Consider the following 57541-nt stretch of genomic DNA (forward strand, 5'->3'; position numbering starts at 1 on the left):
ACCGCCACCCCGTGGCTGGACGGCAAGCACACCGTGTTCGGCAAGGTCACCCAGGGCCTGGACGTGGTGGACAGCGTTGCCCAGGGCGACACCATCAACACGCTGACCATCGAAGGCGATACCGACGTCGTGCTGGCCGCCAAGGCCGACCGTGTCGCGGAGTGGAACAAGATCCTCGCCGCCTGATCGCAGCCCCCATCGAACGGCCGCCTTGTGCGGCCGTTTGCGTGTCAATGCGCGCCGCCACGCCTTGCGGCCCCGCGAGCGCGCCACCCCCACCAACGCTTCTTAGCAGAGGAAACACCCCATGAAAGCACCTGTTCGTGTTGCCGTGACCGGCGCTGCCGGCCAGATCGGCTATGCCCTGCTGTTCCGCATCGCCTCTGGCGAAATGCTGGGCAAGGATCAGCCGGTGATCCTGCAATTGCTGGAACTGTCCAACGAGAAGGCCCAGGCCGCGCTCAAGGGCGTGATGATGGAGCTGGAAGACTGCGCGTTCCCGCTGCTGGCCGGCATGGTCGGTACCGACGACGCCGAAGTGGCGTTCAAGGATATCGACGTGGCCCTGCTGGTCGGCGCGCGTCCGCGCGGCCCGGGCATGGAGCGCAAGGACCTGCTGCTGGAAAACGCCAAGATCTTCACCGCGCAGGGCGCGGCGTTGAACAAGGTGGCCAAGCGCGACGTCAAGGTGCTGGTGGTCGGTAACCCGGCCAACACCAATGCCTACATCGCCATGAAGTCGGCGCCGGATCTGAACCCGAAGAACTTCACGGCCATGCTGCGCCTGGACCACAATCGCGCCCTGAGCCAGCTCTCGCTCAAGCTCGGCAAGCCGGTCGGCGGCATCGAGAAGCTGGTGGTGTGGGGCAACCACAGCCCGACCATGTATCCGGACTACCGTTTCGCCACCGCCGATGGCGCGTCCATTGGCGATGCGATCAACGACCAGGAATGGAACGCCAACACCTTCATCCCGACCGTGGGCAAGCGCGGCGCGGCGATCATCGAAGCGCGCGGGCTGTCCTCGGCTGCGTCGGCCGCCAATGCCGCCATCGACCACGTGCGTGACTGGGTGCTGGGCAGCAACGGCAAGTGGGTGACCATGGGCGTGCCGTCCGACGGCTCCTACGGCATTCCCGAAGGCGTGATCTTCGGCTTCCCGGTCACCACCGAGAACGGCCAGTACACCCTGGTCAAGGACCTGCCGATCGACGACTTCAGCCAGAAGTACATCGACAAGACCCTGGCCGAACTGGAAGAAGAGCGCAGCGGCGTGTCGCATCTGCTGGGCTGAATCATCCGTGTGGTGCAAGTCAAAAACGCCGGGCATTGCACGGCGTTTTTATGTCCGCATGCCTGCGATGACGGCGGCTCTGCTGTGCGTGGCGGTGGTGCTGCGGGCGGTGCAGCGCGCGGCGACCCAGCGAATCAGTGCGCCGCCGCGCGCCAGGGCCGCGCTATCGCTTATTCCAGGCCTTCGGCCTTCAGTGCGGCCTGCACGTCGGCATCGGCCTGCATGCGCTGGAAGAAGGCATCCAGTGCCGTCAGTCCACTCAGGTCCACGCCGACCTTGCGCGCCCAGCGCAAGGTCACGAACAGATAGGCATCGGCGCCGGTATGGCTGTCACCGGCCAGCCATTGGCGCGTTTGCAGATGTGCATCGGCACGCGCGTAGAGCGTGCGCAACTTGCTGCGCGCATCGTCCTGGCTGCGCGCGATCAAGGCCTGATCCTGCAGGTAGGCAGTGCTGCCGAAGATCGGCTTGAAAGTCGGGTGGACGTCGGCATTGGAAAACGCGATCCAGCGATTGATCTCGGCGCGGCTGCGCGCGCTGCCATCGCCGCCCAGGCCGGTCAGCGGCGCAACGTCGGCGATGTAATTCAGGATGGCGGCGTTCTGCGTCAGCGCCCAATCGTCGACCAGCAGCAATGGCACGGCACCTGCCGGATTGAGCTGCAGATACTCGGGCGACTTCATGCTGGCTGCGTCCAGCACCACCAGCTCGAACGGCAACCCGGACCAGCGTAGGACGATGTGATCTGCGAGCGAACAGGCACCCGGCTTGGTGAAGAGTTTCATCGTGGATTCCAGAGACGGTCGAAACCGCAAGCTTAGCCGGGTTGCGCAGTGAACCGTAAGGCGCCGGCGCGGTGATGCGCTTGCCGACGATGCCGCCGCCGCGCGTGAAGCACGCCGTTGGCCACATGGGTGCAGGGCCACGCCATCGGGGCATTGTGCGCAGCGGTTGGGCGAGGTGCCACGCAGGTGTGTCCTGCTGGCTGATGCCGGGTTGGCGCCGCGCGGCCTACGAAGCGGTGCGGGGGCGCAGCGTCTGCACGCGATAGAACGTGTGGTCGCCGATGGTGGCCACCTGGTAGGCGTTGCGCCAGCTGGGGCTGGCAATCGCGCTTGCCGCGAAATGGCTCGCACCCGGCACGATTTCCTTGCGTTGACCGACTGGCAGTGCCCAGTTGCGCTCTGCGGCCAGGGCCACGCCCAAGGCCTTGTTCCAGGCATCGTCGTTCTTGAGTTGCGTGCCCGGGGAGACGATGGTCGGTGCGAACTGCTTGCGCGCAGTGACGACCTGGCACATCGAGTCGCCCCATAGTCCGCTGTCCAGGCGCCGCAGCGCCACTTCGGCAACGGCCTGCTGGCCGCGCAGGGTCTGGTCGCGCGCTTCCAGATAGACGGTAGTACTCAGGCACAACGAATCTGCAGCGGGCTGCGGCAATAACTGCGACAGCCAAAGTATCCAAGCCAGTTTCATGGGACTCCTTGCTCCGTATGGGCCGATCCGCAGGGCATCCGACACTGGACACGCGCATGCGAAGGGCTTGGCGTCATGGGGAGGCGACCTGTCACGGGCCGCCCGGTCTTCGGCAAAAGGACGTTGCTGCCGAAGCTGCCCGCCAGGTCCGGCGGGTCGAAAGTGGGCGCAAGGTAGATGGCGGTCACGCAATCCTGGCTGAATGGACACGCTTGACCACGCCACTCACCCGCCGAGTCGGCACGGTGGCGGTGGGGTGCGACGTCGCTGCTACAGCCTCGCCGCCAGCCGGCTTGCCTGGTTGATTGCGCGTTTGGCATCCAGCTCGGCAGCCACATCCGCACCGCCGATGAGGTGCGGCTGCTTGCCAAGCGCCTGCAAGGCGGCCAGCAGCTCGCGGCGCGGTTCCTGGCCGGCGCAGATCACCACCGTGCCGACAGCGAGCAATTGCTCGGTCCCTTCCACGCGGATCTGCAGGCCGGCATCGTCCACTCCCAGGTATTCCACGCCACCGAGCATCTTCACGCCCTTGGCCTTGAGCGTGGCGCGGTGGATCCAGCCGGTGGTCTTGCCCAGCCGCGCACCGGGCCTCCCGGCGCTACGTTGCAGCAACCAGACCTGGCGGGCGGGGCGCTCGGGCTGCGGTTTGGCCAGCGCGCCGCGGGTTTCGAAGCTCGGGTCCACGCCCCATTCGGCCATCCAGCGCGCCGGGTCCAGCGACACCGACTCGCCTTCGTGCACCAGAAATTCGCCGACATCAAAGCCAATGCCACCGGCCCCGATGATGGCGACCTTGTCGGCGGGCACATGGCGGCCCAGCACCACATCCAGATAGCTGACCACCATCGGGTGGTCGGCACCCGGGAAGTCGACCTTGCGCGGTTCGATGCCGGTGGCCAGCACCACCTCGTCGAACGCAGTGAGGTCGGTCGCCTGCACATGGGTGTTCAGGCGCAGCTGCACGCCGGTCGCCTCGATACGGTGGCTGAAGTAGCGCAGCGTCTCGTTGAATTCTTCCTTGCCGGGGATGCGCCTGGCGATGTTGAACTGCCCGCCGATCGCACTGCTGGCATCGAACAAGGTCACCTGGTGGCCACGCTCGGCCGCCACGGTGGCGCAGGCAAGGCCGGCCGGACCGGCGCCGACCACCGCAATGCGCCTGGGCGTGGTGGTGGGGGTGTAGACCAGCTCGGTTTCGTGAGCCGCACGCGGATTGACCAGGCAGGTGGCCAGCTTGTTCTCGAACACATGATCCAGGCAGGCCTGGTTGCAGGCGATGCACGTATTGATGGTGTGCGATTGCCCGGTAGCGGCCTTGTTGGCCCACTGCGGGTCGGCCAGCAACGGCCGCGCCAGCGACACCATGTCCGCCGCACCGTCGGCGAGGATGCGCTCGGCCACCTCCGGCATGTTGATGCGGTTGCTGGCCACCACCGGAATGCGCAGGTGCGGCTTGAGCTTGGCGGTCACGCCAGCGAACGCGGCGCGCGGTACCGAGGTGGCAATGGTCGGGATGCGCGCCTCATGCCAGCCGATGCCGGAATTGATGAGGGTGGCGCCGGCGGCTTCGATCGCCCGGGCCTGGGCCAGGATGTCCTGCCACTGGTTGCCGTCTTCGACCAGATCCACCAGCGACAGCCGGTAGATGATGATGAAGTCCGGCCCGCAGGCTTCGCGGATGCGGCGCACGATCTCCACCGCAAAGCGCATGCGCCTGGTCGCATCGCCGCCCCAGGCATCGCTGCGCTGGTTGGTGCGTGCCGCGGTGAATGTGTTGATCAGATAGCCTTCCGAACCCATCACCTCCACGCCGTCGTAGCCGGCCTCGCGCGCCAGCCGCGCCGAACGCGCATACGCGGCGATCTGGCGGTCCACTGCTGCTGCAGACAGGGCGCGCGGGGTGAACGGATTGATCGGTGCCTGTAGCCGGGATGGCGCCACCGACAGCGGGTGATAGGCATAGCGCCCGGCGTGCAGCAGCTGCAGGCAGATCTTGGCGCCATGGGCGTGCACGGCGCGGGTGACCTGGCGGTGCGGGCGCACTTCCCAGGGCCAGGACAGCTTGCCGCCGAACGGCTTGAGCCAGCCCACCACGTTCGGGGAGAACCCGCCGGTGACGATCAGGCCAACCCCGCCGGCCGCACGCTCGGCGAAATACGCCGCCAGCTTGGGGAAATCGCGCGCACGATCTTCCAGTCCGGTGTGCATCGATCCCATCAGGACGCGGTTGCGCAGTTGGGTGAAGCCCAGATCGAGCGGCGTGAACAGGTGCGGGAAGGGCGAGGGCGAAGGGCCGGTGGCGGGCGACATGATATGGATACGCTGGCGTACGGAGTGCGCACGATGCAGGCAAACGAACGTGGCGGCAAGTCCCGGGGTGTCGGCGCCCGTGCCGCCTGCGGCAGTGCCGACGCTGCAGGAGCGTGACGATGCCGGCGACTGCGCGCCACCCTGGTTGTGCGCAATGCCTGTGGGGGGGCGCCGCGCTCGGCCAGGACCAACGATGCACCCGGCTGGGCGCCGAGTGCGGCGTAGCTGGCAGCGCGACGCCCGCTGTAGTTACCAGCCGGCCAACGTCAGCTTGCCGATGGTGCTGCCGCTTTCCAGCCGTCGATGTGCCTCGCGCAGGGTGTCGGCATTGATGGGGGACAAGGTGTCGGTATGCGTCGTGCGCAGCTCGCCGGCATCGATCAGGCTCGCCACGCGGTTGAGGATGCGGTGCTGTTCGACCATGTCGTCGGTGGCATAACGTGCGCGCGCGAACATCAGCTCCCAATGGATGCCGATGCACTTGGATTTGTACGGGTCGCCAATCGCCAGCGGGCCGCTCGGTTCAACGATCAGGCCCACATGCCCCTGCGGTGCCAGCACCTCGCCCAACTGTTGCCAGTAGCGGTCGGTATCGGCCAGGTTGAGTGCCGCGTCCACTGTCTGTAGCCCAAGCGCCTGTAGTTGCGGCTGCAGCGGTTGATGATGGTCGATGACGTGGTGCGCGCCCATCTGCCGCACCCATTCAATGCTTTCCGGGCGCGAGGCGGTGGCGATCACCGTAAAGCCGGCATGCCGGGCCAGCTGGATCGCGATCGACCCCACACCGCCGGCGCCACCGACGATCAACAACGGCCTGCCGCGATTGCGCGCGCCATCGAAGGTGAACGGCATGCGCTGGAACAGCAATTCCCACGCGGTGAGCGTGGTCAACGGCAGCGCCGCGGCCTGGGCAAAGCTCAGCGAGGTGGGCTTGCAGCCGGCGATGCGCGCATCCACCAGCTGGTATTGCGCGTTGCTGCCGGGGCGCCCGATGTCGCCGGCGTAATAGACCTCGTCGCCCACCGCGAAGGCGGTGACCTCCGGACCGACCGCCTCGATCACCCCCGCCGCGTCGTAGCCCAGGATCTTCGGTGCCTGCAGCGGCTGGGGCTTGGGGGCGCGCACCTTGGTGTCGACCGGGTTGACCGAGACCGCCTCCACGCGGACCAGCAGGTCATGGCCCGAGGGCGGCTGCGGCGCGGCGAGCTCCATGTCCAGCAACGAGTCGGGGTCATCGATCGGGAGGTGGCGGGTGAGGACGACAGCTTTCATCGGGACACTCCTGGTGGGGAGGTTCAGGGTGCGTTGTGCGGTGAGTCCGCTGCAACCACCGGCGCGCTGATTCATGTCTGAAGCGGCCTGGCGTTCACCAATGTGGTGAAGCAATAGCAAGCGCCGGTCGCCGCGGAGCTGGCACCATCCCCACGGCGGGTATCCGATTGGGCTGCCATTCAGAGGGGGTAAATGCGTGAACTGGGGACTCGGTCCTTTTCTTCATCAAGCTGTATACGTAATATCCGCAAGCGTCGCATGGGCTGGCGATTGCTTTCACATGTTATATGACCGTTAACGCGATCTTCACCGAGGCCGGCTTAATCTGCGCCCCGATGGCTCTGGATGTGACGAGCATCTTTACCAAGAACACCGCCTCTATCGGTTTTATCTCCCAAAGAAGGAGCTGTATAAATGAACAAGAAAATTCTCACTGCCGCGTTGCTCGGCGGTCTGGCGGTTGCCCAGGCTGCGTCCGCGCAGGAGTTCGATGACCGTTGGTACCTGACCGGTGGCGCTGGCTTCAACTTCCAGGACAACGATCGTCTGACCAACGATGCACCGTTCGTCACCCTGGGCCTGGGCAAGTTTGTCAGCCCGAACTGGTCGCTCGATGGTGAGCTGAACTACCAGAACCCGAACTTCGACGCCAACCAGGACCAGAACTGGAGCCAGTACGGCATCTCGTTCGACCTGCGTCGCCACTTCGTGCAAGAAGGCCGCGGCTGGAACCCGTACCTGCTGTTCGGCCTGGGCTATCAGCGTTCGGAAGAAGAATTCAACAGCGGCACCGCAGTGTCGCCGGGTCAGCGTAAGGACGGCAACTTCGCCGCCAAGGCTGGCGTCGGTCTGCAGACCACCTTCGACAAGCGCGTTGCCGTGCGTGCCGAACTGGCCTACCGCGCCGACTTCGACGACCAGAGCATTGCTGCTCCGCGGGAAGACTGGTTCGGCGACGTGCTGGCTTCGGTCGGCGTCGTGATTCCGCTGGGACCGGCTCCGGCCACCGCACCGCCGCCGGCTCCGGCTCCGGTTGCTCCGAGCTGCGCCGACCTGGATGACGACGGCGACGGCGTCAACAACTGCGACGACAAGTGCCCGGCTTCGCAGCCTGGCCAGACCATCGGTCCGGACGGCTGCCCGGTGCCGGTGTCGATCGACCTGAAGGGCGTGAACTTCGACTTCAACAAGTCGACCCTGCGTCCGGATGCCGTGTCGATCCTGAGCGAAGCGACCGAGATCCTGAAGCGTTACCCCGACCTGAAGGTCGAGGTTGCCGGTCACACCGACTCGAAGGGTACCGACGCGTACAACCAGAAGCTGTCCGAGCGTCGTGCGACCACCGTGTATGACTACCTGACCAAGAACGGCGTCGATGCGTCGCGTCTGGTCGGCCCGATCGGCTACGGCGAGAGCCGTCCGATTGCTCCGAACGCCAACCCGGATGGTTCCGACAATCCGGAAGGCCGTGCGAAGAACCGTCGTACCGAGCTGAACGTCCAGAACTGATTGGACCGCTAGCTTTGCTGCACACAAAACCCGGCCTCGCGCCGGGTTTTGTCTATGTGCGATCCGAAACACCTCCGAATCCTTGTGCACACGGGCAGCCAATCTGTCTGTGTTGCCCTCCCGGCACGGTTCCGGTTGAAACAGCGTTCATCGCTGCCTACACTCGCCGCGTCGACACCACACTTTGACTGGAAGAACTCACGATGCTGCGTACCGCTACGGCAGGACTGCTCTGTTTCGCTTTGATTCCCGCCGCCTACGCCGCTCCGAACTGCGCCGGCAGCGCGGTGTCCCAGCCGCTGCCGTTGCCCGCGACCGTGATTGCGCCGGCGGCTGCCGAGTTCTACACCCGCAGCGTGCAACTGGGCATGCCGACTGGCGTGCTGGCCCAGCCGTCTGGCGGCGAGCAATCGGTGGACCGCGTGTTGCTGCGCCTGCGCGTGGAAGGCTGCCAGGACGTGGCCAAGGTGATTCCGCCGGGCGGCACCGTCAACCCGAACGATCCGGCGGCCTACAAGGCCACCACCGCCTTCGACAACACCCCGTGGCGCTTCGACATGAGCCAGAACGGCAAGCGCATGACCGCCGAAGAATTCGACGCCTGGATGAAGGCGCGTGGCGTGCGCGTGGTCAAGGCGCGTCCGGCTCCCGGCGCGCCCGCGCCTGCGGTCGCACCCGCAGCGCCTGCGGCCGACGCCAAGCCGGTCGAGAACAAGTAAGCCACGCGGTCGGGACAGCATGACCCGGCGGCCCCCGCCGGCCACGTCCCGGCCTCGTACGCATGGCCCGGCCTTGCCGCCGCGTGCCGAGCGTGCGTCCACCGCCGCGCAGGGCAGCTCCGCGCCGCGGCATGGGTTGGCGCGGGTGCTGTCCAAGCTGGGCGTATGCTCGCGGACCGAGGCGACACGTTGGATCGCCGATGGGCGGGTCAGCGTCGATGGACGGGTGGTCGGCGACCCCGAATTCCCGATCCGCACCGATCGCCAGGCGGCCATCCGCATCGATGGCCAACCGCTGGCCGGGCCGTCGCGGGTGTATCTGATGCTCAACAAGCCGCGCGGGGTGGTTACCACGGTGCGCGACGAGCAGGGCAGGGACACCGTGTACCGCTGTTTCGATGGCGCCGGCCTGCCGTGGATCGCCCCGGTCGGGCGTCTGGACAAGGCCAGCGAAGGTCTGTTGCTGTTCAGTAACGACCCGCAATGGGCGGCGGCGGTGACCGACCCCGCCAGCGGGCCGGACAAGACCTATCACGTACAGATCGACTGCCGCCCGGATGCCGGGCAGCTGGCGCAGTTGCGCGCGGGGGTGATCGACCCGGATCCGGACGGCGATGGCGCTCTATTGCGCGCCAGGCAGGTCGGCGTGCTGCGCGAAGGCGAGCGCAATGCCTGGCTGGAAATCGTGCTGGACGAAGGCCGTAACCGGCAGATCCGCCGGTTGCTGGCGGCCGTGGACATCGGCGTGCTGCGGCTGGTGCGCGTGGCGATCGGGCCACTGCCGATGGGGGAGTTGGCCAAGGGCGCCTGGCGGTTGCTCAGTGCGGCGGAAGTCCTGGCGCTGACGCCGGGTCGCGCCAGCGTGCCAGGCGGGCGCTGAGCAAGGCGCTGACCACTTCCACCGCGCGTGCGTCGCCGGCGCCATTGGCGTCATGGCGGCGGCCCTTGGCGTGATTGCAGCCGGCACAGGCCAGCGCCAGATTGCGCGCGTCGTTGGGGTCGTCGCCCACCCGTAGGCATAAACCGGCTGCGGCGCGGCGACCGAACCAGGCCTGCGGCACGATGTGTTCGAGCGTGGTATGCCCCAGCGGCTCGCCATCGACACCGATGCGCAGACGGCGACGGCAATGCAGGCAGCGGGTTTCCCAGCTGCCGTCCAGCCACTGCGCCTGCGCATCGGTGCGCGCCGCGAGCAGGAGCCGTTGGCGAAGCACTGTCCGCATGCTCAGGTCTTGATGACGTGCAGTTCGCGGCCGATCTTGATGAAGGCGTCGATGGCCTGATCCAGCTGCGCGCGGGTGTGCGCAGCACTGATCTGGGTGCGGATGCGCGCCTGCCCCTTGGGCACCACCGGGAAGAAGAAACCGATGGCGTAGATGCCTTCTTCCAGCAGGCGCTCGGCAAATTTTTGCGCCAGCGGCGCGTCGTAGAGCATCACCGGGCTGATCGGGTGCACGCCGGGCTTGAGGTCGAAGCCGGCTGCGGTCATGCGTTCGCGGAAGTAGCGGGTGTTCTTCACCAACTGCGAGCGCAACTCGCCGGCCGCGTCCAGCATCTCGAAGGCCTTGATGCCGGCAGCCACCACATGCGGCGGCAGCGAATTGGAGAACAGATAGGGGCGCGAGCGCTGGCGCAGCAGTTCGATCACTTCGCGCCTGGCGGTGGTGAAGCCGCCCAGTGCGCCGCCCATGGCCTTGCCCAGCGTGCCGGTGAAGATGTCGATCTGGTCCAGCACGCCCTTGACCTCGGCCGAGCCGCGGCCGGTGGCGCCCAGGAAGCCGGTGGCGTGGCATTCGTCGATATGCACCAGCGCGTTGTACTTGCGGGCCAGGGCGGTGATCTGGTCCAGCGGGGCGATGAAGCCGTCCATGGAGAACACGCCGTCGCTGGTGATGAGCTTGGTCTTGCAACCGGCTGCATCGGCGGCCTGCAGCTGTGCTTCCAGGTCGGCCATGTCGCAGTTGGCGTAGCGGAAGCGCCTGGCCTTGCACAGGCGCACGCCGTCGATGATGGAGGCGTGGTTGAGTGCGTCGGAAATGATGGCGTCGTGCTCACCGAGCAGCGGTTCGAACAGGCCGCCGTTGGCGTCAAAGCAGGCGGCATAGAGGATGGTGTCCTCGGTGCCGAAGAACGTGGCGATGGTGCGTTCGAGCTGCTTGTGCAGGTCCTGCGTGCCGCAGATGAAGCGCACCGAGGCCATGCCGAAGCCGTGGCTGTCCAGCGCATCCTTGGCGGCCTGGATGATGTCTGGGTGGTCGGCCAGGCCAAGATAGTTGTTGGCGCAGAAGTTCAGCACGCTGCGGCCATCGGCCAGCGTGATCCGTGCCGACTGCGGGCCGGTGATGATGCGCTCGGACTTGAACAGGCCCTGCGACTGGATGGTGTCCAGCTCGGCGGCGTAGTGGGCGGTGAGCGCGGCAGGCGGACGGGTCATGGCGGTCGCAGTGGCAGGGAAGAAGCGCAATCTTAACGATCACCATGCCATACCACTACGTCATGCAGAATCGGCATAAGCAGCAGTGCGGATGTTATTTCACCGTCCGCGTGACGCTGCGCAGCATGGCATGCTTGCTGTTCAGCCGTGCCCCCGGCCAGGAGATCGTTGTGACACACCCCCGCTTCCGTCTTGTTTCCCTCGTCTGCATTCTGCTGGCCCTGGCCGGCCCGGCGGGCGCACGCGACATCGGGCTGCTCAATGTGAGCTACGACCCCACCCGCGAGTTCTACCGCGACTTCAACACCGCGTTCGCGGCGCAGTGGAAACACCAGCACCCGCAGGACACGGTCACCGTGGAGACCTCGCACGGCGGGTCCGGCAAGCAGGCGCGCGCGGTCATCGATGGCATCGAGGCGGATGTGGTGACCCTGGCGCTGGCCTACGACGTGGATGCGATCGCGCAGAAGGCCAAGCTGATCGACAGCAATTGGGAACAACGGCTGCCGGACAATAGCGCGCCGTACACTTCCACCATCGTGTTCCTGGTGCGCAAGGGCAACCCGAAGAACATCCAGGACTGGCCCGACCTGCTGCGTTCGGGGGTCGCGGTGGTGACGCCCAACCCGAAGACCTCCGGTGGCGCGCGCTGGAATTATCTGGCCGCCTGGGCGTATGCCGACCACATTTTCAAGGGCGACCGCGAGCGCATCCTGCGCTATATGCAGGCGCTGTTCCGCAACGTGCCGGTGCTCGATACCGGTGCGCGCGGGGCTACCACCACCTTCGTCCAGCGCGGCATCGGCGACGTGCTGCTGGCCTGGGAAAACGAGGCGCTGCTGGCGCGCGAGGAACTGGGCAAGGACAAGTTCGAGATCGTGGTGCCCAAGCTGTCGATCCTGGCCGAGCCGTCGGTGGCGCTGGTGGACAAGAATGTCGACCGGCATGGCACGCGCGAGGTGGCCGAGGCCTACCTGCGTTATCTGTATGCGCCGGAAGGCCAGAAACTGGCGACCAGACATTTCTATCGCCCGCGTCATCCGGAGTTTGCCGACCCGGCAGATATGGCTCGCTTCCCTGACATCAAGCTGGTGACCATCCAGCAGGCATTCGGGTCCTGGGACAAGGCGCAGCAGGAGCACTTCGCCGACGGCGGCCTGTTCGACCAGATCCAGGCCAAGAAATAGCCATGCAGGCATCGGTTGCATCCCGCCCGGTGTCGCCATCGCGCCGACGCGTGATGCCGGGGTTGGGTCTGAGCCTGGGCATCACCCTGACCTGGCTCGGCCTGATCGTGCTGATTCCGCTGCTGGGTATCTTCATCAAGACCAGCGGGCTGGGGTGGGATGGCCTGTGGCAGGTGTGGAGCCAGCCACGCGTGCTGTCGGCGTTGCAGGTGAGCTTCGGCACCGCGCTGGTGGCCGGTGCGTTCAACGCGGTGATGGGCACCTGGGTGGCCTGGGTCTTCGTGCGCTACCGCTTCCCGGGCAAGCGCTTGCTCGATGCGGTGATCGATTTGCCGTTCGCGCTGCCTACTGCGGTGGCCGGCATCGCGTTGACCGCGCTGTATGGCGGCAACGGCTGGATCGGGCGTTGGCTGGAAGCGGCCGGCATCAAGGTGGCCTATACCCAGCTGGGGATCGTGCTGGCGCTGGTGTTCGTGGGCCTGCCGTTCGTGGTGCGGGTGGTGCAGCCGGTGCTGGCCGAAAGCGATCGTGAAGTGGAAGCCGCCGCCGCCACGCTGGGCGCCTCGCGCTGGCAGACGGTGCGGCGGGTGGTGCTGCCGGGGCTGTGGCCGGCTGTGCTGACCGGCTTCGCACTGGCCTTCGCGCGCGGGGTGGGCGAGTACGGGTCGGTGATCTTCATCGCCGGCAACCTGCCCAACGCCACCGAGATCGCGCCGCTGCTGATTACCATCCGGCTGGAAGAATTCGACTACGCCGGCGCCACCGCGATCGCCGCAGCGATGCTGTTGCTGTCGCTGGTGATCCTGCTGGTGGTCAACACGTTGCAGGCACGCCTGTTGCGCTATCAACCGAGGCCGGCATGACGGATGCTGTTTCCTCGTTGCCCTCGATGCCGCAGACCCGTGCGATGACCGAGCAGGCGCGCCGCATCACCGATTCGGCCACCAACGAGCCGCGCTGGGTGCAGTGGCTGATGATCCTGGGCGCAGTGGCATTTCTGCTGGCGTTCCTGCTGCTGCCGCTGGTGCTGGTGTTTGCCGAAGCACTGCGCGGCGGCTGGGAGACCTTCCTGCGCGCGGTGGTCGACCCGGATGCGCTGTCGGCGATCAAGCTGACGCTGCTGGTCACCGCCTTCGTGCTGCCGTTGAACCTGGTGTTCGGCGTGGCGGCCGCGTGGGCGGTGAGCAAGCACCAGTTCCGCGGCAAACGCCTGCTGGTCAGCCTGATCGACCTGCCGTTCTCGGTGTCGCCGGTGGTGGCGGGGCTGATCTTCGTGCTGATCTTCGGCCGCAGCGGCTGGGCGTGGCCGTTGATCGACGAAGGCTGGCGGCTGCAATTGCCGGTGCTGGGCGAGACCTTGATCCAGTTGCCGCGGATCGTGTTCGCGCTGCCGGGCATCGTGTTGGCGACGACCTTCGTCACCTTTCCGTTCATCGCACGCGAGCTGATGCCACTGATGGAGCAGCAGGGCAGCGACGAGGAACTGGCCGCGCTGAGCTTGGGCGCCAATGGCTGGCAGATGTTCTGGCGAGTGACGCTGCCCAATATCCGCTGGGGCCTGTTGTATGGGGTGCTGCTGTGCGCGGCGCGGGCGATGGGCGAGTTCGGCGCGGTGTCGGTGGTGTCCGGGCATATCCGCGGGCGCACCAATACGCTGCCGCTGCATGTGGAAATCCTCTACAACGAATACGCCTACAGCGCGGCATTCGCATGCGCCTCGCTGCTGGCATTGACCGCGCTGCTGACGCTGGCGCTGAAAACGTATCTGGAATGGCGGCACGGCGATTCGCTGGCCGCCAACCACCGCCACTGAGGTCACCATGGGCATCCGTATCCACCGCCTGCGCAAGCAGTTCGAGAGTTTCACCGCACTGGACGACATCAGCCTGGACGTGCGCCAGGGCGAGCTGCTGGCGTTGCTGGGGCCGTCCGGGTCGGGCAAGACCACCCTGCTGCGGATCATGGCCGGGCTAGAGCACGCCGATGGCGGGCAGGTGCTGTTCGGCGACGAGGACGCCACCCGCATGAGCGTGCAATCGCGCCGGGTCGGCTTTGTATTCCAGCACTACGCGCTGTTCAAGCACATGGACGTGTTCGAGAACATCGCCTTCGGGCTGCGCGTGCGGCGCGGCAACGCGCGCTGGGCCGAAGCGCGGATCCGGGCGCGGGTGGAAGAACTGCTGGCGCTGGTGCAGTTGCAGGGGCTGGAGCAGCGCTATCCCACCCAGTTGTCCGGTGGCCAGCGGCAGCGGGTCGCATTGGCGCGCGCCCTGGCGATCGAGCCGCGCGTGCTGTTGCTGGACGAGCCATTCGGTGCGCTGGATGCACAGGTGCGCCGCGACCTGCGGCGCTGGCTGCGTGCGTTGCACGAGCGCACCGGCCTGACCACGGTGTTCGTGACCCACGACCAGGAAGAGGCGCTGGAGCTGGCCGACCGGGTCGCCATCCTCAACCGTGGGCGTATCGAACAGCTCGACACCCCGGCGGTGATCTACGACACGCCGGCCTCGCCGTTCGTGTATTCCTTCGTGGGGGCGGTGAACCGCATTCCCGGCATACTGGAACAGGGGCAGATCCAGGTGGCCGGCCACGCCTTGCCGGCAGCCAATGCCGCGCTGGCTGCCGGGCCCGTGGACGTCTATGTGCGGCCCGAGGATCTGGTGCCCGATGACGCCGGCTGGCCGGCCACGGTGGCCTGGTCGCAGCGCAGCGGCCCACGGCTGCGGCTGCGCGCCAGGCTGCAGCCGGCCGGTAACGAGGTGGAAGTGGAACTGCCTGCCTCGGCCGGGGGCTTCCAGCCGGGCCAGCAGCTGCGGCTGGCGGCGCGGCACTATGGTGTCTTTCCGGCCTGAGCAATGGCCGGGTCGCGCGGGCAGTGAGCGGGCGCGGACAACGGGGCAGGAGGGAGCGATTCGTGGTGCCCATGGTAGCCACGACGCGCAGGTCAAGATTCCGCGCGCCCAGTCGATGACATGGCGAGTCGATCTGCACTGGATCGGGAACAAAATGCGCGCTGGATCAAGCGATCACGCAATGTATGTTGCAGTGCAGCGATGGTTCGTTTAAGTAGGTACTGCAGACCTCGCTTCGCTCTGTTCGACTTCTCTGCGCTCCAGGAGATGCCCATGACGCCGTTCCCGCTTGCCTGCTGTCTGTCGTTGCTGTTGTGCGGTGTCGCGCCGCCGGTACTGGCCCAGGACGACGGTCCGCCGGCGCCCGTGCTCAGCGGCACCTTCGCGGTCACCAGCGATTACCTGTTCCGCGGCATTTCCCAGACCAACGAAGGCCCTGCCTTCCAGGCCGGGCTGACCTATACGCTGCCCAGTGGCCTGTACATGGGCGCCTGGGGATCCAATGTGGATTCCACCACCAGCGATCCGAACTGGGAAGTGGACGGCTTCGTCGGCTACAACACCAACCTTGGCAGTCGCTGGAATGTGGACGTGTTGGTGAACCGCTACCAATACCTGGGTGCGCGCGCGTCTGACTACGCCGAGTTGATTACCAAGACCACCTTCCTCAAGACCTACAGCCTGACGCTTGCCTATACCAACGATCTGTATGGGTCAGGGACCGATGGTTATTACTACGCAGTAGATGCCCGCTGGGCGCTGCCACATGACTTCACCATCGGCGCGCATGCCGGACACAGCATCTACACCTCGGCATTGCGCAAGGTGGATCACGACTACAACGACTTTGGCGTGAACGTGGGCAAGACGTTCGGGCCGCTGGGGCTGAGCGTGGGCTATTACGACACCAGCGAAGCGGCCGAATTCGGTTTTGGGCCGCAGAATTCGCAGAACCATCTGGTGGCGACCGCCACGGTCGCCTGGCCGTGAGGTGCGCCGGCCAGCACTGGCTGCTGGCGTTGCCAGCGGTCAGATGCGGCGTGCACGGCGGCAATGCGATACGTGTCGCCCAGGCCATGGACGAGTGACGCCAAGGTCGAAGGCGGCGCCCAGCGCACACGCAGAAGGCGCCCTGGGGCGCCTTCTGCGTGTGGACGGATCAGTTCCAGCTCAGGACCACCTTGCCGGCCTTGCCTTCTTCCATCAGCTCGAAGCCCTTCTGGAAATCGTCGATCGGCATCTGGTGGGTGAGCACCTTCTGCAGCGGGAAACCCGACAACACCAGCTGGGTCATCTTGTACCAGGTCTCGTACATCTTGCGGCCGTAGATGCCCTGCACGGTAAGACCCTTGAAGATGATCTTGTCCCAGTCGCAACCGGCGCCGCGCGGCATGATGCCGAGCATGGCGATCTTGCCGCCGTGGTACATGCAGTCGAGCATGTCGTTGAAGGCGCGCGGGTTGCCGCTCATTTCCAGGCCCACGTCGAAGCCTTCCATGTGCAGGTCCTTCATCACCTCCTTCAACGAGGTGTTGGACACGTTGACCACGCGGGTGGCGCCCATGTCGGCGGCCAGCTTGAGACGGAAATCGTTGACGTCGGTGACCACCACGTTGCGCGCACCGATGTGCTTGCAGATGCCGGCGGCAATGATGCCGATCGGACCGGCGCCGGTAATCAGCACGTCCTCGCCGATGACGTCGAACTCCAGCGCGCAATGCGCGGCATTGCCGTACGGGTCGAAGAATGCGGCCAGTTCGGAGGGAATCTGGTCCGGGATCGGCCACAGGTTACTCGCCGGCATCACCATGTATTCGGCAAAGGCGCCGTTGACGTTGACGCCGATGCCCACCGTATTGGGGCACAGGTGCGGCCGGCCGCCGCGGCAATTGCGGCAGTGGCCGCAGACGATGTGGCCTTCGGCCGAGACGCGTTGACCCACCTGATAACCGGTCACCGCCGAACCGAGCTCGGCCACGCGGCCGACGAATTCATGGCCGATGGTCAGGCCGGGGGTGATGGTGCGCTGGCTCCATTCGTCCCACAGGTAGATGTGCAGATCGGTGCCGCAGATGGCGGTCTTTTCCAGCTTAATCAGCACCTCGTTGGGGCCGGGGGTGGGAACCGGTACCTGCTCCATCCAGATTCCTTTTGCCGCATCGCGCTTGACCAGCGCCTTCATCGTCTGCGCCATATGGCGAGGCCTGCTAAGTGAAATAAGTCCGCAATTATATGCCCGATGCCGCATCCGCCATGCGGCAGTGCAGGACGGTCGCCCACGTCGATCCGGCGCCTGCCGGGCGACGGAGCAGGCGGTGTACGTGCGGGCGCACGCGCCGGACAGGGGGCGACTTCGCGCGCTGCCCCCATCCGCCCTTCGGGCACCTTCCCCCGCATGCGGGAGAAGGGTGGTGCGCAGTGCCGGATGGAGGTCGCCACCGCCTTCACCCTTCTCCCGCACGCGGGAGAAGGTGGCGCGCAGCGCCGGATGGAGGTCACCACCGCCTTCACCCTTCTCCCGCATGCGGGAGAAGGTGGCGCGCAGCGCCGGATGAGGGGGACGACCTGCAGATGCTCAGAATTTCACATCCAGGCTCAGGAAGGTCTGCCGCGGTGCGCCGACCACCATGGTCTGGTTGTAGCCATCCGGATCGGAAGCGACATAGCCGTTGGTGCCGGTGCTGGCGAAGTAGCGCTTGTCGGTGAGGTTAGTGACATTGAGCGCCAGGCCCACATCCTGTGCCGGACCCACGCGGCCGAAGTCGTAGCGCGCACCGGCGTTGAACAGCCAGTACGAGGGAACCTGCGAGTCGTTGAGGAAGGTGATGTAGCGCTTGTCCACGTACTTGCCGTCCAGGTCCAGGCGCAGGTTGCCGACCTGGTAGCTGGCGCTGGAGGAGAACATCAGTGCCGGGATGCCGACCACGTCCTTGCCAGCGGTGGCAACCACGCCGTTGTTGAGGTAGTTGTCCTGGTAGCGCGAGCGATTCCACGACAGCGAGTTCAACCAGCTCAGGCCTTCGACCGGGCGCCACATCAGCGCCAGGTCGGCACCGACGCTATGCACGGCGCCGACGTTGCTCAGGATCGCCGCGCAGGTCTGCACCGCGCTGCACGGCGAGGTGGTCAGCAGACGATTGGAAAACTTGGTGAAGTAGGCATCGGCCGAAAGCTGGAACTGCGCGTCCTGCACGCGGTAGCCCACCTGCACGGTCTGCGATTGTTCCGGCTCCAGCGTGGAACGGCTGCGGTCGAACGCGGCCTGCGAGGTGGCGAACGGAGTGAAACCGAACGCCGCGATGTTCTTGCTGTAGGACGCGTAGATGTCTTGCCGCTCGTCGAGTTTGTAATTCACGCCCACCTGCGGCAGGAAGTTGTCCTCGGCGCTGATGCGGCCTTGCGCCAGCGCGTTGGTCGGCAACAGCGATTGCGCACGGGTGGTGGTGTCAAGCGCCTTTGCACCGTAGTTCAGCGTCAATCGATCATCGAGCAGACGCACGGTGTCCTGCAGGTACAGCATGCGGGTCTGGGTGGTGTAGCGCTGCAGGAAGTCGCGGCGGAACGGGGTTTGTGCGTCGTACACGTTGTACAGCGAGGTATAGCCCTCGTTACCAAGCGCAAAATAGTTGCGGCTCTGCGTGGTGCGGGCATTTTCTACCCACATGCCGGCTTCCAGATCGTGATTGCCCCATGACCACTTCAATGCGCTGGTGCCGCCGAAACGATCCAGGCCGTAATCGGTGGTACGCATGGATAGCGGAATCTGCGCCGAGGTCACCACGTACGGCGTCACCCACTGCCCCTCGCCCCGATTGCCGTGGTAGTACCCGGTGGCATCCAGGGTGGCGCCGCCGAACACGAAGGTACCCGACAGCCCGGCCAGATTGTCGCGGCGCAGGCCGCCGCCGGCGTAGTAGCTGGCATCCAGCCAGCTGTAGTCGTTGGGCAGGCCGGCCAGCGATTGCGGATAGCCATTGGCCACGCCGCTGGTGGCGCCGGTGGTCTGGTAGGCGCGAGCCATCTGCACGGCGGTGGCCCAATCCGGCTGCAGATAATCGAAATCCCAGCCCAGCACACGCTGGCTGGTCAACGACAGGTCCATGTAGTCGTACTCCTTGCGCCGCGAGGTATCCAGCAACAGGCTCAGGCGATTGCCGTCACCCCACTGGTAGACGGTCTTGAGGTTGGCCTGTTCGGATTGTTGGTCGCCGAAGCCCTTCCACTTGTCGGTGCTGGCATTGGCGTAGGACAGGTACGCCGACAATCCATTGCGGTCGCCGGTGTCGGCGCGCACGAAGGTGCGGCGCGTTGCATCGCTGCCCACCGTCTGCACCAGCCGCGCACCAGGCGTGGTCTGCGGATCGGCCGAGTAGAACTGCATGGTGCCGCCGAGATTGGTGTTGGAGGCGGTGCCCAGCGCACCGGCGCCCTGGGCGATCTCCACCGAGCCGAGGTTTTCGGAAATGATGGCGCGGGTGATGTGCAGGCCGTTGGTGACGCCGTAACTCATGTTGCCCAGCGGAATGCCGTCGAGTGTATAGCCCAGGCGGCTCTGGTCGAAGCCGTGCAAGGTGACCTGCGCGGACCACTCGTAGGTGCCGAACGGATCGGCGGATTGAAACTGCACGCCCGGCAATTTTTCCACTGCCTTGAAGGGGCTGCTGCCTGGAGTCAGTTGTTCGATGTCCTGTTGGCTGATGCGCTGCACCTGGCGCGTGCTGCCTTGCGACACCACGTTGATCGCATCCAGGTCGGTGGCGTTGCCTGCGGCATCGACCACCGCGGCCGGGGCATCTGCAACGTCGGCAGCGACCGGGGCGGCGGCGTACGCCACGACGGGAAGCAGCGCGGCCAGGGCCAGCGCCAACGCAGTGACATCAAAACGACGAGCGGAAGTCATGGGGGAATCCTGTTCAAGCACGGCTGAGGGCGGACGCGCGGTGCAAGACCGGCGTTTCGCGACGCAGGGTGTCAATGGCTCATGAAACATTGATGACGGCCGCTGTCGCAAAACTGTCGTGGTCGGCGGCTATACGTGTCCTGCACGCATCGCTTCACGCGCTGCGTCGTATCGACTTCTGCAAGGCTTCGGTCATGACCTCATCATCTTCGCGCCGCGATTTCCTCAAGCGGGTTGCCGCGCTCACCGCCGCAGGAGCCTTGCCGTCATCGATCGGCCGCGCGCTGGCGTTGCCGGCCAATGCGCGCACCGGCACGTTGCGCGACATCGAACATGTGGTGATCCTGATGCAGGAAAACCGCTCCTTCGATCATTATTTCGGCGCACTGCGCGGCGTGCGCGGCTTCGGCGATCCGCACGCGCTGCAGTTGCGCGACGGCAACCCGGTCTGGAGCCAGCCCGCCGCCGATGGACGGCGGTTGTTGCCGTTTGCGTTCGATTCGCAAAACACCAGTGCGCCGTTGATTAAAAGCCTGGATCACTCCTGGAAGGCCGGTCATGGGCAGGACCCGGCACGCTGGGCCGACTACGATGCCTGGGTGCCGTACAAGGGCGAGCTGGCGATGGGCTATTTCCAGCGTCAGGACATCCCGTACTACCACGCGCTCGCCGACGCCTTCACCATTTGCGATGGGTATTTCTGTTCGATGCATGGGCCGACCAATCCCAATCGCATGTACCTGTTCACCGGCACCAGCGGCTTGAGCGTGGGCGATCTGCGCGCGCAGGTGGCCGACAATGCCGATGACGGCAACTGGACCGCCGACATGGCGCGCGACAAGCCCGGTTACGCGGCAATGGGCTGGACCACGTATGCACAGCGGCTGCAGGCAGCCGGCATCGATTGGCGCGTGTATCAGGAATACGACAACTTCGGCTGCAACTCGCTAGCGTATTTTTCCCACTACCGTGGACTCGATCCCGCCGATGAGCGTTATCGGCGTGCGCGCGCCTGCGTGCCAGGCTCCACCGCGGACAACGCGGCCACCACGCAGGCCGAGCATCTGGTTGCCGCAATCAGCGCCGACGTGCAGGCCAACCGCTTGCCGCAGGTGTCGTGGGTCATTCCGCCCACCGCGTACTGCGAACATCCCGAAGCGCCGCCCGCCTATGGTGAATCGCTGGTGGCGCGGCTGATCGACGCATTGACCTCCAATCCGCAGGTCTGGGCCAAGACTGCGTTGATTATCAACTACGACGAGAACGACGGCTTCTTCGATCACGTACCGGCACCGTTGCCGGCGCTGGATGCGCGCATGGGGCGCAGCAATGTCGATGTGCGTGGTGAAGCCTACAACGGCGTGCCGGTGGGCCTGGGCATCCGCGTGCCGATGCTGGTGATCTCCCCGTTTACACGCGGTGGTTGGGTCAATTCGCAGGTGTTCGACCACACCTCGGTGCTGCGATTGCTGGAGCGCCGCTTCGGCGTGGCCGAGCCCAATATCAGCCCCTGGCGGCGTGCGGTCAGCGGTGACCTGACCAGTGTGTTCGATTTCCGCAAGCCGGACGATTCGGCACTGAGCGCGTTGCCATCGATCCACGACTACCGCGCGCGGACCGCTGCGTTGCGCAACAAGCCGCTACCGGTGCCGCCAAGCAACCCCAGCATGCCACTGCAGGAGCCGGGCCAACGCCCCGCGCGCGCATTGCCGTATGCATTGCAGGTGCATGCACGCGTACTCGATGGCAACGCGCTGCAGTTGCAGTTCGTCAACAGCGGCGCCGCTGCGGCGGCGTTCAACGTCTACACCAGCGCGGCCAGCGGTGGCCCCTGGTATTACACCGTGTTGCCGGGCACGCAGCTCGATGACATCCCGCCAGGTGCGCTGCACGAAGGGACGTACGCGCTGCGCGTGCATGGGCCCAATGGGTTCCTGCGCGAGTTCGCCGGCGAGCTGCCCCCCGATGCCGCGCAGCAGGCCACCCCCTGGGTGGAAGCGCGGCAGGACGGCGATGCGCTGGTGCTGGAGATCGGCAATGCCGGGCAACAGGCCTGTGCGCTGCACCGGCGACTTCTCGTTCTACCGCGCCTATGTCGGCAAGGATGGCAAGCCGGCCGCCTATGCCAAGGACAACGTGCCCTATCAGCCCAGACACTTCCTGAAGTTCGCCGACCAGCCGCTGGGCGCGGGCGACTTCGTGATGGTGGCCGGCTATCCGGGCCGGACCAACCGGTACGCACTGGCGGCCCAATTTGACAATACCGCCAGCTGGACCTACCCGGTGGTCGGTCGCCACCTGAAGGATGTCATCGCGCTGATCGAGCAGGCCGGCAAGCAGAACCCGGACATCCAGGTGAAGTACGCCAGCACCGTTGCTGGCCTCAACAATGCCGCCAAGAATTTCGACGGTCAGCTGGAAGGGTTCAAGCGAATCGGCGCGCAGGCGCGCAAGCAGGCCGATGAAGCCGCCGTGCTGGCCTGGCTCAAGCGCCAGGGCGCCAACGGTCGCGCCGCGCTCAAGGCGCACGACACCCTGGTCACGCTGGCCAAGCGCGACCAGGCCACCCAGCACCGCGACTTCGTGCTGCGCCAGTTCGATACCACCGGAACCGTGGGTGCGGCGGTGAAGCTGTACCGGTTGGCCCTGGAGCGCGCCAAGCCCAATGCCGAGCGCGAATCGGGATATCAGGACCGCGACCTGCCGGCCATCGAAGGCGCGATGAAGCAGATGGAGCGCCGCTATGTGCCGGCCATGGACCGGCAGCTGCAGCACTATTGGCTCAGCCAGTACATCGCGCTTGCGCCGGCACAACGCCTTGCGGCGCTGGACCAGTGGCTGGGCGGCGGTGACGCGGCCGCCGTGCAGTCGGCGCTGGCCAAGCTGGATGGCACCACCCTGGGCAGCACCGAAGCGCGCCTGAAATGGTTGGCCGCCGACCGCGCCGCGTTCGAGGCCAGCACCGATCCGGCGATCCGCTATGCAGTGGCGGTGATGCCGGCGCTGCTGCAGATCGAGCGCGAGGACAAGCTTGAAACCGGCGAAGTGCTCAAGGCGCGGCCGCTCTATCTGCAGGCCCTGGCCGACTACAAGAAGAGCAAGGGCGAGGCGGTCTACCCGGATGCCAACCTGTCGCTGCGCATCACCTTCGGCAACGTCAAGGGCTACGCGCCCAGGGACGGCATGGCCTATACGCCATTCACCACGCTGGAAGGCGTGGCGGCCAAGGACACCGGCGCCGACCCGTTCGACTCGCCCAAGCCGTTGCTGGAGGCGATCAAGGCCAAACGCTATGCCGGCCTGGACGACAAGCGGCTGGGTTCGGTGCCGGTCAACTTCCTGTCGGACCTGGATATCACCGGCGGCAATTCCGGCTCGCCGGTGATGGACGCGCACGGCAAGCTGGTCGGCCTGGCGTTCGACGGCAACTGGGAATCGGTGAGCAGCAACTGGATCTTCGACCCGGCCATGACCCGCATGATTGCGGTGGACAGCCGTTACCTGCGCTGGATCATGACAGAGGTGGCGCCTGCGCCGCAGCTGCTGAAGGAGCTGGGCGTGCGCTGAGGCCGCCGGGCCGGGGGCGGGGAGCGGTTATGATGCGGTCCGGTTTCGCTGCCGCGAGCCGGCCCCTCCCCCCAAGGAATTCTCAGCGCATGCGCATCCTGCTTGCTCGTCACGGCGAGACGCCGTGGAACGCCGAAGGCCGTTACCAGGGCCAGATCGATATTGCGCTGTCGCCGGTGGGCGAAGGCCAGGCACGCGCGCTGGGCGAACGCTTGCATTCGCTGCAGATCACCCGCGCGGTCGCCTCGCCGCTGTCGCGCGCGCAGGCCACTGCCAAGTTCGCGCTTGGCAGTGCGCGCGAAGGATTGCTGCAGACCGATGCCGACCTGCAGGAAATTGCCCACGGCGAATGGGAAGGGTTGCTCGCAAGCGAAATCAACGACAAGGATCCGGCGCGTCTGCGCGCATGGCGCGAGGAACCCGATACCGTGCTGATGCCGGGCGGCGAGTCGTTGCGCCAGGTACTGGACCGCAGTTGGCGCGGCCTGGCGCGCGCTGCCGACGGCCTGGGTGCCGACGACACCCTGCTGGTGGTCGCGCACGACGCCGTCAATCGCGTGATCCTGTGCAAGATTCTGGGCCTGCCGTTGTCCAGGCTGTGGACCTTCCGCCAGGCCCCGACCACGCTGAACCTGCTCGAAGGCGAGGACGTCGATCACCTGGAAGTGGTGCGCCTCAACGACTGTGCGCATCACACACCGTTCTTTGGTGAAGCCAAACATCGCGCGTTGTAGGGCGAGCTGGCGTCAACGCGCCCGGTAGGGCGTCGCCGCGTGATACCTGACCGGATGCTGAGATGACCACTCGCATCCACAGGCCACCGCGGCAGCGCAAGCGCGATAATGCGCGCTGCGAAACAGCTGGTAACCCCGTGACTATCCCGACCACACTTTCCGATTGGCTGGCCTACATCGAGCAGCAGCATCCCAGCGCGATTGCCATGGGGCTGGAACGCGTGCACGAGGTAGCGGCGCGTTTGCAGCTGCAGGCGCCGGCCAGGCACGTCATCGTGGTGGGCGGCACCAACGGCAAGGGTTCGACGGTGGCCTTCATCGAGGCGATCGGGCGCGCTGCCGGTTGGAAGGTCGGCGCCTATACCTCGCCGCATTTGCTGCGCTACAACGAGCGCGTGCGTGTCGATGGCAACGAGGCCAGCGACGCGCAGTTGGTTGACGCGTTCGCCGCAGTCGAGGCGGCGCGTGGCGACACCGCACTGACGTATTTTGAATTCGGCACGCTGGCAGCCTTGTGGCTGTTCCAGGGCGCCGCGCTGGATCTGGCAGTGCTGGAAATCGGCCTGGGCGGGCGGCTGGATGCGGTCAACATCGTCGAGTCGGATGTGGCGGTCATCACCACCGTGGACATCGACCACACCGAGTGGTTGGGCGAGGACCGCGAGGCAATCGGTGCCGAGAAGGCCGGCATCATCCGCGCCTGGAAGCCGGTGGTGCTGGGCGAGATCGACCCGCCATCGAGCGTGCTGCGCCGCGCCTACCTGCTGGGCGCCAATGCGATCCGTGCCGGCAGCGACTATTTCCATGAATCCGTCGATGCGCAGCACTGGCGCTGGCGCGATGTGGCGGTGCGCCTGGAACTGCCGATGCCCGCGCTGCAGGCACCGGTGCAGTTGGCCAATGCCGCTGCCGCGATCGCCGCACTGCAGGCATTGCCGGTGGAGGTACCGCAGGCGGCGTGGGCGCAGGGGATTGTCGCGGCACAGGTGGCGGGGCGTTTGCAGCGCCTGGAGGTCGCCGGCGTGGAGGTGTTGCTGGATGTGGGGCACAACCCGCAGGCGGCGCGCGCGCTGGCCCAGGCGCTCGCCGCGCAGCCGGTCGCCGGCACCACCTGCGCGATCTACGCCGCGCTGGCCGACAAGGACGCGCGGGGTGTGGTGGAGGCCTTGGCGGCGCAGGTCGATCACTGGGTGCTGACAGGGTTGGACGGCACGCGTGGTCAGTCGGCCCAGGCCCTGCAGCACCGCCTGCACGACACCGCCGCCGCACAGGCACCCTGTCACGCCGACGTTGCTGGCGCGCTGCAGGCGGTGCTGGCCACCGCCCAGGCCGGCGATCGTGTCCTGGTGTTTGGCGCGTTCCACACCGTTGCCGACGCGCTGGGCGCACTTCGTTCAGCCGGTTAGGGCCGGCAGGCGGGCGCGGGCCTTATAATCGCTGCGGCACCCCGCCACGCCGCCCCTAGCTCTCTTCTGTGGACACTGCTCTGAAACAGCGACTGATTGGCGCCATCGTTCTGGTGGCGCTCGCCGTGATCTTCCTGCCGATGCTGGTCAAGGGCCCTGCGCCGTCCAGCGGCGTGGCCGATGTGCCGCTCGAGGCGCCTGCCGCGCCCGGCAAGGGCGAATTCGAAACCCGCGAGCTGCCGCTAGTGACGCCGGGCAATGCCCCGGCCGGTGGCGCGCTGGGAATGGCCGGTGCCCCCAGTGTTCCGGCAGCGATGCAGGACAACCCCGATGCAGCGGATCTGGCCACGCCGTCCAGCACGCCGTCCACACCGGAAGTGGCGGCCGGCAACTACGCGGTCAACTTCGGCGCCTATGCCACCAGCGCCGATGCCGATGCGGTGATCGCCCGGCTCAAGCAGGCACAATTGCCGGCGTTCAGCGAAAAGACCCAGATCAGCGGCCGTCCGGCCTGGCGCGTGCGCGTGGGCCCGTACGCCGATCAGGCCCAGGCCGAATCGGCCCGGCTGCAGGCGGTGAAGGTGCGCAGCGACGTCAACGCCCAGGTGGTGACGCTGGATGTGGGCGCCACCGCTCCGCCGCCGGTCCCGACGCCGACGCCAGCGCCCAAGCCGGCCAGCAGCGTCACCGCCGCCGCGGCGCCCGCCGCCACCAAGACCGAAAGCCTGCCACCGGAGCCAGCCAAGCCGGTCGCCGCCACGCCCAAGCCGGCCGAGGTGCCGAAGCCGGTACCGGCCAAGCCCGAGGTTGCCAGGACCACGCCGGCCACGCCTGAACCGGCCAAGTCGGAGCCGGCCAAGCCCGCTGCGTCCGCCCCCATGGTCCCGGCAGCGCCGGCTGCCAGCGGCGTCGGGTTTGCGGTGCAGCTGGGTGCCTTCGGTCGTGCCGACGATGCCAACGCGCTGCGCGACCGTGTGCGTGCGGCCGGCTTCAGCGCCTTCGTCGAACAGGTGCGTACCGACAAGGGCGCGCTTAACCGCGTGCGCGTCGGCCCGGTGGCCAACCGCGGGGAGGCCGAGCAGCTGCGCGCGCAGGTGGCGGCCAAGGTCGGCATTTCCGGCATGGTGCGTCCGCACCCGTGAGACCCCAGCGCACTGCGCCGCGTCGCCGTCAGGCGATTGCGGCAGCACTGCGAGGTGGCAGGGCGTCTACTGCATGCATGGCAGACGCGGCCGTTATCGGCTTCACCGAATCGTTCGACAGCCTCACGCCCAGGAAGGGGACAGCCATGAAGACCCAGCCACGCTGTACAAGCGGCGCGCATGCCGTGTGGAGTTCCCGCCGATGATCGACATGGTGTTGGGCGTCATCATCCTGGTGTCGGCCCTGCTGGGCCTGCTGCGCGGCTTTGTTGCCATCGTGGTGGGCACCTTGTCGTGGCTGCTGGCGGGTTGGGCCACGTTTCAGTTCGGCGGTGCGGCGGCGCACTGGCTGGCCGGTGGCAAGCACCCCTCGGCCACCGAATCGTTCGGTGGTTACGCGATGGTGTTCGTCGGCGTGCTGGTCAGCGTGGCGGTGATCGGCATGGTGGTCCGGGCCGGGGTGGATGCAGTCAGGCTTGGGGGGACCGATCGTCTGCTCGGATTCGGCCTAGGCGTGGTGCGCGGCGGCTTTCTGGCCTGCGTGCTGGTCTTGCTGATGGGCTTCTCGCCGCTGCCCCGCGAGCCGTCCTGGCGCCAGTCGGTGCTGGTGCCGCTGCTGTCGCCCGGCGCGGGATGGATGCGGGCGCAGTTGCCTGCCTGGCGGATGCCATCGATGGAGATGCCGTCCATGGAACTCGGCGAGCTGCCATCGGAGTTGGGGAAGTTGCCCTCGGCAGGCGATACTACCGACCTGGGCAAGGCGCTTTCGGGGTCCGGGCTGGGTGACAGCATCAAGAGTGCGCTCGGCAAACCTGGCAAACCCGCCAGCGACGGACGCGATCCGGCGCAGGCGATGCCCGCCAATATCGATCCGGCGCAGGTTCGCGGCGGAGAAAGCGACCCGGCTCGGGTCGAGTCCAAGGGCCAGGTACGGCCACCTTCACAGTAACGGCGCAAGCCGAAGCGGAGAACACGCACCATGTGTGGCATCGTCGGTATTGTCGGCAACCAGAACGTCGCCGGGCAGCTGTATGACGGCCTGACCGTCCTGCAGCATCGTGGGCAGGACGCCGCAGGCATCGCCACCGCCGATGGCACGCGCCTGCGTGTGCAGAAGGCCAACGGCCTGGTGCGCGATGTCTTCGATGAAAAGAAGATGGCGGTGCTGGAAGGCCGTGTCGGCATCGCGCATTGCCGCTACCCGACCGCCGGTTCGGAAGGCATGGATGAAGCGCAGCCGTTCTACGTCAATTCGCCGTATGGCATCGCGCTGGCGCACAACGGCAACCTCATCAACACCGAGGCCCTGCGCCAGCAGGTGTTCGAAGCCGACCGCCGCAACATCAACACCGATTCGGACAGCGAAGTGCTGCTGAACGTGTTCGCCTACGAGCTGGACGCGCAGCGCATGCTCACCCCCGAAGCGGCAATCCGCGCGGTCGCCGGCGTGCACCGCCGCTGCAAGGGCGGCTATGCGGTGGTCAGCGTGGTGCTGGGCCTGGGCCTGGTGGCGTTCCGCGACCCGCACGGCATCCGCCCGCTGGTGCTGGGCAAGCGTGACCACGCCGAAGGCACCGAATACATCGTGTCCTCCGAATCGGCCGCGCTGGACATCCTTGGCTATCAACGCGTGCGCGACGTGCGCCCGGGTGAGGCGCTGGTCATCACTGCGCGCGGCGAGCTGTTCTCGGAAATCTGCGCCGCGCCCACCGACCATGCGCCGTGCATTTTCGAATACGTGTATTTCGCGCGTCCCGATTCGATGATCGACAACATCTCGGTGCACAAGGCGCGCATGCGCATGGGCCTGAAGCTGGGCGAAAAGATCCTGCGCCTGCGCCCGGATCACGACATCGACACCATCATTCCGATTCCAGACACCTCGCGCGACGTGGCCCTGGAAATGTCCAACGTGCTCGGCGTGAAGTACCGTGAAGGCTTCGTCAAGAATCGCTACGTGGGCCGCACCTTCATCATGCCGGGGCAGGGCGAGCGGCAGAAATCGGTGCGCCGCAAGCTCAACCCGATTCACCTGGAATTCCGTAACCGCGTGGTGCTGCTGGTGGACGATTCCATCGTGCGCGGCACCACCAGCCGGCAGATCGTGCAGATGGCGCGCGACGCCGGTGCACGCAAGGTGTATCTGGCTTCGGCCGCGCCGCCGGTGCGCTACCCCAACATCTACGGCATCGACATGCCGGCTGCCGAAGAATTGATTGCGCATGGCCGCAGCGAGCAGGAGATCCAGGAATTCCTGGGCTGCGACTGGCTGATCTACCAGGATCTGGAAGACCTGGAAGTGGCGGTGCGCGAAGGCAACCCGGACATCAAGCAGTTCGATTCCTCGTGCTTCAACGGCGAATACATCACCGGCATCGAGTCGGGCTACTTCGAACGCATCCAGCAGCTGCGCTCGGACGATGCCAAGAAGCGTCGCCGCGCCTGAGATGGCGGTGCGCGTCGGCCCGGTGGCCATCGTCGCCTGCGAGTTGCGGATCAAGGCGAACGCCTGCGAGCAGGTGCGTGCGGCAGCACCGGGTCAGCAATCGCTTCGGCAGGGACGGTGATGACGGATCTGTTCGACGCCGCGTACGCGTGCCTGGGCGCTGCCGATCCGCTGCATAAAGTCGCGTTGACGCAGCAGTACGCAGCGGCCTGTCGTGCGGGCCAATTGACGATCGATCCCGCGGCCCCCGCACCATTGCCGATCCGCATGCCGGGTCGCCCGCCGACCCCGGTGCTGGTGCATCCGCGTGAACTGCCGCGGCGTGGGCTGGGCACTGCAGATGGGCGGGCGGCCTTCATCCATGCCATCGCGCACATCGAGCTCAACGCCATCGACCTGGCCTGGGACGCGGTGTATCGCTTCCGCGGCCTGCCCGATGCCTTCTACGCCGATTGGGTGGTGGTGGCCGACGACGAATCGCGGCATTTCATGCTGCTGCGCGCGCGCCTGCAGGCACACGGTCATGATTATGGCGACTTTGCCGCGCATAACGGCCTGTGGGAAATGTGCGAGAAAACCGCACACGATGGGCTGGCGCGGATGGCGCTGGTACCGCGTGTGCTGGAAGCGCGCGGCCTGGATGTGACGCCGGCGATGATCGTCAAGCTGCGCTCGCTGGGCGATACCGCCACCGCCGAGGTGCTGGAGACCATCCTGCGCGAGGAAGTGGCGCATGTGGCAGCGGGTTCGCGCTGGTATCGCTGGTATTGCGAGCAGGCGGGCATCGAGCCGCGTGCGCGCTTCAAGGCGCTGCTGCGCGAGTATGCCGGTGGTTATCTGCATGGGCCGTTCAACATCCAGGCCAGGCTGCTCGCCGGGTTTGACGAGGACGAACTGGCCAGCCTGGTGGAGCAGGCCGGCTAGGTGCCGGCGTGAGACTGCACCTGCGCGGCGGTGCCACGTCGGACCTGTTGCGTTGCGTGCGGGAGCAAGCGGTGCACTGCAGGGCTGGACTGTGCGCTGGTTCCTGTCCCATCGCCGCTGGAATCGCATCCAGCTGCCGCATGTCATCACAAAAATGTAATTTTCTGTTGTAACAACTTGCAATCTGTACATTCTCGGGCGCCTTAATGGCGTCCCGGGAACAGGGGCCCGGTGTTTCACATCCGTAACTTCCATGTCTTAGGAGAGAAAGACGATGAAGTCGAAGTCGATGTGCACCACGGTGGGTCTGATTGCCATGTGCCTGGCTGGTTCGGCTGCTGCTGCCGGCACGCCGCTGTATCAAACCGGGCCGGCGCTCAGCCGCAGCGCCGCCACCACGACCGAACCCTCGCTGCAACGCCTGCTGAGCGCACCGTCCACTGCCAATGCGCAGGTGGTCCAGCTCGATGCAGCTGCGGTGACCGCCGGGGAAAAACTGCTGGAGCTGCAGCTGGACGGCCAGACCGTCACCGCCACACAGGCCAAGGTGGAGGCGCTGGAGGGCGGTGACAGCGTCTGGTACGGCAATCTCGGCCCGCGTGCCGGCACTCGGGCGCGCACGCTGTCGGGGGTAGACCCGCTCAATTCGGTCATCCTGGTGCGCAGCGGCGACACCGTGACCGGCACCATCCGCCATGCCGGCAAGCTGTATCGCCTGCGTCCGCTGGCCGATGGCCGCCATGTGCTGGTACAGGTCGATGAGCAGCGCATGCCGCAGGAGCATCCGGCCGAATACAGCCTGCTGCCCAGGTTCGACATGCCCGGCGACGGACGCGTCACCACCGCGGCCGCCTCATCCGGCAGCCCGGCCACCATCCGCGTGCTGGTCGTGGCCACCAACAAGGCGGTCACTGCCTACGGCGGCAACATGCAGTCATTGGTGCAGCTGGCGGTGGCCGAAGCCAACCAGGGCTACATCAACAGCAACGTCGGCATCACCTTGCAGCTGGCGCGCTACGAGACCACCAGCTATGGCGAAACCGGCAACTTCAGCACCGACCTGCAACGCTTCCGGGTGACCAACGATGGTTACATGGACAGCATCCACACCAGCCGCAATACCTACACCGCCGACGTGGGCGTGATCGTGCTGGACAACAGCAGTTACTGCGGCCTGGCCTCGGGCATCGGATCGAATGCGGCCAGTGCATTCGCCTCGGTATACTGGGATTGCGCGACCGGCTACTACAGTTTCGCGCATGAAATCGGCCACCTGCAAAGCGCGCGTCACGACGCCGCCAGTGACCCGAGCACCTCACCGTATGCCTATGGCCATGGGTATCGCTACGGCAACAGCTGGCGCACCATCATGGCCTACGACTGTACCAGTGGTTGCCCGCGACTGAACTACTGGTCCAACCCCAACATCAGCTACAACGGCGTGCCGATGGGCAATGCCAGCACCGCCGACAATCAGCGCGTGCTGGTCAACACCAAGGCTGCCATCGCCGGTTTCCGCTGAGTGTTTTCTTGAATCGCTCCCGTCCAGCATCGTCAGGTGCCGGGACGGAGCGCTACTCCCGCGCACGCTGATCGCGCAGACTACAGACACCGCCGGCACCAGCCGGCGATGTCCTGTCGAGCGGAGTCCTCATGTCCACATCCTTGCGTCTTGCCATCGCGTGCCTAGTGGCGCTGGCAATTGTCGGCTGCCGGCAGCAACCGGCCGAGCCCGCCGCCGCCACGCCAAAACCTGCCGTGGCCGCACCGGCAGCAGTGACCGGCAACGATGCCGAGGCCCGTGCGCTGCACGTGCTCGAAGCGCAGTTGCAGCGCGATCACGCGTATCCGGACAACTGCATCAGCATCCTCACCGAAGCCGGCCAGACGCCTGCTGCCGATGCCTTCGAATTCGCCGTCCACGAACGCCACGGCAATGGCTGCCCGGGCGATCCGCAGACCAGCCCGGTGCGCGATCGCTTCCGCGTGCAGGCCGATGGCAAGGTGCTGTGGTACGACGTGGTCAACGCCGGTTTCGTCGATTACGCCGAGCGCGCGCGCAGCCTGCAATAAGACCTGCGCTCCAATACCAGCGTCTTCAATATCGGCCGCTGGCAACGCATCGGCGGTGCATCACAGCGGCAACTGTTCCAGCACAACGCCGTCGGCATCCACGCGCAGCACCGAACCCTGTGCGTACCAGTCGCCCAGCACGATACGTGTGCAAATCCGCCCGCCGGCCTGCACGGTATGGATGGCGGGGCGGTGGGTATGCCCATGGATCAGGCGATCCACGCCGTAACGCACGAAGGTGGTCTCCACCTCGGCCGGCGAGACGTCGGTGACGGTTTCCAGTTGCGCCTGATCGCCTTGCTGGAGTTCGGCATAGCGGGCCTGGCTGGCCGCACGCGCCTGCTGCGCGAATGCCACACGCGCGGCCAGCGGTTGCGACAGGAATTGCGCCTGAAACACCGGGTCGCGCGTTTGCGCGCGGAAGGCCTGGTACGCGGTGTCGTCGGTGCACAGCAGGTCGCCATGCATCAGCAAGGTGGTGTGCCCGTATAGGTCGATCACCGTGGGGTCGGGCAGGATGCGAAAACCCGCGCGCTGCGCATAGTGTTCGCCGACCAGGAAGTCGCGGTTGCCCGGCATGAAGAACACCGGTACACCGGCATCGGCCACCGCATGCAGTGCGATGGCGACCGCGTCGGCGGCCGTGGATGGAGTGTCGTCGCCGATCCAGGCTTCGAACAGATCGCCAAGGATGTACAGCGCATCGCTGCCGGGAACTTGCGTGCGCAGGAACGCCAGGAACAGTTCGGTGATCGCCGGCCGTGCCGGATCCAGATGCAGGTCGGAAATGAACAGGGTTGTCATCGCGCCATTGTAAGGAGGACAACGTCCCGGTGGGAGAAGGGAAACAACCGCTACCCAATCAGCGCCGGCAGCTCCCACAGCGACAGGCTGGCCAGTAGCACGCCGATCGCCGTGGCGGCGAGTACATCGCTGGGGTAGTGCAGCCCCAGCACCACGCGCGACAGCGCCACGCCGGCAGAGAACGGCACCAGCAGCGGCGCCAGCCAGGGGTAGTACGCCAGCGCGACGATGCTGAAGGACACCGCGTGCAGGGTGTGGCCGGACGGAAAACTGAACTCGTCCAGCGGTGCCACCCAGGCGCGGATGCGCCCGTCGGCCGCGTACGGGCGTGGCCGACGCGTCCAGCGCTTGAGTGCCTTGTACAGCGTCAGCGCCAGCACGCCGGTAGCGGCCATGTGGGCGGAGGCACGCACGCCGTCCATGCCGTCCAGCAGCACCAGTAGCCCCATCAGGCTGTACCAGAACACGCCGTCGCCCAGCCGGCTGATGATGGCGAACGTGCGCCGTACCGGGTAGCGGCGGCACCAATGGTTGGCACGCCGGCACCAGCGTGCCTCGCGGCCACGCAACAGCTCAAGCCGCGTCGACGACATGACGCCCCCGTACGGCAGTGATCCCCAGCAACAGCGCTTCGAAGTCGGACACCACGTTGTCCGGATGCAGTTTCTTCATCGCCTGCGCGGCCGCCGTGCCCATGCGCTGGCGCAGGGCGTCGTCCTCGGTCAGCGCGACTGCTGCCTGGATGAACGCCGCATCGGTGTCCACCGCCGCACCGGTCTGGCCGCTACGCAGGTATTGGCGCGCGGCACCGTAGTCGAAGGCGACCGTCGCCACGCCACTGGCCATTGCTTCCAGCGTCACGTTGCCGAAGGTCTCGCTGTGGCTGGGAAACAGGAACAGATCGCCGCTGGCGAAGTGGCGGGCCAGGGACTGACCACGCTGGACGCCGCAGAAGATGAAGTCGGGATTCTCGTGGGCGATTTTTTCGCGTGCCGGACCATCGCCGACCCACACGAAGCGTGCCTTGGGACGGATCCGTTGCAGCGTGCGAAATGCGTGGATGGCCAACGGCAGGTTCTTTTCGTTGGCGATTCGCCCGACGTAGATCGCGGCAAAGCCTTCGCCTTCGATGCCCCACTGCGCACGCAGCGCCGGATCGCGCCGGGCCGGATCGAACTGTTGGCTGTCCACGGCGCGCGCCAGCACCTGGACGTGCTGGAAGCCGTCATCGCGCAGGGTTTGCTGCAGCTCGTGGGTCGGCACCAGGGTGACTTCGGCCTGGTTGTGGAAGCGGCGCATCCAGCGCAGCGCGGTGCCTTGCAGCCAGGCCGCGCCGTAGTCCGGCAGGTATTGGTCGAAGCGGGTATGGAAGCCGCTGGCCACCGGAATGCCCAGCCGGCGCGCGGCGCGCATCGCCGACCAGCCCAGCGGGCCTTCGGTGGCGATGTAGATCGCATCCGGCTGCGTCGCTCGCCAGTGGCCCAGCAGCCGTTGCATGGCCGGCAACCCGAATTTCAGCCCCGGATAGCGCGGCAGCGCCGCGCCACGCACCAGCAAGGCATCGGCGGTCTGGGGCGAATCGCCGCCCTGGCGTGGGCGCACCACGTCCACCTGATGTCCGCGCGCGCGCAGCCCGGTTTCCAGGCCATGCACGGTCAGTGCTACGCCATTGACTTCGGGGGGGTAGGTTTCGGTAACGATCGCGTAGCGCATGCCCGTTCTCCCGTTTTGGCTAGCTTCCGGGAGGGCGATGGCATTGATGTTGCGCCGACAAGACGTGGCGGTGACAGAGGAATCGGGAATCGGGAATCGGGAATCGGGAATCGGGAATCGCAAAGGCAAAAGCGCTGCTTGCGTTTAGCGTATGGTCGCCTGTCAGCGATCTACATCAGAGGCCGGTGATCGACAATTCCCCATTCCCGATTCCCGCCTCAGGCCACAAACGGCTTGAACACGATGCCCAGCCCGGCCATGCCTTCGATCTCGCCGATCAGGTCGGCACGCAGCAGTGGGCGTGAATCGATCCAGCTCTGCGACAGGATCAACGACAGCCGTGTGTCTTCGGCGGTGAGTTCCAGGGTTGGAATCGGGTCTGCCTCGTGCGCGCGGTGCAGCAGCACCGCCAGCCGCAGCAGCGCGGCCTTGCGGCGGGTCGGCAGTAGCAGGCGATCGGGCAGGGCATCGAAGGCGGTCCGGGAGACATTGCGCCGATGCGTGCGCACCAAGGCGGCCAGCACCTGCTGCTCCTGCCGCGAGAAGCCGGCGATGTCCGAGTGCTCCAGGATGTAGCTGCCGTGGATATGGTACTGGCTATGGGCGATCATCAGCCCCAGTTCGTGCAGGCGCGCGGCCTGGCGCAGCACCTGCGCGTCGTCGCCATCCAGCTGCCAGGAGTCGCACACCTGGTCGAACAGCCGGGTGGCAGTAGCCTCCACGCGTTGGGCCTGCACTTCGTCGATGCCGTAGCGCTGCACCAGCGAAGCCACCGAACTGTCGCGCGGGTCGTTCTGGCCACCGCGGCCGAGCATGTCGTACAGGATGCCTTCGCGCATCGCCGCCTTGCTCACCATCAGCTTCTCCAGCCCCAGCGCCTGGAAGGCCGCTTCGAGTACCAGGATGCCGCCGGCGATGATCGGCCGGCGTTCGGCGGCCAGCCCGGGCAGCTGGATGTCCTCGATGCGCTTGGCCTTGAGCAGTTCCTCGCGCAGCGCCGGCAGCGCCTGAGCGGTGATCGCGCCCTTGGTGAGTTTCATCGCCGCGCAGATCTCGCCGATGGCCTTGTGCGTGCCGGACGAGCCGATCGCTTCATGCCAGCCCAGCGTCTTGTATTGGCCGGCGAACTGCTGGAACTCGGCGCCGATCTCGGTCAGTGCATCCTTCCACTTCTTCCTGGACAGCTTGCCGCCGGGAAAGAACCGCCGCGTGCTGGCGATGCAGCCGGCCTGCAGGCTTTCGCGTTCCAGGGTCTGGAACCCTTGGCCGATGATGAATTCCGTGGAGCCGCCGCCGATGTCGATCACCAGGCGGCGCTGGTCGGGCTTGGGCGGTTGCGCATGGGTCACGCCGAGATAGATCAGGCGTGCCTCCTCGCGACCGCTGACCACTTCGATCGCGTGCCCAAGTGCGGTTTCAGCCGGCATCAGAAAGGTCTGCGGCGATCGCAGCTGGCGCACCGTGTTGGTAGCCAATGCACGCACGCGCAGCGACGGCACATCGCGGATGCGTTGCCCAAACCGCGCCAGGCATTCCAGTGCGCGCTGCCGTGCTTCATTGGAGAGACCGCCCTTGCCATCCAGACCGTCGGCCATGCGCACCGTCTCCCGCAGGCGGTCCACCACGCGCAGCTGACCCATCAGGTAGCGCGCGATAACCATGTGGAAACTATTGGAGCCTAGATCGACGGCGGCGAGCATATCGCCATCGCGCAGGGGCGGGATCGTGGGGGAGGGCATTGGCATGGCCGCATGGTAGCCGATGGGCTGTTGCCCACGTGAGAGGCCACGGGCGTGGCGTTCTCAGATCCGATCGAGCAAGGTCACCTGCGCCGAATGGGCCGGTTCACCGGGTGCGGGCGTGCGCTTGTGGTACACGCCCTCGGCGTCCAGCTCCCACGCGCTGACGTTGTCGTCCAGGTAGTTCTGCAGCACTTCGCGATACACGCGCCGGGCCAGGTCCGGGTCCAGGATCGGGAAGCAGGTTTCCACCCGGCGCAGCAGGTTGCGTTCCAGCCAGTCGGCGCTGGCGCAATACAGCTCGGCCGCCCCGTCGTTGCCGAACCAATACACGCGGCTGTGTTCCAGGAAGCGCCCCACGATCGAGCGCACGCGGATATTGTCGGACACGCCCGGCACGCCCGGCCGCAGCGTGCAGGCGCCGCGAATAATCAGGTCGATCTGCACGCCGGCCTGCGAGGCGGTGTACAGGGCGCGCACCACCTGCGGTTCGTTGAGAGCGTTCATCTTGGCAATGATGCGGCCCGGGCGGCCCTTGCGGGCCAGTCGGGTTTCGCGGTCGATGCGTTTCAGTACGCCGGCATGCAGGGTGAAGGGCGATTGCAGCAGCTGGTCCAGTTTCATGCGCGGGGCCAGCCCGGACAGTTGCTGGAACAGCATGTGTACGTCGTTGCCGATCTCCGCATCGGCGGTAATCAGGCTGATGTCGGTGTAGAGCCGCGCGGTGCCGCTGTGGTAGTTGCCGGTGCCCAGATGCACATAGCGTTTGAGCTTGCGTCCTTCGCGGCGCACGATCAGCAGCATCTTGGCATGGGTCTTGTAGCCGACCACGCCGTACACCACCTGCACGCCGGCTTCCTGCAACTTGTCGGCCAGCCCCAGGTTGGCTTCCTCGTCGAAACGCGCGCGCAGTTCCACCACCACGGTGACGTCCTTGCCGTTGCGCGCGGCCAGGATCAGCGCATCGACGATCAACGAATCCTTGCCGGTGCGGTACAGCGTCTGCTTGATCGCCAGCACGTTCGGATCGACTGCCGCCTGGCGGATGACATCCAGCACCGCGGTGAACGCATCGAAGGGGTGGTGCAGCAGGACATCGCCCTTGCCGACGATCTCGAAGATGCCTTCGCTGTCGCGCAAGGTGCGCGGATTGAACGCGGGGTACTTGAGTTCGGGGCGCTGCACCAGATCGTAGACCTGGGTGACGCGGCTGAGATTGACCGGCCCGACGATGCGGTACACCGCGTTCTCGTTCAGACCGAAGTTCTGCAGCAGGGTGCGCATGATCGGCGCCGGGCAGTCGTGCGCGATTTCCAGGCGCACCGCCGGCCGGTAGCCGCGGGTAACCAGCTCGTCGCGCAAGGCGAGCGCCAGATTTTCGACCTCTTCTTCGTCCACCACCAATTCGGAATTGCGGGTGACGCGGAACTGGTAGGAGCCCTTGACCTGCATGCCCGGGAACAGCTCGTCCACGAACTCCGACAGCACCGAGGACAGGAACACAAAACTCTGCGCACCGTCCGGCGACAGGCTGGCCGGCAGCTGGATGATGCGCGGCAACGAACGCGGCGCACGCACAATGGCCAGGTGGCCGGCGCGTCCGAACGCATCCTGGCCCTCCAGTACCACCACGATGTTCAGGGTCTTGTTGAGGATCTTCGGGAACGGATGCGCCGGATCCAGCCCCAGTGGCGAGAGCACCGGCATGATCTCGTTGCGGAAGTAGGCGCGCAGCCAGCGCTTCTGCCGCGCCGTCCACGTCGAGCGACCGAGTACGGCCACACCGGCTTCTTCCATCGCCGGGCGCAGCACCTCGTTCCAGGCGTGGTACTGCTGCTCCACCAACTTGGCCGCGCGGTCGTGCACGGCATTGAGGATGGCGGTAGGGCTCAAACCGTCCGGTGCCGGCGGCAAGCCGAATTCCTGCGCGTGCCGCACGGTGGCGGCGCGGATCTCGAAGAATTCGTCCAGGTTGGTGCAGGAGATGCACAGGAAGCGCAGCCGTTCCAGTAGCGGCACCTGGTCGTCCAGTGCCTGCGCCAATACCCGGAAATTGAAATCCAGCTGCGACAGCTCGCGGTTGATGTACAGCGCCGGATCCCGCAGCGGATCGGTGGCGATGTCGTCGCCGGGTGTGACGTCGTGCAGTTCTTTGGCGTGGCCCATGGAGTCGGTCATCAAGGCGAAGTGGTGTGCGTGGTGTGCGGCGCATGGGCCGCGACGCAGGCGATGCGACACGGATGGCACCGGTGCATCGCGCCGCGCTGCGGCCTGCACCGCTTACATATCACGCCGAGCGTGACAGTGGCAGGGACGGTTCGCGTTGCACGACACGGGCGGCCACGAAATGGCACGAGAACTCGCTGCCGCGTCCCACCTCGCTTTCGATGTCCAGCCGCGCCTGGTGCAGGCCCAGGATGTGCTTGACGATCGACAGCCCCAGCCCGGTGCCGCCGCTCTCGCGCGAGCGGCTGCTGGACACGCGATAAAAACGCTCGGTGATGCGCGGTAGATGCGAGGCGGGGATGCCGTAGCCGGTGTCGCGCACTGCCAGCGCCGCGCCGTCGCCTTCGCGCACGAAGCGGATCGTGACCGTGCCGCCGCCGGGCGTATAGCGCACCGCATTGGTCACCAGGTTGGAGAACGCGCTATGCAATTCCTTGTTGGAACCGAGCAGATCCACGCCGGCCTCGTCGATCACTTCCACCGTGTGCCGGCCCTGGCTGTGCGCCTCGGCCTCGCGGCGCAGGGTGGACAGCATCGGCGCCATCGCCACGTGTTCTTCGCCGAGTTCTTCCTGCGATTCCAGCCGCGACAGGGTCAGCAGGTCTTCCACCAGCTGTGCCATGCGCTGCGACTGCTTGCGCATCTCCGCCAGCATCGGGCCCGAGTCCGGGAAGTCTTCCGGGTCGAGCATGTCCAGGTAGCCGTGTACCACCGTCAACGGCGTGCGCAACTCGTGCGAGACATTGGCCACGAAGTCGCGGCGCACCTGTTCCAGGCGCAGCAGCTTGCTGACATCGCGCGCCACCAGCAGCCAGTAGTCGTCCGAATACGGAATCAGGCGCAGGTTCAGGCGCAGGTCCGGGTCCACCGGCGAGGCCGCATCCAGCATCGGCTCGGCATTGCGCCCGGCCGCCAGCCAGTGCGCCAACGGCAGCGGTTGCAGGCGTTCCACCACCGACACGCCCATGTCACCAGGATGCTGCAGGCCGAGCAGGCCGCCGGCGGCCTTGTTGAACCACTGCACGCGCTGGTTGTTGCGGTCCACCACCACCACCGCATCCGGCAGTGCCTGCGCGGCGGCGCGGTAGGTCCGCAGCATGTCGATCAGGCGCCGTTTGCGCCCGCGCATTTCGGCCTGGCTGCGGTACAGCAGGCGGTCCAGTTCGTTCCAGGCGCCGATGCCAACCGCAGGCTCGGCACGCTGGCGCGCGGTGAGCCGGCGCAGCACCTGGCGCAGCCGCCAGTAATGCCACCCCAGCACGCCCAGTGCGGTGAAGGTCAGCGCCATCCACACATGCTCGATCAGCACGCCCACCACCACGGCAGCGCCCAGCAACAGCGCGAGAGTGCCAAGCGTCTTGAGCCAGGCGGAACGGATATGTTGGGGCATGGAAGGCGTTACCACGAAGCGTCAGGTAGGTAGCTGCCCGGCCCATGCGGCGGCCAGGCGGCTGTGCGGCGCCGATCAGGTCGCCGACGAAAAACGATAGCCCGATCCACGCACGGTCTGCACCATGTTTTCCAGGCCAAACGGTTCCAGCGTCTTGCGCAGGCGGCGGATGTGCACGTCGATGGTGCGCTCTTCCACGTACACGCTGCCGCCCCAGACATGGTCCAGCAGCTGGGTGCGCGTATACACCCGCTCGGGGTGGGTCATGAAGAAATGCAGCAGGCGGTATTCGGTCGGGCCGATCGGCACCGGTGCATCGCCGGCGAACACGCGGTGCGCGGCGCCATCGATCCGCAGGCGGCCCACGGCCACGCTGCCGTCTTCGTCGTCCTCGCGGGTGCGCCGCATCACTGCACGGATGCGTGCCAGCAACTCACGGGCGGAGAACGGCTTGACCACGTAGTCATCCACGCCGGCTTCCAGCCCGCCGACACGGTCGTTCTCTTCGCCGCGCGCGGTCAGCATGATGATCGGAATCTCGCGCGTCAGCTGCTCCTTGCGCCAGCGCCGTGCCAGGTCCAGGCCGCTGGTGCCGGGCAGCATCCAGTCCAGCAGGATCAGATCCGGCACCCGGTCGGCGATGGCGGTCTGCGCCTCGCGCGCGTCGCCGGCATGGATGGGCTCGAACTCGCCTTTGCGCAGCGCGAACGCCACCATGTCGCGAATCGCGGGTTCGTCATCGACGATCAGAATGCGTTTTTGCACGCGGGGCTTACCGTCTGGCTTTGGTGATCGCCAGTAGACTACGGTTTTGTGACTCTAATGTGACATGGCCGGCACCGGCTTCTGCCAGCCGGCAGGTCTTCAAAACAGACTGAACCGGCAATGGGCGACACGCCCAGTCTGGACCCGCATGCTTTTAGCCGATTCCCGATTCCCGATTCCCGATTCCCGATTCCCGATTCCCGATTCCCGATTCCCGATTCCCGCCCAAGTGTCATTGTGTGGACAGATCGGGATCGCGAATTCCCTGGCGGCGCAGTTCCAGCACGGTCGGGGTGATGGCGGCGATGCGTGCGTCCACGCGCGCCCGTGTCACGTAGTCGAGTTCCTTCTTCTTGAGTGCTTCCAGCTGGATCAGGGCCTGCTCCGGGTGGCCGTTCAAATACGCCGATTCGGCGTAGGCTTCGCTGGCGCGCAGAGGGTCGCCGGCGAGTTCGCAGGCGCGGGCATAGGTCTGCTGCAGCAGCGGATCGTCGCTGCGGCGATGCAGTAATGGTTCAAGCACCTGCCGTGCGCGTTGGCCCGCGTCCTTGCTGGCCTGCGCATTGAGCGCCCCGGCGTAGGTCAGCGCCACCGCACGGTTGTTCGGCAAGTGTTTCAGCAAGGTGTCGAAACGGGCATTGGCCACATCGCGCTGGCCGACGCGGGCCTGGGCCTCGCTCAGGCCCAGCGCCAGCCACAGATTGTCCGGATGCGCCTCCAGCAGGCTGGCCAGTTCGGCCACCGGCTCGCTCGGGCGGCCGCCGCTGTTGCGCAGCCGCGCCAGCGCCAGCCCGTAACGCTGCGCCTCGCTCAGCCCCTGCTTGGCGCTGCGGCGCAGGTTCTCGTATTCGCGGATGGCTGCATCCGGCGTACTGGCCGTGAGCACGCGCAGACGCTCCTTGGCCCAATCGAAGCCTTGCTGGTCGCCGCCACGGCCGAGCGCGTCCACCGGCAACCGCAGCGCGTAGGGCAGCAGCGCGTTGCCGTTGCGGCTCAAGGGTTCCGACAACGACGGGTCGGCCGGGTCCACACGTTCCTGACGCGTCCCACCCGGCACCGAGGTGGTCAGCACCACGGTGTTCTTCTTCATCTGCTCGGCGCGTGCCTTGGCTTCGCTGATGCGGGTGGTGGTGACCGGGTGGGTCTGCAGGAAGTCCGGCGCGCTGTAGCCGCCCTCGTTGGCGCGCATGGCCACCGACATGCGTTCGAAGAATCCGGCCATCGCGTCCACGTCGTAGCCGCTGCGTGCCAGGGTGCGGATACCCAGCCGGTCGGCCTCGAACTCGTTGGAGCGGGTGAAGTCGATCTGGCGTTGCTGCATCAGCCCCATCGCGCTGGTGATGGTGGCCATGGTGGCATCGCCCCTGGAATTGCCGCCGGCCTGCTGCGCGGCCACCACTGCGGCCAGCATGCCGAGCAGGATCGGGATCTGGTCGCGTTGCGCGCGCTCCACCCCGCGCAGCACGTGCTGCTGGGTGACGTGGGCGATTTCGTGCGACAGCACCGCAGCCACCTCGTCCTCGCGGTCGGCGATCAGGACCAGCCCGGCGTTGACCGCGATATAGCCGCCCAGCGTGGCGAATGCGTTGATCTGGCGGTCGCGCAGCATGAAGAAGGTAAACGGCTGCTGCGGCTGTGCACTGTTGGCACCCAGGCGGGTGCCCATGGTCTGCAGCCAATCGCCGATCAGCGGGTCGTCCAGTACGTAGTCGTAGCTGCGTAGCTCGGCCAGCATCATCCTGCCGTACTCGGCCTGTCGCGCCGGCGTCAGCAACTCGCCGGCCGATGAGCCGATGTCGGGCAGGCGGTTCTCCTGCGCAGGGGCCACGCCCGTGGCAATGGCCAGTGTCAGGGCGGTAGCAAGCGGAAGCAGGCGCAAGAGGAACTCCCAGGTGATGCGCGGAGCATGCGGGCAGCACGGCGCGGCGGCGTGAATCGGCAATTAATCCATAGTGTTGCGGTGGCGAGGTGGAAATTCCAGTCGCCCGTTACCATGTGTCAGACCTCAGACCAACCCCGGAGTTTCCCGTGAGCCAAGAACATCCCCGGCAGGACGCGGCCGCCGGCCCGCCCATTACCCTGTATTCCACCGCCATCTGCCCGTACTGCGTGGCAGCCAAGAATTTCCTCAAGAGCAAGGGCCAGACCTGGACCGAGGTGCGGATCGACCTGGACCCGGCCGAGCGCGAGAAGATGGTCGCGCTGGCGCGGCGTACCAGCGTGCCGCAGATCTTCGTCGGCGACGTCCATGTGGGTGGCTACGACGACATGATGGCCATGCATCGCGCCGGCAAGCTGGAGCCACTGTTCACCGGCACGGGCGGTCAGGCATGAGTGGTTCCGACGACGGCAGCGCCGACCGCCTGCGCGAGTTCACGCAATTCCGCCAGCGCATGAACCAGCGCATCCTGGCCGAGCCCAACCAGGTGGTGCGCCGCTTCTTCGCGCTCGACACCCAGACCTACCAGGCCGGCGCGCTGGAGGTGAAGACCAAGGAGCTGCTCGGCCTGGTCGCCTCGGTGGTGCTGCGCTGCGACGACTGCATCAGCTACCACGTCGCCCAGTGCAAGGAAGCGGGGGTGACCCGTGAGGAGTTCTTCGAGACCTTCTCGGTTGGCCTGGTGGTCGGCGGTTCCATCGTGATCCCGCACCTGCGCCGCGCGGTGGATTTTCTCGACCAGCTCGAAGGCGGCGCGCAGGCGCCGGCCCAGCACGCGCACGACTGAGTGGGGTGCTGAGGCGCGGGAGTGGGGATTCGGGATTCGGGATTCGTAAAAAGCGAGCAAGACACGCGCCGCCCGATGAGGCGGCGCGTTGCGTTCGGGCGCCGGCCGCTCTTGGATGGCTGCGAAAACATCGCGGGTAGTCGTCAGGCAGTGTGGACGGCAGGGAGCAACCGCAGCGCACGGAGGACGGATACATGCCGATTCCGAGCACCGGCTTCCTGACCACGCAGTCGTTGGATGGTTGCCCTTAGACCAAGGTCGGTTTGGGCGCCTTCACCGGCATCGGGCATAATTGCCAGTGAAACCTCCTTGCGCCGGTGAGCCGGGCTTCCGGCTGGCGCTCCCCCCTTCAAGTTCGGAAACCCAACGTTATGACGCAGACAATCACGGTCATTCGCGGCGACGGTATCGGCCCGGAGATCATGGATGCCACGCTGTTCGTGCTCGACGCGCTGCAGGCTGGCCTGACCTACGAGTACGCCGATGCCGGCCTGGTCGCGCTGGAAAAGCACGGCGATCTGCTGCCCGAGTCCACCCTGGCTTCGATCACCAAGAACAAGGTCGCCCTGAAGAGCCCGCTGACCACGCCGGTTGGCGAGGGCTTCAGCTCGATCAACGTGGCCATGCGTCGCAAGTTCGACCTGTACGCCAACGTGCGTCCGGCCAAGTCGTTCCCGAACACCAAGTCGCGCTTTGCCGACGGCGTGGACCTCATCACCGTGCGCGAGAACACCGAAGGCGCCTATCTGAGCGAAGGCCAGACCGTGTCCGAGGATGGCGAGACCGCGTTCTCCGGCACCCGGATCACCCGCAAGGGCTCTGAGCGCATCGTGCGCTATGCCTTCGACCTGGCGCGTGCCACCGGCCGCAAGAAGGTCACCGCGGTGCACAAGGCCAACATCATCAAGTCCACCTCGGGCCTGTTCCTGAAGGTCGCCCGTGATGTCGCCGCGCAGTACCCGGACATCGAATTCCAGGAAATGATCGTCGACAACACCTGCATGCAGCTGGTGATGCGCCCGGAACAGTTCGACATCATCGTCACCACCAACCTGTTCGGCGACATCATCTCCGACCTGTGCGCCGGTCTGGTCGGTGGCCTGGGCCTGGCCCCGGGCGCCAACATCGGCGTCGATGCGGCGATCTTCGAGGCCGTGCACGGTTCGGCGCCGGACATCGCAGGGCAGGGCAAGGCCAATCCGTGTGCATTGCTGCTGGGCGCCGCGCAGATGCTGGACCATATCGGCCAGCCCGAGAATGCCGAGCGCCTGCGCGAGGCCATCGTGGCCACCCTGGAAGCCAAGGATTCGCTGACCCCCGACCTGGGCGGCAGCGGCAACACCATGGGCTTTGCCAAGGCCATCGCCAGCCGCCTCTGAGCGCGCCGGAAGATCGCACAAAACAAAAGGCGCCTAGGCGCCTTTTGTTTTGCTCGGACGTTGCCGAGAAGCCGCGGCTGCTCACCAGTTGCAGGAAACCGCTCTCACGATTCCCCAATCCCGATTCCCGATTCCCCGCTCAATTGCGCGACTGCAGCTTCGACAGCAGGCGCAGGAACTCCAGGTACAGCCACACCAGCGTCACCATCAGCCCGAACGCGCCGTACCACTCCATGTATTTGGGTGCGCCCTGTTCCACGCCGCTTTCGATGAAGTCGAAGTCCAGCACCAGATTCAGTGCAGCCACCACCACCACGAACAGGCTGAAGCCGATGCCGATCAGGCCCGAATCGTGGATGAAGGGGATGCGCACCCCGAACAGGCCCAGCACGACGGTGGCCAGGTAGACCAGTGCGATGCCGCCGGTCGCGGCCACCACGCCCAGCTTGAAGTTCTCGGTGGCCTTGATCATGCCGCTGCGGTAGGCAAACAACAGCGCGAACAGGGTGCCGAAGGTCAGCAGCACCGCCTGGAACACGATGCCGTCGAAACGCGCCTCGTATACCGCCGAGATCGAGCCCAGGAAGAAGCCTTCCACCAATGCGTACAGCGGTGCGCTGACCGGTGCCCAGGTCGGCTTGAAGCTGGTGGCCAGCCCGAGCACCAGCCCGCCGATCGCGCCGGCGATCATGTACACGCGCGCCGCCGGCAGCGGGTTGCCATCGGCGCCGATCGATTGCGACCAGGCGAAGGCCGCAGTAGCGACGGCCATCAACAGCAGCAGGCCGGTCTTGTTGACGGTTCCATTGAGGGTCATCGCCTCGCCGTCGCGGGTGACCACCGAGCCGGAGCCGAGGTCGAGGAAGGTGGATTCCCGAAGGGCGGGATTGCCGCTACGCATGCGTTTTCTCCATAAAGGTGGGGTGCTCCACGCCGGGGCGCGTGAGCAGGCAGAGTTCAGTCCCCAGGATACCGGATGCGCCAATTGACGCGTGGTGATTGACAGCGGCGCAAATCGTTCCCAAAATAGCCGACCTTTCCAGCCCTTCGGGATTGGAAGGTCCCGCCGGGGTATAGCGCAGTCTGGTAGCGCGCCTGCTTTGGGAGCAGGATGTCGGGGGTTCGAATCCCTCTACCCCGACCATTCCGAGCTCTTGGCGGCGTGGGAATGCGAAGTTCGGTCCGGGCGCCCGTAGCTCAACCGGATAGAGCACCGGCCTTCTAAGCCGGCGGTTACAGGTTCGAGTCCTGTCGGGCGCGCCATCGGCGGTACGGTAGGAAGCAGGTTTTCAGTGGTGGCTGTAGCTCAGCTGGTTAGAGTACTGGATTGTGATTCCAGATGTCGGGGGTTCGAGTCCCCTCAGCCACCCCACTGAATCAGGCAGTGCAGGACAGTTCGACCCGATGCTTCGCGGGGTGTTGCAACGAAGCAAAAACGCGCATACAATGTGCGACCAGTTTCAGGGCCGTTAGCTCAGTTGGTAGAGCAGTTGACTCTTAATCAATAGGTCCAAGGTTCGAATCCTTGACGGCCCACCAAACAAAACAGCCACTTGACGAGAATCAAGTGGCTGTTTTTTTTTGTTCAGGAAAATTGGGGGGAAAATTACTGCACACGAGGTAGATTTTATGGCGAACGATTTTCGGTTAGCTGAGCAGGAAGATGCTTACGAGGAGTTTCAAGAACATGCAACGCTTTTTTCAGCTGCATGCTCCGTTGCTCTCAACGGCAGTACCCGAGCAAAAGCTGTCGATTCTGAAGATGAGAACCAGCAAGACTGGGGTGACATCGAGCGGTCCGGCACGGGTGTTCAGGATGAGGATGGCCACGCTGTTGCGTTCTTGGACCATCGTGACAGCTCACTTCCGAAGGATAAAATTGCTCAGTGCTATCAGATTTACAAGTCGATGTGTAGCAAGAAGGGGCTTGAACCCTTACCCCTCAAAAGTCTCTACAGCACCAAATGATAGGTAGCAAGCGCTCAAGGCTTGCGGCAGCGGCACCACGCTGGTCGCTGCCCAACTGGAGGGCCTTGAAGCGGTCGGCATCGAGATGACCGATCAGTACGCAGCGGTCACCCGCGATCGGCTAAACGCCCTGTAGGCCGTGAAGCCGAGCTGCCGCGTGGCGGTTCGGCTTTCATTGCGCAGGCGGTTGGCGCAAGGCCACAACGCGATACTGCTTACTCTTGCCGTAGCGCGGCCCTGCCTTGTCGAGCGTGACGCAGAGCCTGTCCTCGCCGCAGGGCAATAGGTCCGCGCGTGCCACACGGTCCAGAAAGGCGATCTCCGCACGGCGCTGCGAAGCCTCTGCCAGTACTGGTCGGGCGCCCTGGACGGCGTAGCCGACTGCAACCAAACACAGGAGCGTGCCGACCAACAACGCGCCGAGGCCGGCCCAGCTGCGCCGGGTGGCGGTGGTTTCCAGCGATTGCTGTGCCCGTGCATAGCGCGCCGTCGCCTGCTCAAGCGTTCTTTCCGCTTGGACCATCTTCTTGTTGAATCGCTCGGCCCCTGGTTCCAGCGTTTGCGTCAATGCCTGGTTGCTCAACTGCGTTAGCCGGGGAAGCGCGCTCTCCACCACCCGGGTGACGCGTTGATCGGCGCTGTTCACTGCCGCCTGCAGAAGCTGCATTTGATGACGGACGAGATCCTCTAGGGTTTGCTCTCGCCGCTGCATCGCCGCGATGACTGTCGTCATGGCCTTGATCGAGTCCTTCATCGCCTGGTGCGATTCACCGCTGTCCGGCAGCGTCGAGGTGTTCTGGATGTCCATCGTTCTCTCCTGTAGGTTCAATGCGTTTGTTGCGTTCTGGCTATCCGCCACCACCACCACCGCCACTTCCGCCTCCGCCTCCGTCGCCCCCCCCGCCATCACCGGGCGGGCCTGAGCCTTGCATCATCGGCCCGTTGGCGAACTGCGGCAGCGTCAGCACCATCACCGGGCCGCGACTGGTCTGCACCTCTGCTGCCACGTCCATCCCCAGCGCTTGGCGCGTCGTCACCTGTTCCTGGGCTTCCTGCTGAGCCTTGGCGTCCAGATGCTCATGACCTTGCTGTGCCAACGCCGCGCTGTGGGCGCTATTGCCGGCGCGCTTCAAGGCTTGTTCGATGGCCAGATCGTTCTTGGAGTCCAGCGCGTACACCAGATCATCCACGTCCGGATCACCGGTGATGCTCTTGCGCTTGGGCGGCGGTCGATCGTCCTGCTCAACGTCGGTTTGCGCCGGTGTTGCAAAAAGACCACCCTGCGAGGCGGTGCCTGCCAAGGTGTTCGGTGGTCGTCTCATTGCCGAGGGACCATCGGGGTCGTATCCATCGCGCAGTTCCCGCTCGGTAAACGGCGGCTCACCGCGCGCTATGCGCGCTTGCCGTGCATCTGCGATGTGGTTTTCTGGCTCATCGCGGATTCGTGTGGGTGCCTTGAGGCCCCTGAATCTGCGTTGAGCCTTGGAAACAGGCCCTTTCCACCGTCCCAGAAGGTGGTACATCCTGTGCTGACTTCTTGACGCGGTGTTCTGCATGAAAACGGGCCGTCGGCTGAGTGAGTTGTTTTCCTTCCCTGGCTTCGCGGCGGAGTCCACGCTCAAGGGCGTGTTCGGCGCCCCGAAGGCGCGGATCGTGACCTTGCGGCGCCGAAAAAAACGGCCGTGTGTTCCAACTGTGGCCATCGGTGTCGCAGCCGCTACGACAAGCGCCTGTGCCGCGCCCGCGACTTGCGGGCGGCCGGCTGGATGCTGTTCGTGGAGTTCGAGCGCTGGCGGGTCGATTGCCCGGGGTGCGGCGGCGTGCACGTAGAGCGGCTGGACTGGCTGGCCAAGAATCCGCGCTACACCGAGCGATTCGCCCTACATGTGGGCAATCTGTGCCGAAGCATGACGCACAAGGCCGTGGCTGAGCTGGAGCGCCTGCACGACAGCACGGTCAAGGAGCTGTCCAAGCTGTACATGGCCGAGCAGGTGCGCCGGGCGGGGACGCCGGCGCCGCGCGCCATCGGCATCGACGAGATCGCGATCCACAAGGGCCATGACTACCGCGTTGTGGTCAGCGATCTGGAGCGCGGCCGACCGATCTGGTTCGGCGGCAGTGGGCGCACCGAGGCGGACATCGACCAGTTCTTCGCCGAATTGGGCCCAAAACGCAGTGCTGGCATCGACGTGGCGGTGATGGACATGTGGCGGCCGTTTCGCAACTCGGTGGGCAAGAACGCGCCCAACGCCAGCATCGTGTTCGACAAATTCCACATCATGCGCCACCTGTCCGACGCGCTCGATCAGGTGCGGCGCGACGAGTACAAGCGCCTTCAAGGCCAGGATCGCAGTTACATCAAGGGCCAGCGTTACACCCTGCTGAGCAATCGCGAAAACCTTACCCTGGACGGTCGGAAGGCGCTCGCCAAGTTGCTGGCGGCCAACAAACGTCTGAACACGGCGTACCTGCTGAAAGAGTCCTTCGGGCAGCTGTGGAGCTACCGCACCGAGCGAGGTGCACGGGAGTTCTTCGAGCGCTGGAAGCAGAGTCTGCGCTGGCAGCGGCTTGCGCCCTACCAGACGTTCGTGGGGATGATCGAGCGGCACTGGGACGGCATCGCGGCGTACTGCAGGCCGGAGAACAAGGTCAGCCTCGGCCTGGTGGAAGGGCTCAACAACAAGATCCGGGTCATCCAGCGCAGCGCCTACGGCTATCGCGACGAGGAGTTCCTGAGGCTCAAGATCATCGCCAGCTTCCTGCCCGCGCTACCCGAAAATGCTCGATTGCACCCACAGTGATCCGCGAAGACCCGGTTTTCTATATCGAGATCCTGTTCGGCCTGGATGCGGAGCGCGCGTGCAGAACGCGCTATTTCTGCCCATGAATTGGGATCTGCAGCCGCAACGTTGGCGGGTTTGGCTTGCTCTGGGGCCTGCTTCTGCGCATCCGATGCCGACGTGGGCCGGTTCGATGGGGCGGCGTGTTCTGAGGGATCGGCGGGAGGCTCTGGAGTGGGCGCGCCATGGGACTGTCTGGCTGCATCGGTGACGAGGGCCGCTGTGGGTGGCGCTGCAGGCGCATTCGGTACCGGGGGCTGTGGCGTGAGCGCCCTTTCCCCATCAATACGCTCAGCCACAACCGGTGCGGCGAACGATCGCATCTCCGGTGCCTCTATCAACTGGGCAATGCGTGCATCGGCAGGCAGGTCCGCGCCTGGTGCTGGCGTGGCGTCGCGTGCGGCCGCTGGCGGCGCTACGGCCTGTTCGTCGCGCGTTTCCATCGCCTGGTGCCGATTTGCCGCAGGCGCTTGCGCGATCACTGCGTGTTGCTCGGACTGGTGCGCGCGCTCTTCTTGTGTCAGCTGGTCCGCCGTGTGCTGCATTTGCCGCGCCACTTCAGCTGGCTGTGCCTGCTCAGGTTGGGCGGCATGCGGTTGGGTCTGGATCTGCGGCCGGTGTGCATCGTGGTCTTGAGCAGGGCGCTGTTCTGCCTCGCGTTGGGCAGTGCCTAGGGCGTGGAGAGTTGGTGACGCATGGGCCATGGGATCGGTGGTGCGCTCGGCTGCTTGTTTGCGCCCCGGAGCATCCTGGCCCTGCACCGGTGGTTGCTCTGCCAGCGGCGCTTCCTGGAGCTGTAGGCGCTGTTGTTCGTTGTGTTGAGCATCCAGTGCCTGGCGTGTCTGTTGCTCACTCTGCTGCTGTGCTTGTTGGTGCTGCTCGATGTCGTGTGCCTGCCGCTGCTCCTGCTCCTCCTCGCGCTGCTGGGTGTCCTGTGCCTGGCGTTCTTGTTGCGCCAGTCGCAGCGCTTGTTGCCGTGCTTCCAGTGCCGCATGCGCCTGCAGCGACTGCCTCGCCTGCGTCCGGTCCTCACGTGAGGCCTGTTCCTGCAGCGCGTGCGCCTGCGCCAACTGCTGGTCTTGCGCCTGCCGTCCCTCCTGCTGCCGCTGCTGGTTCTCCTGCGCGGCGCTGGTGGCCTGGTCTGGGGCCGGCACGTTGAGCGCCTGCTGGTTGGAGGGCGGCGACCCGGACGTGTCCGCATCTGTGGAGCCTTCGGATGAGGGCGACGCAGAGGCCAGTTGCTGCACCGGTGCATCCGGCTGCTGGCGAGCCTGCAGTTCCTGCAGCGCCTGACGGATGTCCTCGGTGCTGGTGACTGCTGCAATGCGCTCCACGCCATCGGCACCGCGCTGCAGATGGGCGATCGGGCTGTCGGCGCCGTACTGACCGCCCGGCCCGCGCTGCAGCTGCATAGCGCCATCGCCTGCGAGTCCTTTAGCTTCGCGCGTGCGTTGCGTTGCCAGCTCGATCGCTTCGCGCCATTGCGGCTGCAGTTCCGTGCCCACGATGCGGTACTGGTACAGCGTCTGCTCGCGCTGCACGTCCTGCGGCGATGGCGGGGTCTGCTGGATGGCGGCAATCGCCCGGGCCTGCTCGGCAAGCGCCGGCTGCAGCATCGCGCGCGTGGTCTCCAGCTCCAGCACCCGGTTGGCATCGGGCGAAGTGCCGGGGCTGGTCCACCGGCCTTCGATGTCGCGGTAGTAGCGCTGGCCGTTCGAGGCAGTCAACGCATCCGGATCCGGCAACGCCTGCTGGACGGCCGGCGACATCGGCAAGCCCTCGGCGGCCCAGCCGCTGCGGTGGTAGGCCAGTTCATAGCGCGCGGCGATCGCACCGGGACTGTTGGCGATGTTGCGGGCGATGACGGCCTGCGCTTGTGCCTCCAGTTCCGCCGCGCGCGGCGGCAAGGCGGTCTCCTGCACGTAGCTGCCGCGATCGTTGGCACCGGAGACCGCCGTCTTGACCAGACGATGCCATTGGCCGTCTGCCGGGTCGCGCTTCCAGTCGGCAGGACTCAGGCTGGGACGGTCGGTGGCATTGGCCGGCTGCTGGTAAGGATCCTGCGGTGCGGGCGCATCCTTCAAAGCTAGTGCGGCAGCGACGTTGGTCGCCTGGTAGTTCAGCTCGCGGGCCTTGGCGTAGCTGGCGACGATCGGCGTGGCGTTGGGGTTGTCCACGCCATCGGCGGTGGTGTCTGCCTTGCCCTCGCGCGCCCAGGCGCGGCCATCGAAGGACCAGTGCGTGTCATCGCCATCGGTCTGCCGGTAGATCGCGCGGTTGTCGAGCAGCGCGGCGGCCTTCTCGCCGGCCACGCTCATGAAATAGGCATCGGCGGCGATCAGCACCATCGGCCCGGCGCCGGAGCTGCCCAGCGCGTAGGCGGCCGTCGTGCCGCCGGCCCAGCCACCGACATTGCGCCCGGTGAAGTGTGCCAGCTCTGATTGCGCGGCGAGCGGGTTGTCCTGGCCGAGCAAGTGCGTGGCGCGTTGGCCGGTCATCACGGTGTCGGCGGCGGTGGCGAGCAGGCCGGCGGTGCGTAGCGCTTGGCCTGCAGATAGCTCGCCTGCCAACAGTTCGGCGGTTGTGAAGCCGCGTTGCGATACTGGTGTGTACGACGGATGCGGTGTGGCGCCTGCGCCTTGGCGGATGCTGGGCGCAGCACCGCCGATGGTTGTCGGCGTGTCATCCAAGACCTGCTGTACCAAGGCCGCGTTGGACTCGGATAACCTCACGCGCCCGGCATCCTCGGCGTGCGCGATGGCCATGCGAAATTCCTCGCGGCCGGCGATCTCGCGGATGACGGCATCGCGTTCATCCGGGACAGCGACCAGATTTTTGGCGGTCGTGCGCGCGGCGTCGATCACCTGTGTGATCCGTTGTTCGGAGTGCGTGATCGCGGCCCATTCGGATTCGACATTGCTCATCGAACGCAGCGTTTTCAACTGGTCGGCGTGGGTGGTGCGGTATTGCTCATACTCGGAGAGCGTGCTGCGGTTTTGCGCGTTGGTCTCGGCCTTGGTCAAGCGATCCGGAGTCGTTGCGAACATGTCGCCATTGATCAGGGCGACCTTAAGGGTGTCCTGCAGGTCGTGGACTTGCGCGGCGACGAGCTTCAATGCAGCAGCGTCGTTGCGTATGGCAGCGCGGCCGTTTTGGGATTTACTGAGATTGTCAAGATGATCAACGATTGCATCCGTATATGACCTGCGGGTGCGTCCTCGGTGTGGCGAAGTTTCGACTTCGTCAGCCAGCTTGCCGTCTACCGGAAGATACAGGCGATTTGCCGATACATCCTTGTCGATCAATCCATGCTCGACCAATTTATTAAGAAGCCGACTTCTGAGAAAAGTGCTATTTTCAATGACGTGGTGACTTTGAAGGATGACGTTACCGGAGGGCATCTGTTTTTGCTCCAAAATCCATGCAGAGAAATCTCTATCCGTAATTTGCAGCGTCGATTAGCCGAACCCCACGCTTCTTGGGTGATTTGCCGAATCCATGGGAAATCAAGGTGTCGCGCAAGAATCGATCGCAGAAGGCATCTGCCGTATAAGGTGTTCGGAACACATGCGCTGCCCCGACCACATCTTTGTTGAAAGCCAACTTGGCCCCCCCCACGAGGCTGTAGTACTTGCCATTTGGATATCCGGTCAGCACCTTGACGGTAGATGCTTCCTCGTCGATGGCGTCGATAATCCGCACCACCTCGCAAAGATAGTGCGGTGCTGCGGGCGTACCGTCTTCCAGTCGGAAGTCACAGAGCGCGAAGGCAAAGCCTTCTGGGTCAGCAGCGTCAAGGACCTGCTTCAGCGGCTCGGAGACCAGCCAGTAGTCCGTCAAACCGCTCTCAAGATCATCGGGCATATCACCAATGCGGCTGTCGTAGCGCAGGCGCGGGGTCTCCTTCAATGTGGCTAGTCCCGCGTCCTCTTCCGGCAGGCTGTCAGCAATGGAAAATGGCACCGCATCTGGGTTCTCGAGCTTCAAACCAGGGCCGCGACCGCCCCCCCCGATATCGGACCTGAGGATGTAGAACGCGCCTTTCTGAGGTGCGTTGTCATGTGTTGCGCGGGCTTTTTTTGCTTCGTTCATAGGTGCTTTCTCTCAACAATCCAGCATGCGTCGAACAGGTGCCTACAAGTGAGTCGCTTCGCTGCCCACGGTCAGATGCCTACCTCTGGCGCTTGCCCGCCAGCAATGGAGGCGGGGCCGGCAGCGGATGGCGGGCATGTTGCAGGCCCTGTTGGGATGGGATGCACCCTCCTATGTTGCCCGTCTTCAGCGACCGACGCAGTAGGAAAACACCGACGCCTACGGACAGCGCTGGCCCTGGCGCGCGCAATCGTCGCCCCGCCACGCCTGCGGCCTTCATGCACGGTTTTCGCTGCACCCCTGCAGGGTAGACCTAGGCCCCGCTGCAGCTAGCGATCCGTGGGAGTCACGGGGACGTTTCTTCCCTGCAGATCCCTGCGCGCCTGTGAGGCTCAGCGGGCGGTGCGCAGCCTTGTTCCGGGCCAGGCCTCCCGGGGGCGTTTCGGCAAATGACCATCGGAAACAGGTAATCGGTAATCCGCAAGCCAAAACCAGACTTAAGGGATTGATATCAATCGGAAATTTGGGATTACCTTTTGGGGTGATTTAAGGTAATTGGGTCCACATCGAAAAGTCATGTGATTGAAATTTAAGGGTTTTTTGGGGGGATTACCTGCCCGAAAGGTAATCCCATTACCTCCCAGTTACCCTTTAATTACTTTTGATATTTCTCTATAAGTATTTGATAAACAGGCTCATCGCGGATTCGTGTGGGTGCCTTGAGGCCCCTGAATCTGCGTTGAGCCTTGGAAACAGGCCCTTTCCACCGTCCCAGAAGGTGGTACATCCTGTGCTGACTTCTTGACGCGGTGTTCTGCATGAAAACGGGCCGTCGGCTGAGTGAGTTGTTTTCCTTCCCTGGCTTCGCGGCGGAGTCCACGCTCAAGGGCGTGTTCGGCGCCCCGAAGGCGCGGATCGTGACCTTGCGGCGCCGAAAAAAACGGCCGTGTGTTCCAACTGTGGCCATCGGTGTCGCAGCCGCTACGACAAGCGCCTGTGCCGCGCCCGCGACTTGCGGGCGGCCGGCTGGATGCTGTTCGTGGAGTTCGAGCGCTGGCGGGTCGATTGCCCGGGGTGCGGCGGCGTGCACGTAGAGCGGCTGGACTGGCTGGCCAAGAATCCGCGCTACACCGAGCGATTCGCCCTACATGTGGGCAATCTGTGCCGAAGCATGACGCACAAGGCCGTGGCTGAGCTGGAGCGCCTGCACGACAGCACGGTCAAGGAGCTGTCCAAGCTGTACATGGCCGAGCAGGTGCGCCGGGCGGGGACGCCGGCGCCGCGCGCCATCGGCATCGACGAGATCGCGATCCACAAGGGCCATGACTACCGCGTTGTGGTCAGCGATCTGGAGCGCGGCCGACCGATCTGGTTCGGCGGCAGTGGGCGCACCGAGGCGGACATCGACCAGTTCTTCGCCGAATTGGGCCCAAAACGCAGTGCTGGCATCGACGTGGCGGTGATGGACATGTGGCGGCCGTTTCGCAACTCGGTGGGCAAGAACGCGCCCAACGCCAGCATCGTGTTCGACAAATTCCACATCATGCGCCACCTGTCCGACGCGCTCGATCAGGTGCGGCGCGACGAGTACAAGCGCCTTCAAGGCCAGGATCGCAGTTACATCAAGGGCCAGCGTTACACCCTGCTGAGCAATCGCGAAAACCTTACCCTGGACGGTCGGAAGGCGCTCGCCAAGTTGCTGGCGGCCAACAAACGTCTGAACACGGCGTACCTGCTGAAAGAGTCCTTCGGGCAGCTGTGGAGCTACCGCACCGAGCGAGGTGCACGGGAGTTCTTCGAGCGCTGGAAGCAGAGTCTGCGCTGGCAGCGGCTTGCGCCCTACCAGACGTTCGTGGGGATGATCGAGCGGCACTGGGACGGCATCGCGGCGTACTGCAGGCCGGAGAACAAGGTCAGCCTCGGCCTGGTGGAAGGGCTCAACAACAAGATCCGGGTCATCCAGCGCAGCGCCTACGGCTATCGCGACGAGGAGTTCCTGAGGCTCAAGATCATCGCCAGCTTCCTGCCCGCGCTACCCGAAAATGCTCGATTGCACCCACAGTGATCCGCGAAGACCCGATAAACATTGAAGTATGTGTATTTCTGGGGCTGGATGACCTAGATTACCTCTCTCCCGTGGTCATCTGAAAAATTGAGATTGGGGCGCGCTAGAGTAGGTCGCCACAGCACTCGCTACGACCGGTTACACCCGCAATGTCGCTGAACCACGATGCCCTGTAGGCGAACCCCGATACCGTCCACGAGGCCGGTTGGAAGCGCTGGCGGGTGGTAGACCAGACCGTGGCCATGCTTGAGCGCGCAAGCCAGTTGGCCAACAAGCACGGTGGTCAGCAGCACACCTTATATATGTCGGTCACTGCCGCATGAGCGCGATCAATGCCGGCGATGAGCCTGTGCTGCCGCCTGGCTTCCGCTGGGAGAGGCCTTGGCAGAGCGCGATGGGGTCACCGACGGCGCTTTTCCTCGAGGGTGAAGAGGTGGCCAGGTTGGTGCAGAGACTCACTGGCGAGTGATACGTGCTGCTGGAGCGCCGAAGGCCGGTGCCGCCTGGTAAACCCTTCGCGCCTTTTGTGGAGCGCGACTGCAACAGCTTCGACCAGGGAGAGCGTGGCACCGTCATGTGGGCCGTGCGCCAACAGGCGAGGATCCGAGCAGAGGTGACAGACCGCAGGCCGCGTTCTGGAGCCACATAGGATGAGGCCGGTAGCCGGGACGATCGGGAAAATTGGCATGACGCCCAAGCGCGCACCAGGCCTCCGGGCTTGGCTGCCGGGAGAAATAAGCCGAGCAAGCTCCTGATTTGTAAGCTCAGTAGCGCTAACTGTTAATCAGTAGGTCCAAGGTTCGAATCCTTGACGGCCCACCAGATAGGCAGCCACTCAGCGCAAGTTGAGTGGCTGTTTTTCTTTGTGTTCGTTGCCGGGCGTGCCTGCGCTCGCAGTGCGCCGGTCGGAGTCGAGGCAGGTGGTGCGCGCCGGCCAGGGGCGTTGCGTGGCCTGCGGCTTTTTCTTTGCGTCCATCCCTGCAACAATGGCTAGGTAAGTGCAGCATCGCGAAAGTGGCGGAATTGGTAGACGCACCAGATTTAGGTTCTGACGCCGCAAGGCGTGGGGGTTCGAGTCCCCCCTTTCGCACCAATGCAGTGCGGCCGTGAGCGTTCCGGCCGCTGCAACGCCCGTCATACGCTCGCTTTTTGCGCACGGGGGTGCCCGTCCCGCTGGCAGCGGCCGCCGTTATCGGCGAAACTACAAGGCTCGGCGGCTTTCTCGCCATCCGTCAACCCGCATCTTCCATCTCGTGCCGACGCTGTGCGCTGTCGGTGGCAGGAGTCAACATGCAAGCATCGATCGAATCCACCGGCAATCTGGAACGCCGCCTGACCTTCACCCTGCCGCAGGAGCGCCTGGAGACCCATGTCGGTGGCCGCCTGCGCGAACTGGCGCGGACCACGCGCATCAAGGGCTTTCGTCCGGGCAAGGTGCCGCCCAAGGTGATCGAACAGCGTTTCGGCCAGCAGGTGCGGGCCGAGGCGATGGAAGGCCTGCTGCGTGAGACCTTCGATTCGGCAGTGCGCGAGCATTCGCTGCGCCTGGCCGGCAACCCGCGCATCGACCAGGGCGAAAGCGACTTCGATTT

General features: G+C 65.5%; 45 protein-coding genes, 6 tRNA genes and 4 pseudogenes (2 of these 55 only partly in view). 34 read left to right on the forward strand and 21 right to left on the reverse strand.

Annotation, left to right across the window (positions count from 1 at the left end):
* Both ACCQ13_RS03935 and ACCQ13_RS03940 read left to right on the forward strand, forming a co-directional pair.
* Positions 1-186 carry the end of a peptidylprolyl isomerase gene (locus tag ACCQ13_RS03935; protein ID WP_159406668.1) on the forward strand. The gene continues 309 nt to the left of window position 1, outside the view, so the window shows 186 of its 495 coding nt (coding positions 310-495); the start codon falls outside the window, past its left edge; the stop codon is at positions 184-186.
* 121 nt (positions 187-307) lie between these two features.
* The gene (locus ACCQ13_RS03940; protein ID WP_104539831.1) at positions 308-1294 is read left to right on the forward strand and encodes a malate dehydrogenase; all 987 of its coding nucleotides are present in this window, start codon (positions 308-310) and stop codon (positions 1292-1294) included.
* A gap of 170 nt (positions 1295-1464) precedes the next feature.
* Here ACCQ13_RS03940 and ACCQ13_RS03945 read toward each other — a convergent pair whose 3' ends face one another.
* The 4 genes from ACCQ13_RS03945 to ACCQ13_RS03960 form a co-directional block, all read right to left on the reverse strand.
* Positions 1465-2079: a glutathione binding-like protein gene (locus ACCQ13_RS03945; RefSeq protein ID WP_104604103.1), complete on the reverse strand. Its 615-nt coding sequence runs from the start codon at positions 2077-2079 to the stop codon at positions 1465-1467.
* Positions 2080-2305: 226 nt separating this feature from the next.
* A complete protein-coding gene (locus tag ACCQ13_RS03950) occupies positions 2306-2767 on the reverse strand; it encodes a cell wall hydrolase (RefSeq protein ID WP_104604102.1) in 462 nt (153 codons plus the stop codon).
* A 270-nt stretch (positions 2768-3037) separates the two neighbouring features.
* Positions 3038-5077, reverse strand: coding sequence for an NADPH-dependent 2,4-dienoyl-CoA reductase (locus ACCQ13_RS03955; protein ID WP_159406669.1), 2040 nt, complete (start codon positions 5075-5077; stop codon positions 3038-3040).
* Between the two features lie 249 nt (positions 5078-5326).
* The gene (locus tag ACCQ13_RS03960) at positions 5327-6349 is read right to left on the reverse strand and encodes a zinc-binding alcohol dehydrogenase family protein (RefSeq protein WP_104604100.1); all 1023 of its coding nucleotides are present in this window, start codon (positions 6347-6349) and stop codon (positions 5327-5329) included.
* Positions 6350-6763: 414 nt separating this feature from the next.
* Between ACCQ13_RS03960 and ACCQ13_RS03965 the strand changes: the two genes are divergently transcribed.
* From ACCQ13_RS03965 to ACCQ13_RS03975, 3 genes are all read left to right on the forward strand, one after another.
* Positions 6764-7858: an OmpA family protein gene (locus tag ACCQ13_RS03965; RefSeq protein ID WP_104604099.1), complete on the forward strand. Its 1095-nt coding sequence runs from the start codon at positions 6764-6766 to the stop codon at positions 7856-7858.
* Between the two features lie 203 nt (positions 7859-8061).
* Positions 8062-8577 (forward strand): hypothetical protein, encoded by a 516-nt coding sequence (locus ACCQ13_RS03970; RefSeq protein WP_104604098.1) that lies wholly within the window; start codon positions 8062-8064, stop codon positions 8575-8577.
* A gap of 19 nt (positions 8578-8596) precedes the next feature.
* Entirely contained in the window at positions 8597-9457 is an 861-nt protein-coding gene (locus ACCQ13_RS03975) for a pseudouridine synthase (RefSeq protein WP_104604097.1), read from the forward strand.
* Here ACCQ13_RS03975 and ACCQ13_RS03980 read toward each other — a convergent pair.
* Positions 9396-9800 carry an HNH endonuclease gene (locus ACCQ13_RS03980; RefSeq protein WP_104604096.1) on the reverse strand — a complete coding sequence of 135 codons (405 nt, stop codon included), beginning with the start codon at positions 9798-9800 and terminating at the stop codon, positions 9396-9398. The two genes, ACCQ13_RS03975 and ACCQ13_RS03980, sit on opposite strands and share 62 nt — an antisense overlap.
* A 2-nt stretch (positions 9801-9802) precedes the next feature.
* Positions 9803-11011 carry a glycine C-acetyltransferase gene (gene kbl / locus ACCQ13_RS03985; protein WP_104604095.1) on the reverse strand — a complete coding sequence of 403 codons (1209 nt, stop codon included), beginning with the start codon at positions 11009-11011 and terminating at the stop codon, positions 9803-9805.
* 170 nt (positions 11012-11181) lie between these two features.
* Between kbl and ACCQ13_RS03990 the strand changes: the two genes are divergently transcribed.
* The 5 genes from ACCQ13_RS03990 (at position 11182) to ACCQ13_RS04010 (ending at position 16040) form a co-directional block, all read left to right on the forward strand.
* Complete coding sequence (locus ACCQ13_RS03990) at positions 11182-12198, forward strand: sulfate ABC transporter substrate-binding protein (RefSeq protein WP_104604119.1); 1017 nt, start codon at positions 11182-11184, stop codon at positions 12196-12198.
* Between the two features lie 2 nt (positions 12199-12200).
* Positions 12201-13061, forward strand: a complete 861-nt coding sequence (gene cysT, locus ACCQ13_RS03995; protein WP_104604094.1) for a sulfate ABC transporter permease subunit CysT — start codon at positions 12201-12203, stop codon at positions 13059-13061.
* Positions 13058-14011 (forward strand): sulfate ABC transporter permease subunit CysW, encoded by a 954-nt coding sequence (cysW, locus tag ACCQ13_RS04000; protein WP_104604093.1) that lies wholly within the window; start codon positions 13058-13060, stop codon positions 14009-14011. The genes cysT and cysW overlap by 4 nt, the downstream gene beginning before the upstream one ends.
* A gap of 7 nt (positions 14012-14018) precedes the next feature.
* Entirely contained in the window at positions 14019-15050 is a 1032-nt protein-coding gene (locus tag ACCQ13_RS04005) for a sulfate/molybdate ABC transporter ATP-binding protein (RefSeq protein ID WP_372372340.1), read from the forward strand.
* Positions 15051-15323: 273 nt separating this feature from the next.
* On the forward strand, positions 15324-16040 hold the full coding sequence (locus tag ACCQ13_RS04010; RefSeq protein WP_104604091.1) for a TorF family putative porin: 717 nt from the start codon (positions 15324-15326) through the stop codon (positions 16038-16040).
* A gap of 169 nt (positions 16041-16209) precedes the next feature.
* Here ACCQ13_RS04010 and tdh read toward each other — a convergent pair whose 3' ends face one another.
* On the reverse strand, positions 16210-17244 hold the full coding sequence (tdh, locus tag ACCQ13_RS04015) for an L-threonine 3-dehydrogenase (protein WP_167526823.1): 1035 nt from the start codon (positions 17242-17244) through the stop codon (positions 16210-16212).
* Positions 17245-17625: 381 nt separating this feature from the next.
* The gene (locus ACCQ13_RS04020; RefSeq protein WP_159406670.1) at positions 17626-20040 is read right to left on the reverse strand and encodes a TonB-dependent receptor; all 2415 of its coding nucleotides are present in this window, start codon (positions 20038-20040) and stop codon (positions 17626-17628) included.
* 104 nt (positions 20041-20144) lie between these two features.
* On the opposite strand from ACCQ13_RS04020, the pseudogene ACCQ13_RS04025 reads away from it, so the two are divergent.
* The 10 genes and pseudogenes from ACCQ13_RS04025 to ACCQ13_RS04070 form a co-directional block, all read left to right on the forward strand.
* Positions 20145-22028 (forward strand): annotated as a pseudogene (locus ACCQ13_RS04025) (phosphocholine-specific phospholipase C); the annotation flags it as partial.
* Positions 21934-23517 (forward strand): annotated as a pseudogene (locus ACCQ13_RS04030) (S46 family peptidase); the annotation flags it as partial. The pseudogenes ACCQ13_RS04025 and ACCQ13_RS04030, both read left to right, overlap by 95 nt.
* A gap of 89 nt (positions 23518-23606) precedes the next feature.
* Positions 23607-24251, forward strand: coding sequence for a histidine phosphatase family protein (locus ACCQ13_RS04035; protein WP_104604088.1), 645 nt, complete (start codon positions 23607-23609; stop codon positions 24249-24251).
* Positions 24252-24457: 206 nt separating this feature from the next.
* On the forward strand, positions 24458-25657 hold the full coding sequence (folC, locus tag ACCQ13_RS04040) for a bifunctional tetrahydrofolate synthase/dihydrofolate synthase (protein ID WP_372372402.1): 1200 nt from the start codon (positions 24458-24460) through the stop codon (positions 25655-25657).
* Positions 25658-25725: 68 nt separating this feature from the next.
* Positions 25726-26799, forward strand: a complete 1074-nt coding sequence (locus ACCQ13_RS04045; RefSeq protein WP_104604086.1) for an SPOR domain-containing protein — start codon at positions 25726-25728, stop codon at positions 26797-26799.
* Positions 26800-27001: 202 nt separating this feature from the next.
* Positions 27002-27748, forward strand: coding sequence for a CvpA family protein (locus tag ACCQ13_RS04050; protein WP_372372341.1), 747 nt, complete (start codon positions 27002-27004; stop codon positions 27746-27748).
* Positions 27749-27778: 30 nt separating this feature from the next.
* Positions 27779-29245, forward strand: coding sequence for an amidophosphoribosyltransferase (purF, locus tag ACCQ13_RS04055; RefSeq protein WP_104604084.1), 1467 nt, complete (start codon positions 27779-27781; stop codon positions 29243-29245).
* Between the two features lie 120 nt (positions 29246-29365).
* Positions 29366-30169, forward strand: coding sequence for a ferritin-like domain-containing protein (locus tag ACCQ13_RS04060; protein WP_104604083.1), 804 nt, complete (start codon positions 29366-29368; stop codon positions 30167-30169).
* A gap of 274 nt (positions 30170-30443) precedes the next feature.
* Positions 30444-31691 carry a zinc-dependent metalloprotease gene (locus ACCQ13_RS04065; RefSeq protein WP_104604082.1) on the forward strand — a complete coding sequence of 416 codons (1248 nt, stop codon included), beginning with the start codon at positions 30444-30446 and terminating at the stop codon, positions 31689-31691.
* Positions 31692-31822: 131 nt separating this feature from the next.
* A complete protein-coding gene (locus tag ACCQ13_RS04070; protein WP_104604081.1) occupies positions 31823-32242 on the forward strand; it encodes a hypothetical protein in 420 nt (139 codons plus the stop codon).
* Positions 32243-32302: 60 nt separating this feature from the next.
* On the opposite strand, the gene lpxH is transcribed toward ACCQ13_RS04070, so the two are convergent.
* The 8 genes from lpxH to ACCQ13_RS04110 all read right to left on the reverse strand — a co-directional run bounded on the left by lpxH (position 32303) and on the right by ACCQ13_RS04110 (position 42758).
* Positions 32303-33046, reverse strand: a complete 744-nt coding sequence (gene lpxH, locus ACCQ13_RS04075; RefSeq protein ID WP_104604080.1) for a UDP-2,3-diacylglucosamine diphosphatase — start codon at positions 33044-33046, stop codon at positions 32303-32305.
* A 50-nt stretch (positions 33047-33096) separates the two neighbouring features.
* Positions 33097-33639 carry a phosphatase PAP2 family protein gene (locus ACCQ13_RS04080; RefSeq protein ID WP_104604079.1) on the reverse strand — a complete coding sequence of 181 codons (543 nt, stop codon included), beginning with the start codon at positions 33637-33639 and terminating at the stop codon, positions 33097-33099.
* The gene (locus ACCQ13_RS04085) at positions 33620-34759 is read right to left on the reverse strand and encodes a glycosyltransferase family 4 protein (protein WP_104604078.1); all 1140 of its coding nucleotides are present in this window, start codon (positions 34757-34759) and stop codon (positions 33620-33622) included. Before ACCQ13_RS04085 ends, ACCQ13_RS04080 begins: the two co-directional genes overlap by 20 nt.
* A gap of 218 nt (positions 34760-34977) precedes the next feature.
* Positions 34978-36498 carry an exopolyphosphatase gene (ppx, locus tag ACCQ13_RS04090; protein ID WP_208800624.1) on the reverse strand — a complete coding sequence of 507 codons (1521 nt, stop codon included), beginning with the start codon at positions 36496-36498 and terminating at the stop codon, positions 34978-34980.
* A 63-nt stretch (positions 36499-36561) separates the two neighbouring features.
* Positions 36562-38664, reverse strand: coding sequence for a polyphosphate kinase 1 (gene ppk1 / locus ACCQ13_RS04095; RefSeq protein WP_104604117.1), 2103 nt, complete (start codon positions 38662-38664; stop codon positions 36562-36564).
* 121 nt (positions 38665-38785) lie between these two features.
* Positions 38786-40114, reverse strand: coding sequence for a phosphate regulon sensor histidine kinase PhoR (gene phoR / locus ACCQ13_RS04100; RefSeq protein ID WP_167526825.1), 1329 nt, complete (start codon positions 40112-40114; stop codon positions 38786-38788).
* 75 nt (positions 40115-40189) lie between these two features.
* Positions 40190-40879, reverse strand: coding sequence for a phosphate regulon transcriptional regulator PhoB (gene phoB / locus ACCQ13_RS04105; protein ID WP_002806631.1), 690 nt, complete (start codon positions 40877-40879; stop codon positions 40190-40192).
* 232 nt (positions 40880-41111) lie between these two features.
* Positions 41112-42758: a M48 family metalloprotease gene (locus tag ACCQ13_RS04110; protein WP_104604075.1), complete on the reverse strand. Its 1647-nt coding sequence runs from the start codon at positions 42756-42758 to the stop codon at positions 41112-41114.
* Positions 42759-42907: 149 nt separating this feature from the next.
* Here ACCQ13_RS04110 and grxC point away from each other — a divergent pair, with 149 nt between their 5' ends.
* The 3 genes from grxC (at position 42908) to ACCQ13_RS04125 (ending at position 44984) form a co-directional block, all read left to right on the forward strand.
* The gene (gene grxC, locus ACCQ13_RS04115; RefSeq protein ID WP_104604074.1) at positions 42908-43213 is read left to right on the forward strand and encodes a glutaredoxin 3; all 306 of its coding nucleotides are present in this window, start codon (positions 42908-42910) and stop codon (positions 43211-43213) included.
* Entirely contained in the window at positions 43210-43605 is a 396-nt protein-coding gene (locus ACCQ13_RS04120) for a carboxymuconolactone decarboxylase family protein (protein ID WP_159406674.1), read from the forward strand. The genes grxC and ACCQ13_RS04120 overlap by 4 nt, the downstream gene beginning before the upstream one ends.
* 371 nt (positions 43606-43976) lie before the next feature.
* Complete coding sequence (locus ACCQ13_RS04125; protein ID WP_159406675.1) at positions 43977-44984, forward strand: isocitrate dehydrogenase; 1008 nt, start codon at positions 43977-43979, stop codon at positions 44982-44984.
* A 139-nt stretch (positions 44985-45123) separates the two neighbouring features.
* Here ACCQ13_RS04125 and ACCQ13_RS04130 read toward each other — a convergent pair whose 3' ends face one another.
* Positions 45124-45885, reverse strand: a complete 762-nt coding sequence (locus ACCQ13_RS04130) for a Bax inhibitor-1/YccA family protein (RefSeq protein ID WP_104604071.1) — start codon at positions 45883-45885, stop codon at positions 45124-45126.
* 166 nt (positions 45886-46051) lie between these two features.
* Between ACCQ13_RS04130 and ACCQ13_RS04135 the strand changes: the two genes are divergently transcribed.
* The 6 genes and pseudogenes from ACCQ13_RS04135 to ACCQ13_RS04160 form a co-directional block, all read left to right on the forward strand.
* Positions 46052-46128 (forward strand) — tRNA-Pro (locus ACCQ13_RS04135).
* Between the two features lie 42 nt (positions 46129-46170).
* Positions 46171-46247 (forward strand) — tRNA-Arg (locus ACCQ13_RS04140).
* A 32-nt stretch (positions 46248-46279) separates the two neighbouring features.
* Positions 46280-46356, forward strand: a tRNA-His gene (locus tag ACCQ13_RS04145).
* Positions 46357-46447: 91 nt separating this feature from the next.
* Positions 46448-46523 (forward strand) — tRNA-Lys (locus ACCQ13_RS04150).
* A gap of 90 nt (positions 46524-46613) precedes the next feature.
* Positions 46614-46952, forward strand: coding sequence for a hypothetical protein (locus tag ACCQ13_RS04155; RefSeq protein ID WP_159406676.1), 339 nt, complete (start codon positions 46614-46616; stop codon positions 46950-46952).
* A 25-nt stretch (positions 46953-46977) separates the two neighbouring features.
* Positions 46978-47088 (forward strand): annotated as a pseudogene (locus ACCQ13_RS04160) (site-specific DNA-methyltransferase); the annotation flags it as partial.
* A 36-nt stretch (positions 47089-47124) separates the two neighbouring features.
* On the opposite strand, the gene ACCQ13_RS04165 reads toward ACCQ13_RS04160, so the two are convergent.
* Both ACCQ13_RS04165 and ACCQ13_RS04170 read right to left on the reverse strand, forming a co-directional pair.
* Complete coding sequence (locus ACCQ13_RS04165; RefSeq protein ID WP_274392050.1) at positions 47125-47859, reverse strand: hypothetical protein; 735 nt, start codon at positions 47857-47859, stop codon at positions 47125-47127.
* Positions 47801-48430 (reverse strand): annotated as a pseudogene (locus ACCQ13_RS04170) (hypothetical protein); the annotation flags it as partial. The pseudogene ACCQ13_RS04170 and the gene ACCQ13_RS04165, both read right to left, overlap by 59 nt.
* 204 nt (positions 48431-48634) lie before the next feature.
* Between ACCQ13_RS04170 and ACCQ13_RS04175 the strand changes: the two are divergent.
* Positions 48635-49753: an ISL3 family transposase gene (locus ACCQ13_RS04175; RefSeq protein ID WP_159406429.1), complete on the forward strand. Its 1119-nt coding sequence runs from the start codon at positions 48635-48637 to the stop codon at positions 49751-49753.
* Here ACCQ13_RS04175 and ACCQ13_RS04180 read toward each other — a convergent pair.
* Both ACCQ13_RS04180 and ACCQ13_RS04185 read right to left on the reverse strand, forming a co-directional pair.
* The gene (locus tag ACCQ13_RS04180) at positions 49666-53154 is read right to left on the reverse strand and encodes a hypothetical protein (RefSeq protein WP_483887899.1); all 3489 of its coding nucleotides are present in this window, start codon (positions 53152-53154) and stop codon (positions 49666-49668) included. The two genes, ACCQ13_RS04175 and ACCQ13_RS04180, sit on opposite strands and share 88 nt — an antisense overlap.
* 73 nt (positions 53155-53227) lie before the next feature.
* Positions 53228-53884: an imm11 family protein gene (locus ACCQ13_RS04185; RefSeq protein WP_104605012.1), complete on the reverse strand. Its 657-nt coding sequence runs from the start codon at positions 53882-53884 to the stop codon at positions 53228-53230.
* A 946-nt stretch (positions 53885-54830) separates the two neighbouring features.
* Between ACCQ13_RS04185 and ACCQ13_RS04190 the strand changes: the two genes are divergently transcribed.
* From ACCQ13_RS04190 to tig, 4 genes are all read left to right on the forward strand, one after another.
* Positions 54831-55949 carry an ISL3 family transposase gene (locus tag ACCQ13_RS04190; protein ID WP_159406429.1) on the forward strand — a complete coding sequence of 373 codons (1119 nt, stop codon included), beginning with the start codon at positions 54831-54833 and terminating at the stop codon, positions 55947-55949.
* Positions 55950-56663: 714 nt separating this feature from the next.
* Positions 56664-56771, forward strand: a tRNA-OTHER gene (locus ACCQ13_RS04195).
* 186 nt (positions 56772-56957) lie between these two features.
* Positions 56958-57042 (forward strand) — tRNA-Leu (locus ACCQ13_RS04200).
* 197 nt (positions 57043-57239) lie between these two features.
* A protein-coding gene (gene tig / locus ACCQ13_RS04205) for a trigger factor (protein ID WP_159406679.1) crosses the window boundary here: on the forward strand, positions 57240-57541 show its beginning. Its footprint extends 991 nt past the window's final position; only the first 302 of its 1293 coding nucleotides appear in the window; the start codon lies at positions 57240-57242; its stop codon lies off the right edge, out of view.

The sequence above is a fragment of the Xanthomonas sp. NCPPB 1638 genome, assembly GCF_041475635.2.
GTDB lineage: Bacteria > Pseudomonadota > Gammaproteobacteria > Xanthomonadales > Xanthomonadaceae > Xanthomonas > Xanthomonas cucurbitae.

What these genes read in the sequence shown, in the direction of transcription:
- ACCQ13_RS03940 (WP_104539831.1), top strand. Translation starts at nt 308, where the DNA reads ATGAAAGCACCTGTTCGTGTTGCCGTGACCGGCGCTGCCGGCCAGATC.
- ACCQ13_RS03945 (WP_104604103.1), bottom strand. Translation starts at nt 2,079, where the DNA reads ATGAAACTCTTCACCAAGCCGGGTGCCTGTTCGCTCGCAGATCACATC.
- ACCQ13_RS03950 (WP_104604102.1), bottom strand. Translation starts at nt 2,767, where the DNA reads ATGAAACTGGCTTGGATACTTTGGCTGTCGCAGTTATTGCCGCAGCCC.
- ACCQ13_RS03955 (WP_159406669.1), bottom strand. Translation starts at nt 5,077, where the DNA reads ATGTCGCCCGCCACCGGCCCTTCGCCCTCGCCCTTCCCGCACCTGTTC.
- ACCQ13_RS03960 (WP_104604100.1), bottom strand. Translation starts at nt 6,349, where the DNA reads ATGAAAGCTGTCGTCCTCACCCGCCACCTCCCGATCGATGACCCCGAC.
- ACCQ13_RS03965 (WP_104604099.1), top strand. Translation starts at nt 6,764, where the DNA reads ATGAACAAGAAAATTCTCACTGCCGCGTTGCTCGGCGGTCTGGCGGTT.
- ACCQ13_RS03970 (WP_104604098.1), top strand. Translation starts at nt 8,062, where the DNA reads ATGCTGCGTACCGCTACGGCAGGACTGCTCTGTTTCGCTTTGATTCCC.
- ACCQ13_RS03975 (WP_104604097.1), top strand. Translation starts at nt 8,597, where the DNA reads ATGACCCGGCGGCCCCCGCCGGCCACGTCCCGGCCTCGTACGCATGGC.
- ACCQ13_RS03980 (WP_104604096.1), bottom strand. Translation starts at nt 9,800, where the DNA reads ATGCGGACAGTGCTTCGCCAACGGCTCCTGCTCGCGGCGCGCACCGAT.
- kbl (WP_104604095.1), bottom strand. Translation starts at nt 11,011, where the DNA reads ATGACCCGTCCGCCTGCCGCGCTCACCGCCCACTACGCCGCCGAGCTG.
- cysT (WP_104604094.1), top strand. Translation starts at nt 12,201, where the DNA reads ATGCAGGCATCGGTTGCATCCCGCCCGGTGTCGCCATCGCGCCGACGC.
- cysW (WP_104604093.1), top strand. Translation starts at nt 13,058, where the DNA reads ATGACGGATGCTGTTTCCTCGTTGCCCTCGATGCCGCAGACCCGTGCG.
- ACCQ13_RS04005 (WP_372372340.1), top strand. Translation starts at nt 14,019, where the DNA reads ATGGGCATCCGTATCCACCGCCTGCGCAAGCAGTTCGAGAGTTTCACC.
- ACCQ13_RS04010 (WP_104604091.1), top strand. Translation starts at nt 15,324, where the DNA reads ATGACGCCGTTCCCGCTTGCCTGCTGTCTGTCGTTGCTGTTGTGCGGT.
- tdh (WP_167526823.1), bottom strand. Translation starts at nt 17,244, where the DNA reads ATGGCGCAGACGATGAAGGCGCTGGTCAAGCGCGATGCGGCAAAAGGA.
- ACCQ13_RS04020 (WP_159406670.1), bottom strand. Translation starts at nt 20,040, where the DNA reads ATGTTTCATGAGCCATTGACACCCTGCGTCGCGAAACGCCGGTCTTGC.
- ACCQ13_RS04035 (WP_104604088.1), top strand. Translation starts at nt 23,607, where the DNA reads ATGCGCATCCTGCTTGCTCGTCACGGCGAGACGCCGTGGAACGCCGAA.
- folC (WP_372372402.1), top strand. Translation starts at nt 24,458, where the DNA reads ATGGGGCTGGAACGCGTGCACGAGGTAGCGGCGCGTTTGCAGCTGCAG.
- ACCQ13_RS04050 (WP_372372341.1), top strand. Translation starts at nt 27,002, where the DNA reads ATGATCGACATGGTGTTGGGCGTCATCATCCTGGTGTCGGCCCTGCTG.
- purF (WP_104604084.1), top strand. Translation starts at nt 27,779, where the DNA reads ATGTGTGGCATCGTCGGTATTGTCGGCAACCAGAACGTCGCCGGGCAG.
- ACCQ13_RS04060 (WP_104604083.1), top strand. Translation starts at nt 29,366, where the DNA reads ATGACGGATCTGTTCGACGCCGCGTACGCGTGCCTGGGCGCTGCCGAT.
- ACCQ13_RS04065 (WP_104604082.1), top strand. Translation starts at nt 30,444, where the DNA reads ATGAAGTCGAAGTCGATGTGCACCACGGTGGGTCTGATTGCCATGTGC.
- ACCQ13_RS04070 (WP_104604081.1), top strand. Translation starts at nt 31,823, where the DNA reads ATGTCCACATCCTTGCGTCTTGCCATCGCGTGCCTAGTGGCGCTGGCA.
- lpxH (WP_104604080.1), bottom strand. Translation starts at nt 33,046, where the DNA reads ATGACAACCCTGTTCATTTCCGACCTGCATCTGGATCCGGCACGGCCG.
- ACCQ13_RS04080 (WP_104604079.1), bottom strand. Translation starts at nt 33,639, where the DNA reads ATGTCGTCGACGCGGCTTGAGCTGTTGCGTGGCCGCGAGGCACGCTGG.
- ACCQ13_RS04085 (WP_104604078.1), bottom strand. Translation starts at nt 34,759, where the DNA reads ATGCGCTACGCGATCGTTACCGAAACCTACCCCCCCGAAGTCAATGGC.
- ppx (WP_208800624.1), bottom strand. Translation starts at nt 36,498, where the DNA reads ATGCCCTCCCCCACGATCCCGCCCCTGCGCGATGGCGATATGCTCGCC.
- ppk1 (WP_104604117.1), bottom strand. Translation starts at nt 38,664, where the DNA reads ATGGGCCACGCCAAAGAACTGCACGACGTCACACCCGGCGACGACATC.
- phoR (WP_167526825.1), bottom strand. Translation starts at nt 40,114, where the DNA reads ATGCCCCAACATATCCGTTCCGCCTGGCTCAAGACGCTTGGCACTCTC.
- ACCQ13_RS04120 (WP_159406674.1), top strand. Translation starts at nt 43,210, where the DNA reads ATGAGTGGTTCCGACGACGGCAGCGCCGACCGCCTGCGCGAGTTCACG.
- ACCQ13_RS04125 (WP_159406675.1), top strand. Translation starts at nt 43,977, where the DNA reads ATGACGCAGACAATCACGGTCATTCGCGGCGACGGTATCGGCCCGGAG.
- ACCQ13_RS04130 (WP_104604071.1), bottom strand. Translation starts at nt 45,885, where the DNA reads ATGCGTAGCGGCAATCCCGCCCTTCGGGAATCCACCTTCCTCGACCTC.
- ACCQ13_RS04155 (WP_159406676.1), top strand. Translation starts at nt 46,614, where the DNA reads ATGGCGAACGATTTTCGGTTAGCTGAGCAGGAAGATGCTTACGAGGAG.
- ACCQ13_RS04165 (WP_274392050.1), bottom strand. Translation starts at nt 47,859, where the DNA reads ATGGCGGGGGGGGCGACGGAGGCGGAGGCGGAAGTGGCGGTGGTGGTG.
- ACCQ13_RS04185 (WP_104605012.1), bottom strand. Translation starts at nt 53,884, where the DNA reads ATGAACGAAGCAAAAAAAGCCCGCGCAACACATGACAACGCACCTCAG.